We start from the raw sequence: 56179 nt of genomic DNA, 5'->3' as shown, positions 1-56179 counted from the left end.
CCACAAAGCGCGGTCCGGCCGGAATCGGATGCTGCGGTAGGCGTCGTAGCTCAGATCCGTGAAGCCTGCCGGGAGCGAGGTGTCAGGTTTCTTATACGGGTTCCGCGCGAGCTCCTGCGCCATGCGTCGCACTGCTTGTGCATCGAATGGCTGATCTTGCGTCGTCGGCTGGTCCGCCGCTGCCGCGCGCCATCCGGCGCCTGCTGACAATACGGCTACCGAGCCGGCGATGAATCGTCGGCGATCCAAAATCGACCTCCCAAGCAAAAATCGATCGACGCGGCCGGCCCGACGCGATCGCAACATCAAGTCTCAGCCGCCGGGGCGGTTCCATCGGCACGCGGACGCAGCGCGAAGCAGGCCCTTGCCAGCAAGCAAACGGCCCCGCGCAACCGCGCGAGGCCATCACGAAGAGCCGCGCAGCGGTCTACAGCACAGACCGCCGACCACGTACGACGCCAAAGATCGCCGAGATGAGGAACAAGACGATCGCAACGAAGAAAATGATCTTCGCGGCTTCCACGGCGACGCCAGCCACGCCGCCGAAGCCAAGCACGGCGGCAATCAGCGCCACGATCAGAAACGTCACGGCCCAACCCAACATCGCCCACTCCTTTTCCTTTTGAATACCGGTATGAATACCGATCCAAACCCATGTGGATCAGCAACGCCGGTTTGGGATCAAAGTTCCCGATCTTCGGAAAACCCCGGCATTTCAGGGCTTTGCCCTAGATCAAAGTCCAGGCAGACGGGAACCGGTTCCATGGCCTAGAGTTTTCCCGTTACCGACGACGATTGGAGCTGCCTCATGGCGCCGCGGCCGACTTGGAAGGGCTTTCTCAAACTGTCACTGGTGTCCTGCTCCGTCGCCCTCTATCCGGCGACCAGCACCACAGAGCGTGTCCATTTCCACATCTTCAATCGCAAGACCGGCAATCGCATCCGCAACGACGTGGTGGATGTCGAAACCGACGAAGCCGTCCCAGCCGAAAATCGGGTGAAGGGCTACGAGTTCGCCAAGGGCGAATATCTGCTCATGGAGGACGACGAACTCGACAACGTCGCCTTGGAAAGCACGCACAGCATCGACATCGCCGAGTTCGTGCCGGTCGAGGAGATCGACCGCATCTATCTCGATGAATCGTTCTACCTCGTGCCGGAAGGCGATGTCGCGCAGGAAGCCTTCGCGGTCATCCGCGAAGCCATGCGCAAGGAGAATCTCGCCGCGCTGGCCAAGCTCGTGGTGTATCGGCGCGAGCGCCTGCTGCTGCTGCAGCCGCGCGGCAAGGGACTGCTCGCGACCGCCCTGCGCTACAACACCGAAGTGCGCGACGAGAAGGACTATTTCGACGCCATCCCGAACGTCAAAGTGCCGGCGGACATGCTCAAGCTCGCCACCCACATTCTCGAGAGCAAGCAAGGCCGTTTCGATCCTGGCCGGTTCGAGGACCGCTACGAACAGGCCCTGCACGAGCTCATCGATGCCAAGCGCGCCGGCAAGAAGCCGCCTGTCGTAGCGGCGCCGACGCCGACCAATGTCATCAACCTGATGGACGCCCTCCGCCGCAGCGCAGGCGGAAAATCACCAAAAACCCGGCAGCGCCAGCAGACCAAGGCCAAGCGCCCGGCGCGCAAGAAAGCCAGGAAGGCGAGCTGACATGGCCGCGCGCAGTACCGGCGAGCTCAAGACCTATAACGCCAAGCGCCGGTTCGGCGTCACCGCCGAACCCAAAGGCAAGGTCGTCCGCAAGCGCGGCAGCGCCTTCGTCATCCAGAAACACGACGCCACGCGTCTGCACTACGACTTGCGGCTCGAACTCGACGGCGTGATGAAAAGCTGGGCCGTGACCCGCGGACCCAGTCTGGTGCCCGGCGAGAAACGGCTTGCGGTTCAGGTTGAAGATCATCCGATCGAATACAACAAGTTCGAAGGCACGATTCCCGAAGGGGAATATGGCGGCGGCACCGTGATGATCTGGGATCGCGGCACGTGGCTGCCGGAAGCCGATCCGCACCGGGGTCTCAAGAAAGGACATCTCGCTTTCACGCTGGACGGCGAGAAGCTGCATGGCGGTTGGCACTTGGTGCGCATGCACCGGCGGCCGAACGAGAAGCGCGACAATTGGCTTCTGATCAAGCAGCACGACGACGCCGAGCGAAGCGCGCGCGACAAGGACATTCTCGAGGAAGCGCCGCTTTCGGTCGTGACCGGCCGCTCGCTCGATGAAATCGCGGAAGGCGCGCCGCGGCGCGGCCGCAAGAAAAAGACCACGGCGAAGCCGGCAGCCAAGAAACCTACCGTGAAGACGAAAAAGCCGAAGACGAAAACGGCCGGGAAAAAGAAGAAGAAAGCCTCAAGCCGCGCGGCCGTCGTCAAGCCGCTGCGCAAGTCGGTCAAAATACGCGACGACGAGCCGGAGATCGAGGACGCCCCGGTCGGCGTCCTGCCGGACTTCGTCGAACCCTGCCTGGCCACACTCGCTGACAAGGCACCCGATGGCGATGCCTGGGTGCATGAGATCAAATTCGACGGCTATCGCCTGCAGGCACGCCTCGAACGCGGCAATGTGAAGCTTCTGACCCGCCGCGGGCTCGACTGGACTAAGAAATTCTCTCTCGTTGCACAAGCAATCGCGAAACTCCCGGCCAAGACAGCGCTGATCGACGGCGAAGTCGTGGTGGAAGGCGACTACGGCGTCTCCAGCTTCTCACTGCTTCAACAAGCGCTCAGCAGCGGCGATGAGGGCCGCATGGCGTTCTACGCTTTCGACCTGCTCCATCTCGACGGAACGGATTTGCGGCCGCTGCCGCTCACCACCCGCAAGGCCGCTCTCGGCAAACTGCTCGCGCGCGTGCCGCAGCGCGGACCGCTACGCCTGAGCGAGTCGATCGACGAAGGCGGGCCGGTGCTGCTCAAGCGCGCCTGCGGCATGGGGCTCGAGGGCATCATCTCAAAACAGGCCATGTCCGGCTATCACTCCGGTCGCGGTCACGACTGGCTGAAGACGAAGTGCTCGGACCGTCAGGAGTTCGTCGTGGCGGGCTTCGTCCCATCCACCGCCGATGCGCGCGCAATCGGCGCCCTCGTGCTAGCCTTCTACGATGGTGGCGAACTGCATTACGCCGGCCGCACCGGCACCGGCTTTTCGCACGAGGTCGCGCGCGATCTGTACCGCACCTTGAATGCGCGGACGACCAAGTCGTGCCCCTTCGGGACTGTCCCGACGGAAGAGCGCGGCCGCCGTCGCGCCATCTGGGTTGAACCGAAGATGGTGGTCGAGGTTGACTTCCGTGGCTGGACCCACGGCGACCGCGTCCGCCAAGCTTCGTTCCAAGGCGTACGCGAAGACAAAAAGGCGACCGAAGTGGTGCGTGAGAAGAAAGCGAGTGCGGCGCGCGCCGCGACGGCGGTCAAGCGCAGCGCGACCGCCAAGCCGCGCGCCAGTGTCAAGAAAGGGCGCGCCACGACGGCCCAGAATGATGACATAGTCGGTGCTGTGAAGCTGACGCATCCCGACCGCGTCTACTGGCGGGATGCCGGCGTCACCAAACGCGACCTCGCCGATTACTACGTCAAAGTGTGGGAGTGGATGGCCCCTCACCTCGTTGGCCGCGCCGTGGCGCTCGTGCGCTGTCCGGACGGCTCCGATTTCGGCCAATGCTTCTTCCAGAAGCATGTGGCAGCTGGCCTGACGCCGGGGCTCCTGCACCTCGTGCCCGAGAAAGGCAAAAAGATCATCTCGATCGATCGCCTCGAAGGGCTCATTTCGCTGGTGCAGGCGGGCGTCCTGGAAATACATACCCGTGGCTCCACCATCGACCATCTCGACATGGCCGACCGCCTCGTTTTCGATCTCGACCCCGGGCCCGGAACGACTTTCGCCGATGTTGTTGCCGCCGCGCGCGACGTGCGCGAGCGCCTGGAAGGCATCAAGCTCAAGACCTTCGTCAAGACGACGGGCGGCAAGGGCCTGCACGTCGTCCTGCCGATCAAGCCGACGCCGTGGGACGAGGCAAAAACCTTCACGCGCACGGTCGCCGCCGCCATGGAAGCGGACGAACCGGAGAGATACGTCTCCACGGCCACCAAGAGCAAACGCGACGGCCGCATCTTCATCGACTACTTGCGCAACTCGCGCGAGGCCACGGCTGTCGCGCCGTATTCGACGCGCGCCCGGGAAGGCGCGCCCGTATCGGTGCCAATCGACTGGTCCGAACTGGGGACCTTGAAGGGTGCCAACACTTACACCGTGAAGAACATCGCGCAGCGGCTATCCCGTTTGCGCAAGGACCCGTGGGCCGGCATCGGCAAGGTCAGGCAGCCGTTGCCGAAGTTCAAATAGCCGCCGTCGCTGCATTGGAACTCAGAAACCTGCCGTGCGTTATTTGGCCGCACAAGGGTTTCTGCATGACCGGCCACTCAGACACTTCGAAGAAAGGGAAGCTTTTCCCGGCGTTCTCCAAGTTCGCCCAGGCGACCGCGGCATGGACAGGACATCCGGTCACTTTCCTGCTCGCGCTCGGCGTCGTGCTCGTCTGGATCGTCAGCGGGCCGATCTTTAACTACAGCGATACGTGGCAACTGGTCATCAACACCGGCACGACCATCATCACCTTCCTGATGGTGTTCTTGATTCAAAACACGCAGAACCGCGACATCCTGACCGTCCAGCTCAAGCTGTCGGAGCTGGTGCTGGCGATGCAGGGCGCGGAGAACAGATTCGCCGCGATCGAAGATCTCAGCGACGAAGAGCTGGCGCATCTGCACGAGGAATGCCGCGTCCGCGCCGAACACACACTCAGTCATATCGAACAGCGCAAGGGAGAGCGGGAGGCTAGCCAAAGCAACAGCAAGAATCATCAGACCAAAGCGGCGGCGTCACAGGTAAAACCAGCCGAACGTTCCACCCACACACATTAAGGGTGTGTGGAACTCGCCAGGCCGCAGGCCGAAGGCTGGTATCCGAGTGTCACGCTGTCATGCGCACGTCACTACGCCTTGGCCATAACGTTGTTCGTTAACTCGGCTGCGCAACTGGGAATAAGCGGGGATACAATGAGACGTGAAGCGCGCGCTTTCGCCGGTGCCGCCGTGGTCTTTTTGCTCGCGAACCAAATGGCCTTCGGCGGGGAAAAACACAGCAAATCCTTCGCCGGCATCGCCTCTTATTACGACAAGAACTATCGTGGCCGCACGGCACGCGGCGACAGATACGATCCCACCAAGTTCACTGCGGCGCACCGCACCTTACCCTTCGGCACGCGCTTGCGTGTCACCGGCCCGAACAAGCGGAGCGTGGTAGTCGAGGTCAACGACCGCGGACCTTTCATCAAAACGCGTGTGCTCGACCTGTCTTATGCCGCGGCCACAGAATTACGCATGATCGGCCACGGTCTTGTGCGCGTCACCGCCGAGGTGCAGGAGCCGCCTGCGGCGCAGTGAAAGCCCTGCTCGCCGCGCGTCGGACAGGACCGCCCTATCTCAAATGAACGCCACCCTCGGGGTAATTTCCCGATGTCGAAACAAGCGTCGGGCATGCCGGCCGGCCTATTCCTCTCGCCGGCAAGAGCGGCCGGCACATGTCTGCCCCCGCATGGCGCCGGCATCGTTTGCGCTATAGTGAGCGCGATTCATCGCGAGGCCCTGCCTCGTCCCGCCTGCACGACCGCTCCAGAGGATTGTCAGACTATGGCCAAGCGCCCCGCCCAACGTCTCCCGCTCGTCGCCGAGGCCGAAATGAACAAGGCCCAGCTCACACTGTTGCGTGCGCTGCGTGACGGTCCGCGCGGGCAGTCGATCACGCCGCGGGGTCCGTTCGGCGCCTGGATGCACGCCCCCGACCTCGGGCTGCTGGCGCAAGCGTTGGGCGCCTACGTGCGCTATCAGACCTCGCTGCCGCCGCGTCTGTCGGAGTTCGCCATCCTGTGCACCGCGCGCCACTGGCGGGCGCAGTATGAATGGTTCGCGCACGCGCCGATCGCCGAGCGTGAAGGCGTCAGCAAGAAGGTAATCGCCGACCTGCAGGCCGGCAAACGTCCGGCGAGTGGCACCAAGGAGGAGCTCGCGCTCTACGACTTCATTGAGGAGCTCTACAAGAACCGGCGCGTGAGCGATAAGACGTACGAGCGCGTTTATGCCTTCCTCGGCGAGGAAGCGCTGGTTCAGCTCGTCGGCATCCTTGGCTATTACTCTCTCATTGCCATGACGCTTAACGTCTTCAACATGCTGCCGCCGGAAGACGTCGAATTGGCCTTCGCCGAGCCAAAGAGCTGAACGAGTTCGCCGGAGCCTGTGTCCGGCCTTCAATGCAAAACATCCCGGCAAAAGCCGGGATGTCCTTGCTGCATTCGATCGTAACGATCAACAACTGCGGCGCGTGCGGATGACGACATCGCCGTTCGGCATGCGCTTCTTGACGCGGACCGTACGGCATTCGGCATAAGAACGGTGCCAATGCCGTTCGCGCCACCCGTGATGATGGCCGTCACCAATGACGACGCCCGCGCCGGGCGCACGAACCACGACCTCGGCCGACGCCGGCAAGGCGGCGAACAGCGCCGCAGCCGAAACCACACCGATCACCAAATGCTTCATGTGTTGCCTCCTCTGGATTTCACATGTGCGCGTTGGCAACGCCGACAACACCAAAATGGTTCTTGGATAAGTGATCGACTTTTCCGATCTCGGTTACCGATGTAACGAATGCCGCAGCGCGCGATTTGCGACGCGGCTGCCCAAAAACGAGATGGTACCGCCGCGCATTTGAGCACCACATAACCAATAGCAGCGATATATTAAATTAAGGCATTGATATCAAAGGACTATGACGTGAATGGCACGTCGCTTGCTCCACCCTGCTCGCGCACAATCGTCGGCAATAGCCGCGCACAAGGGGGAGCTACTTATGCGACGTCGTGACTTTACCAAAGCCGCTCTGTTGGGCGCTGCCGGCAGCCTCGCCGCTCCGGCGGTCGTCAAGGCCCAGGCCGCCTTCAATTGGAGAATGACCAGCTTCTACGGTCCGAACGCGGCGTTCTATTCGACCGGTCCCGGCAGCGCGAAAGACCTGTGCAAACGAATCGAGGAGATGTCGGGCGGCCGCCTGAAGATTCAGTTTTACGGCGCCGGCGAACTGATCCCGGCCGCCGAAGGCTTCGATGCCGTTTCGTCGGGCACGGTCGAGATGAACTACGCCAATTCGTATTTCTGGACCGGCAAGAGCTTCGCCGCGCAGTACTTCACTGCCGTGCCCTTCGGGCTCAACTACCAGGGTTTCAACGGCTGGTACTACGACGGCGGCGGCCGCGAGTTGTGGCGTGAGGTCTACGACAAATTCAATCTCGTTCCGTTCGCCTGCGGCAACACCGGCGTGCAGATGACGGGCTGGTTTCGCAAGGAGATCAAGACGGTCGACGACCTCAAAGGCGTCAAGATGCGCATCCCCGGCCTCGCCGGCCGCGTTTACAAGGAGTTGGGCGTCGACGCCCGCCTCATCGCGCCGGGTGAAATCTTCCCCAACCTCGAACGCGGCGTCATCGACGCCGCCGAATTCGTCGGCCCCTATCTCGATCGCCAGCTCGGCCTGCACAAAGTCGCCAAATATTACTACACGACCGGCTGGCACGAGATGGCGACCACGTCGGAGCTCACGATCAACAAGGCCAAATGGGAGAGCCTGCCGCCGGACCTCAAGGCCATCGTCGAGAACGCCTGTGCGGCCTGCAACGTCATCAGCGAAGCGTGGTGCCAGAAGAACAATGCCGAGGCCTATGAAGACCTGGTCAAGAACCAAGGTGTGATCGCCCAGCCCTTGCCGGACGACGTTGTGAAGGCGCTGCGCGCAGCCACCACCAAGATCCTCGCCGAGGCGGTCGAGAAAGACCCGATCACCAAGAAGGTTCACGAATCATACTTCGCTTACAAAGCGAAGTATGACGACTGGGCCGACAAGAGCGAGCTCGTCTACCACACGAAGATCCGTCGAGCGATCTAAGTGCGCGGCGCGGAACGTCTGGCCGGTGCGATCGATGCTTTCGTCGATCGCGTCGGCCGCGCGACATCCTGGCTGGCGCTGGGCCTCGCGCTCGTGATGGGCACCAACGTGCTCCTCCGCTACGGCTTCTCGATCGGCTCGATCTGGATGCAGGAGTTCGAGTGGCACATCATGGTGCCCATCTGCGTCTTCGGCATGAGCTACGCGCTGCTGCAAGGCGAGCACGTGCGTGTCGACGTGGTCTTCCAATACTTCAGCGATAAGACCAAGCATCTGGTGGACGTGATCACCGCGATCCTCGGCATGCTGTTGTGCGCGCTCGTGATCAAACTCTGCATCCCGTACGTCTACCAGTCCTGGAGCATCAATGAGGGGACGGCCAATCCCGGCGGCATCGACCACCGTTACATTGTCAAAGGCCTGATCCCGCTCGGCTTCGCCCTGTATTTTCTTCAGTCGCTCTCGGAAGCGATCAAGAGCTGGCTCGCTTATCGGAGAGCGTGATGAGCTTGGAAATTCTCGCCATCCTGATGCTGGCGTCGTTCTTCGTGCTGCTGATGGTTGGCATTCCGGTCGCCATGACCCTGGCCATATCCGGATTCGTCTTCGGCTATCTCGGCTTCGGCATGACGCTGTTCAATCTGTTGCCGCACCGCCTGTTCGGCGTCGTGACGAACGCGACATTGCTCGCCATCCCCCTGTTCGTCTTCATGGGCATGATGCTGGAGAAATCCAAGCTCGCCGAAGACCTGATGGACGTGATCGGTCATCTCGCCGGCTCGTTGCGCGGCGGGCTCGGCGTCGGCATTGTCGTGGTCGGCGTGCTGATGGGCGCGACCACAGGCATTGTCGGCGCGACCGTTGTAACGCTCGGCCTTTTGACCCTGCCCGGCATGCTGCGCCGCGGCTACAACAAAGGCCTCGCCTGCGGCGTGATCTGCGCCTCCGGCACGCTCGGCCAGATCATCCCGCCAAGCCTTATCCTCATCCTTCTCGCCGACATCCTCAACGAGTCCGTCGGCACCTTGTTCGCCGCCGCCATGATCCCGGGCCTGCTGCTCGCCGGCATCTATTGTGTCTACATCCTCATTCTCGGCATCGTCCGTCCAAAGCAAGTGCCGGCGATCCCGGCGGAAGAGCGTGCCTTGCTGTCGCGCGGTCAGTTGGCGGCCAAGCTGTTCAAGGTCGTGGCGCCGCCTGTGGGTCTCGTCGCCGCGGTCCTCGGCTCGATCATCGCCGGCATCGCGGCGCCATCGGAGGCGGCCTCCATGGGCGCCCTAGGGTCGATCCTCATCGCCGCCGTGACCGGGCGCCTCTCCTGGAGAGTGTTGCGCGAGACCGGCCAGGCCACCGTGAAGACCACCGCCATGATGATGTTCATCCTCATGTGCGCGCAGCTCTTCGCTCTGGCTTTCCGTGGCCTTCAGGGCGAGAGGCTGGTCCACGACCTGTTCGCGTTCCTGCCCGGAGGCATCAATGCGGACATCTGGTTTTTGATGTTCATCATCTTCGTTCTCGGCTTCTTCATCGAATGGATCGAGATTTCCTACATCGCGGTGCCGCTGTTCCTGCCGGTCTTCACCGCCGCGAATGTCGACATGGTGTGGCTGGCGACGCTGATCTGCGTCAATCTGCAGACCTCCTTCCTCACGCCACCGTTCGGATGGGCGCTGTTCTTCCTGCGCGGCGTCGCGCCGCCCGAAGTGACGACCGGCGACATCTATCGCGGCATCATTCCGTTCGTCGGCATGCAGATACTGGCGCTGGTACTGGTATTCGCCTTCCCCGGACTCGCGACGTGGCTGCCCAAGGCGATCGGCTGGTAAGCGCACCGTTCATGCTCCGCTCGGTCGCAAATGCGCGCCCGAGCGGAGCATGTCTTAACGTTCGTGCATCACAGCCTAATGGCTATGCTGCATCTTCATGCCGCCCATATCATGACCGCCGCCGTCGGCGCTTTGCGCGCCGATGGAGCCGATCTTGAAGATGACGTCGACCTTGCCCGCCTTTTCGAACTGAAAGGTGGCTTTGACGTCTTCGCCTTGCGTCAGTGGCTTCTTGAGACCGACAAGCATGACGTGATAGCCGCCAGGTTTGAATTCGACCGTTTCGCCTGGCTTGAGCTCGAGCCCCTTCGGCAGCTCGCGCATCTTCATGACGCCCTTGTCCATGCTCATCTCATGGATCTCCACGCGCTGCGCCACATCGGACGAACCGCTGACGAGACGATCGGGCGCCGTGCCCGTATTGGTGATCTTAAAATAGGCGCCGCCGACGCTGGCGCCCTTTGGCGTCGCACGCGCCCATGGCGCGACGATCTTGATGTTGCCGACGCTGACGTCCTGGGCGGCGGCGGTCGCGGTGGTGAAAGCCGCAAGCGCGGCGGCGAGGAAAAATGCAGTAGGTTTCATGTCGTCTTTGTCCTGAGAGGCAAGGCGCGCAGAAGGCGACGCTTGCCGAATATTGCGGGAATGCGGTTCAGGCAGCGTCAGACGAAAGGCGGCGCGCGCGGGCTATGCGGAATTCCGTCTTCCGCTTTGGCGACGGCCGACGGTACAAGTTGCGGCAGAACAAGAAATAGGTGCGCCGTCCGCAGAACGACAACGTCCTGACTTGGCGCGCCCGCAAGCGACGGGGTGCCGCACTGCATGCCGCAGCCGGCCGCACAGGCACAGCCGCCGTCGTGGCCCGGATATGGATGTGACGGCCCGCCAGCTGTGCAGAGAACATTCTCCGGGGCGGCGAAGGCCGCCACAGTGAGCGGCAGCAGCAAACCCTGCAGCGCGACGACATAGGCCGCGAACAGCGCGATCAGCCGCCGGGAGCGCACGGGTCTGCTCATGGCGCCTGTTTAGGCGTTTCGCGGGCGATCGTCTACGCCGCTCACGTCGAGGTCGGATAGCGGCGGATAAGCTGCCCTTGCCGGATGAGACTGCCGACGAATTCGCTCGGCTTGGTTGGCAGGAAGCCCCGCGCGCGGTTGCCGGCCCCGATCGAGAACAGAAGACGCTGATGGCGGGCGAGCCTGCGATAGACCTCGGTCACAGACAGATGCGGATCCCAGCAATCGATCGCTTCGCCACCGATGCCGTTGATCTCCACCACCGAGAAGCCCTCGCCTCGCATCAGCGTCTCGACGTCCTCGAAGCGCAAGTCGAAGCGGCCATAGTGAAACTCGCGCATACCGGCGACAATCGCGTCGAAACGTGCCTGCAACGCAGCCGTGATGTAATGGTGTCCATCGCGGTAGAGCGCGCCGGCACGCTGATTGCCGATGAGCGCAATGCGCACCACCTCGCCGCGCTCGGCTACGCGGTCGAGGTCGCGCGGATCGACGCCGCGATGGCTCGGATCGCCGCCGAGATGCAGCGCCGCCTTCCACTTCGCGCGCGGGTCACGGCTTATCAATTCCCGCAGTGTCGATCGGCCGTCGCCGATCACATGCGGGAAGTAACGGAAGGTGAGCGAGAGGACCCTGCCCTTAAGCTCACCCGGCTGTCGCGCGTAGAGCACCGCTGCTTCGCCGGCATAGGGCACATAGCGCTGGAGCATCAGCGGCGTTGCGATCGGAAACTGCGCGAGATAGCGCGCGAGACCGCTGCGATCGTTGATGCAATGCACACCATGACCATGCCAGCCGACATCTGGCTTGGCGATGACCGGAAACGTCAGTCCGGCTTCGTCCAGCCGATCCACAGCTGCCTCAAGGTCGGCTTCCGCCGGCGCGGCGCTGCGCTCCACCACAACAAAATCGGCGATCCATTGCCACTGCTCCGGCGCCAGATCACGAAAGTAAGAGCTTTTGGTTTCGCCCCACATACCGCCGGTGAAGATCGTCGGATTGGCCGCGGTCGGCAGCGTGAGGCTGCGATGAATGAAACCCAGCCTGAACCAGTTCAGCACAAGAGGCAGATAGAACAGAAAGGGTGGGATGCGTTCGGCGGGAGCCACCTTGCGATCGGCCCGCGACAAAGGTGGCATACCGAAATTGGCTCTTGGCAACGGTGCATCGATGGTGTCGGAGCTACCTTCTTCCGCAAAAGCAAAGATGCGCTTGCGCGCAAACCCTGTCGCAGCCAGCAGTGCGAGCAGAACGGGCCACGCCCACAGGCCGACGTGATTATCGAGTACATCGCCGAAGACGATCACCAGATAAAGCATCAACGGCAGATATAGCGCCGAGACGATCAAGCTGGCCGCGGTGAAGCGCCAGAACGGCACCCGCGCCCACCCGCAAGCGACAAAGGCGACAAACACGATGCCCGGCACCACGCGGCACACCGCGACGAGCCCGAAGACATTGCGTTTGAGGCTATCGCTAAAGCGGGTCACGCGCGCGTCGATCGCGTAGCGACCGAGCCAAGGCACATAGCGCGCGGCGACGCCGAGTCCGTAGAGCGCGAAATCGCTGGCGACGATGCCGCCATAGAGGCTCAACGTCACCAGCGCTGCCGGCATGACATTGTTCACGATAAGGTAGCCACCAAGCACGATGGCCAAGTCTTCGTGAGCGAAGGGCAACACCAGAAGCGATGTGACCTTCGCGAAGCCGGACAGGTCGAGCACCTGGCCGAGCATTGAAATTGGTTGCAGCAAACGAGTCCCCGATCCCCCACCCCTGTCCGCCCCCGCGTGACAGGCAGAACCCCTCCATCCGCCGCGCCCTTGACGATCTGGCGCGATCGCGATTCCCCCGGGACTGACGCCCGATGAAAGGTAGAGCCCTGTTCTTGTTGATGATGCTTGGCCCCGGGCGGCACTCTGGCCGAACGCCCCGCTGTGGACAAGAAACCAAATAGAAGAGAGTTCCCCGGCCTAAATTACTGGTTGTCCCGAGGCCGCGGAGGACGTGCTAGGGTGCCATAGCCATGAAAAGCCAAGAGTCTTCATCGTCTTCCGACCGCGAAGCCCGGGTGGTGAACTTTCCGGCGGGGCGGACGGCCCGCAAACCGCTGGAAAAGCCGGCGGCTCCGGTCGAAGGTCTGGCAAAGTATCAGGGGGGCCAAGAGAGCCCCTCGGATTATCGTCACCGCATGATTGTGAATGCGGTAGCGTTCTTTATCGTGGCGGCCCTGATCGGCGCCGGATTGTGGCTGGCGGACACCATGGCCTCGATGCGGAAGAACCAGGATTGCGTGCTGTCGGGCCGTCGCGGCTGCACGCCGGTGGAGGTAAACAGGGAGCGCTGGTAAGGACCCGCGACGGGCCCGGTTATCCCGGCGGCGGGTGGGCTTAAATACCCGCCACCATTGAACTTAACCGCCCGCTTCGCTATACGGGCACGCGACCGCTTACCGGTGGCAAACCGGGCCTTGGGGGCTGAGCGCGCGAGGCCGGGCGCCTTGGGTGTCCGTTCGAAGAAAAATCCTTCCTAATCAGAGAGTTACCTATGTCCTCGACGTTCGATACGATCGCCAATATTATCGCCGAGACCTGCGATATTCCGCGCGATTCCATTACCCCGGACAGCCACGCCATTAACGATCTCGGCATCGACAGCCTGGATTTTCTCGACATCGCTTTTGCCATCGACAAGGCCTTCGGCATCAAGCTGCCGCTTGAGCAGTGGACCCAGGAGGTCAACGACGGCAAGGCGACGACCGACCAGTATTTCGTGCTGAAGAACCTGAGCGCCCGTATCGACGAACTCGTCGCAGCCAAGGGGGCATAACGCCTGTCTCATGCGGCTCGAGTATTTCCAACTGATCGACCGGATCGTCGACCTTCGTTTAGCCGACCGGACGATCAGTGCGGAGGCGACAGTCCCGTCTGAAAGCACCATCTTCGAGGGCCACTTCCCCGGCTACCCGCTGATGCCGGGCGTGTTGCTGGCCGAGACGATGGCGCAAACATCGGGCTGGCTTGTCGTCGCCATGAACCGCTTCGAGCGCATGCCGTTCCTCGCCGCGGTGAAGGACGCCAAATTCCGCACCTTCGTGACCCCCGGCATGGTTCTGTCGGTCAACGCAACATTGCTGCACGAAGGCTCGGGCTACGCCGTCACCAAGGCCAATATCAGCACCAAGGGCAAGGCGATCTGCGACGCGGTATTGACGCTGCGCGTGATGCCCTTCCCCAATCCAGAAATGAGTGAACAGATGCGCAAGACCGCAGAGCGCATCGGCTTCCCCGACGAGGTCCCGGCCAATGGCTGAGGGCGTGCGTGAGGCGTGGATTACCGGTATCGGTATCGTTTCGTGCCTGGGTGAAGGAGCCGACGCCCATTGGCAGAAACTGAACGAAGGCAAGATCGTCGTCGATACGACGACCTTCGCACCTTTCATCGTGCATCCGCTGGCGCCGATCAATTTCGACGCCCAGATCACGAAGAAAGAACAGCGCCAGATGGAGAACTGGCAGCGCATCGGCACGTATGCGGCCGGTCTCGCGCTCGACTCCGCCGGCTTGAAGGGTCAGAAGGACATCCTTTCGCACACTGACATGATCGTCGCCGCCGGCGGCGGCGAGCGCGATGTCAATGTCGACTCGACCATTCTGACCGGCACGCCGCATGCAGCCAATCCGGCGGCGTTCTTGAACGAGCGGCTGATGAGCGACCTGCGCCCGACGCTGTTCCTGGCGCAGCTTTCCAATCTGCTCGCCGGCAACATCTCGATCTCGCATGGCGTGACCGGTTCGTCGCGTACGTTCATGGGCGAAGAGTCGGCCGGCGTGGATGCGGTGCGCATCGCCTATTCGCGCATTGCTGCGGGACAGAGCGACATTGCGCTGGTCGGCGGCGCGCATAATGGCGAACGGCCCGACCTCTTGATGCTCTACGAATTCGCCGGCCTGTCGCTCCGGGACAAGTTCGCACCGGTCTGGGAGCGCAGCGGCAAAGGTTTCGCGCTCGGCTCGCTCGGCGCGTTCCTCGTCATCGAAGCCCGCGAACACGCCGAAGCACGCGGCGCCAAGCCCTTGGCAAAGCTGTCGGCCGTCGTGTCCGACCGCGCCAACCGCAAGCCAGGCACGATCACCGCCTCGCTCAGCGGCCTCTGGGACAAGGTCAAGAACAAGGTCAAAGGCAGCGCCGCCGTGCTCTCGGGCGCGACCGGTGCGGACCCCGCCACCGCCGAAGAGCGTGCGTTCTTTGCCGAGCACGGCGATCTTGCCGTGCGCGCGACCGGCTCCTATCTCGGTCATGGGCTGGAACCTCAGTTCGTCATGAATCTCGCGCTGGCCACGGTTGCGCTGTCTCATGGTAATCTGTTTCCACCCTGTGACTCATCCGGCCTTGAAAAGCCGATGAGCGGCGCGCTGAACCAGGTCCTGGTGTCGGGCGTCGGTCACTGGCGCGGCGAAGGCCTGGCGCTGGTTGAAAAGGTCGGTTGAGGAGAGAGAACATGGCTGCTGGCAAGGACAAGTTTGGCCGTCCTCTCGTCGTGGTCACCGGCCTCGGCGTCGTCACCTCGCTCGGCGCCGGAAAGACCGACAACTGGGCCAAGCTTACCGCCGGCGAATCCGGCATCCGCGCCATCACCCGCTTCCCGACCGATGGCCTGCGGACACGCATAGCGGGCACCATTGATTTCCTCGACGCGCAGCCTTGCGCCGCGTCCTATTCGGAACGATTTGCTAATTTGGCGGCCGAAGAGGCCGTTGCGCAGTCCGGCATCGGCGCGCAGGGCGACTTTCCCGGGCCGCTCTTCCTCGCCGTCGCGCCGATCGAGATGGAATGGCCGCAGCGCTTCGAACTCAGCGCCCGCGCCGGCGCCAACGAGAAGGTCACCTACAGTGATCTCCTGCGGGTCAGCGCCCAGTTTCCAGCCTATCACGAGCGTTTCCTGTTCGGCTCCGTCGCCGATCACCTCGCGGAGAAGTACGGCACGCGCGGCACGCCGATCTCGCTGTCTACGGCCTGCGCCTCCGGCGCGACCGCGATCCAGCTTGGCGTCGAAGCGATCCGGCGCGGCGAGACCGATGCGGCGCTGTGCATCGGCACCGACGGCTCGATCAATCCGGAAGCGGTAATCCGCTTCTCGCTGCTGTCGGCCCTGTCAACGCAGAACGACCAGCCGCACAAGGCGGCGCGCCCCTTCTCCAAGACGCGCGACGGCTTCGTCATGGCGGAAGGCGCCGGTGCGCTGGTGCTGGAAAGCTACGACTCCGCCAAGGCGCGCGGCGCCAAGATCCTCGGCGTGCTCGAAGGCTGTGGCGAGATGACGGACGCGTTCCATCGCACGCGCTCGAGCCCGGACGGCAAGCCGATCATCGGCTGCATGAACGTTGCGTTGAAAGATGCCGGTCTGACGCCCGACGACATCGATTACGTCAACGCGCACGGCACCTCGACGCCGGAAAACGACAAGATGGAATATCTTGGCTGCGCCAACGTTTTCGGCGAACGCCTGAAGACGCTGCCGATGTCGTCCAACAAATCCATGATCGGCCACACGCTCTCGGCGGCCGGCGCGGTCGAAGCGGTGTTCTCGATCCTGACGCTGCAGAACCAACGTATGCCGCCCACGATCAACTACGACACGCCCGATCCGGCGATCCCGCTCGACGTCGTGCCGAACACGGCGCGTGACGCCAAGCTCAAGCACGTCATTTCCAACTCATTCGGCTTCGGCGGGCAAAACGTCTCGCTGATCATGGGGCTCGAGCCGGCGGCCTAAAGGCCGCCGCTCGTCACTTTCATATGCGCGCACTTCAGCTCATTGGCGATCGCAAGCTCGAGCTTGTCGACGTTCCGGCCCCGCCTGCCCCCGCGGAGGGCGAGGTACAGGTCCGCATCAAAGCGGTCGGCCTCAACCATCTCGACGTATGGGGCTTCCGCGGCATGGCTTTCGCCAAACGCAAGCTGCCGCTGGTCGTCGGCGCCGAAGCTTCCGGCGAGATCGCCGCGGTCGGTCCCGGCGTGACGGGCTTCAAGCCGGGCCAGAAGGTCACGATGTACGGCGCGATGACTTGCGGCCATTGCGCCGCGTGCCGCGAGGGCCGCGACAATCTCTGCGAAAACGTCGGCGGCGTATTCGGTTTCCACATCGACGGCTTCGCGCGCGAACTGATGAACATGCCGGCGCGGCTTGTCGTGCCCGTGCCGGACGGCGTGTCGCTGCGCGACGCCGCCTGCGCGCCGATCGCCTTCGGCACCACCGAGCACATGCTGTTCGACAACGCCAAGCTAAAGCCCGGCGAGACCATTCTGGTGCATGCGGCTGGCTCCGGCATCGGTTCGGTCGCGATCAAGATGGCCAAGGCGCTCGGCTGCACCGTGATCACCACTGTCGGCGACGACGAGAAGGCCGAGAAGGCCAAGGCGCTGGGGGCCGATCATGTCATCAACTACAAGAAAGACCGCTTCGAAGGCGTGACGCGCAAGCTCACCGCCAAGAAAGGCGTCGACGTCGTGTTCGAACATGTCGGCGGCGAAGGCTTCAACGGCTCGCTGCTGGTCCTCAAGCGCGGCGGCCGCCTCGTCACCTGCGGCTCCACCGCGGGCCCGACCGTCACCATCAATCTGATGCAGCTCTTCCAGCAGCAGTACAAGATCCTTGGATCGTTCGGCTGCCAGATCCGCAACATCCGCGACAGCCTGTCGAAAATGGCCGCCGGCATGAGCGCCATCATCGACTCCGAATTCCCGCTCACCGAGTTCGAGAAGGGTCTGGCGCGGCTGGAAGGCCGGCAGGTCTTCGGCAAGGTCATCATCAACTTCTAGCCGCCGGTCGCGCTCGTCCCCGCGAAAGCGGGGCCCCAGTCCTGTAGCTTCAAGTCCTTCGCGTGGTGGCACTGGATTCCCGCCGCAAGTCAGCTATAGCCGACTTGCGCACGATAGACGGCAGACATCGGGTAAGCTGACGTCTGCGCGCGGGAATGAGCGGAGTACGAGGCGATGCGCGTGAGACGTCTTCAAACATGAGCACGCTGAAACGAAAGCTGCGGCGCGGCCTTAAGCAGACGGGCGATGCCGTCGCCGGTGCGCTGGCGGTCGGCTTCCTGCGCGCCTTGCGCGGCGTCAATCCGGACCGCATGGCCGATATCGGCGGCGCTGTCATGCGCACGATCGGCCCGCTGTTCCGCGAGAACAAGATCGCGCGCGATCAGCTCACCGCGGCCTTCCCCGAGAAAACGCCGGCCGAAATCGAGAAGATCCTCGCCGGCACCTGGGACAATATCGGCCACATGGGCGCCGAGTTCGCCCATCTCGACCGGCTCTGGGATTTCGATGCGGACAATCCGAAGAAGGACGGGCGCATCCAGCTCAACGACGCCGACATCGAGCGCTTCCGCACGCTGCTCAACGACGGCAAGCCGGCGCTCATCTTCGCCGCGCATCTCGCCAATTGGGAGTTGCCGGCGATCTGCGCCGCCACTTACAAGCTCGATAGCGCGGTGCTCTACCGCCGGCCGAACATCAAGCGGCTGAACGACTGGATTACCGAGACGCGCTCGGCGACCATGGGCGAGTTGATCTCGACTGGATTGGACGCGCCGATGAAGATTTCGCAGGCGCTCGAGCGCGGCGCGCATGTCGGCATGCTGGTCGATCAGTATTACGTGCGCGGCGTCGAAGTGACGTTCTTCGGTCGCAAGACGCGCGCCAATCCGCTGATCGCGCGTTTGGCGCAGCACTTCGACTGCCCGATCCACGGCACGCGCATCATCCGTCTGCCCGGCAACCGGTTCCGCGCCGAACTGACGGACGAGATCCAGCCGGTTCGCGATGCCGACGGCAAGGTCGATATCGCCGGCACCATGCAGCAGATCATCACCGTGATCGAAGGCTGGGTCCGCGAATATCCCGAGCAATGGCTGTGGCAGCACCGGCGTTGGCGCCCCGAGGATGATGCTCCAACGTCCTAGTCTCTCATGGTGAGGAGCGCTGCATCGATATCGGGTTCACCCCATATCGGTCTTGAGGTGCGCAAGTCGGCTGTAGCCGACTTGCGCACTATAGGTGGCGGGAATGAACGGAGGGTGTTTGAACCTGACCATAAACCGCTTTAGCGCCCCGTCTTGATCTTGGTCCACAGCCGATTGATCAGGCGCTGCGTCTTCTGATCGCGCGCGCTCACGGTATAGAGCTTGGCCATCGTCGCATCGTCGGGATAAACGCTTCTGTCATCGAGCACGGCCTTGTCGATGAACTTCTGGCTGGCAAGATTGCCATTGGCGTACGAAACGAGGTTCGAGTTCTTCGCCGCGACTTCAGGCTTTAGCAGATAGTTGATGAAGGCATAGGCCTCGTCGACATGCGCGGCATCCTTCGGGATGGCGAAGTTGTCGAACCACATCTGCGCGCCCTGCTTCGGAATCGCATAGGCGATCTCGACGCCGTTCTTGGCTTCCGCCGCCCGCTTCTGCGACTGCTTGATGTCGCCGGACCAGCCGACGACGAGACAAATCTCCCCGCTCGCCAGCGCGTTGAGATACTCGGAGGAATGGAATTTCCGCACCGACGGGCGGATCTTCAACATCAACTCCGCCGCCTTCTCGATATCCTTCTGATCCGTCGAGTTAGGATTGAGACCGAGATATTGCAGTGCCGCCGGCAGGATGTCGTCGGGACTATCGAGCATATGAATGCCGCAGTCCTTCAGCTTCGCGAGCTCTTCCGGCTTGAACACCGCGTCCCAGCTGTCGATGACCGCACCTTCGCCGAGCCGCGCCTTTATCGCCTTGACGTTGTAGCCGATGCCGGTCGTGCCCCACATGTAGTTGACGGCATATTGGTTGTCCGGATCGTAGCTCGCCAATCGTTTGGCGATTTCCGGCCAGACATTCGTCAGGTTCGGCAGCTTGTTCTTATCGAGCTTCTGGAATACGCCGGCCTTGATCTGGCGCTCGAGGAAATAGGCCGTCGGCACCACCACGTCGTAACCGGACTTGCCGGCGAGCAGTTTGGTTTCCAGCGTCTCATTGGCATCGAAGGTGTCGTACTGAACATTGATGCCGGTCTCCTTGGTAAAGTCCTCCAGGACGGTCGGATCGATGTAGTCCGACCAGTTGTAGACGTTCACCGTGCGCTGCGCCTGAGCGCCGGCCGGCATCAGCCCGGCCACGAGGACGAACAAAGCGGCAAAGAATGCGCGGCGCATCGATAACCTCTCAGGACGTAAAGCAAATTCCGGCTGCCTGCAGCATAGCGAACGTGTGGAGCACGACGAAGCGCCGCAACAGCGATATTGACAATCAAAAGAGCCGTCGCGTTAAAACATAGCTTAATACCGCACGAATCAGTTAAAAAGCGCGGGTTAGGTTTGTTGGTTTCCTCTTCCGTCTTTACGCGAAGGATGAGCGCATGCGCCGATCCGCAGCAATGTGGGTATCGGTTGCGTTTGTAGCGTTCTCGTCAGTCCTTTCCACCGCCATCGCAGCCGACTTGCGCGCACCGGTCTACAAGGCGCCGCCGCTTCTCACGCCCGTTCCGGTTTTCAGCTGGACCGGTTTCTATATCGGCGGACACATCGGCTACGGCTGGAGCCGCTTCAGCGCCGATGGTGACGCGCGCACGGCCAAAGGATTCCTCGGCGGCGCGCAGGCCGGCTTCAACTATCAGATCGGCCAGTTCGTGCTTGGCGTCGAAGGCGAATACTCATGGGCCAACGTCAAAGTCGACGAGACTTTGTTCGCCGGCACACTGACGCTCAAGAACGACTATTTCGCCACCGCTGCGGGCCGCCTCGGCTATGCCTTCGACCGGCTTCTGCTCTTCGGCAAAGTCGGCGCAGCATGGACCCGCGACAAGTGGGACGCCAACGACGGTTTCGGCGGCACCGCCACGGCCACCTCTAACCGCACCGGATGGCTCTTCGGCGCGGGCCTCGAATATGCCTTCTGGGAGAACGTCTCGGTGAAGGTGGAATACAATTATCTGACGTTTCCGTCCGTCACACCGAGCTTCGCCACCGCCGGCGGGCTCACCGTCGACGGTTCGTCAGGCGTCAAGCTCAACACCCAAGTGGTCAAGCTTGGCCTGAACTATCGCTTCGGGCTTTAGCCGGTACGCGTCGGCATCCCGGCGGCCTTCCAGCCAAGGATGCCGCCGGCAAGGTGCGCCTTATAGGGATAGCCGGCGTCCTGGGCGGCGAGCGACGCCGTCATGGAGCGTCGGCCAGACCGGCACGCGAAAACGACCTGACGGCCTTGCGGATCAGGAATGGTCGCGGGGTCAAACGTCGACAGCGGCACGATCACCGCCTCGGGGTAGCGCTCGACGGCGGTTTCGTTCGGCTCGCGGACGTCGACGAGCAGGATGCGACCCGCCTCGACGCCGGCCGCGACTTCCGCCGGGGTCAGATTGGTGACTTCGTTGGCTCGGGCCATTTCATCGGCCATGGACGGCACTCCGTTCTTCCGGCGCCGTTCTAGCCGGAAACGGCCGGTCTGGCATCAGACTTTTGGCCGCCTCTCGCAGCCAGATCCCCCTGCTCTGCCGGGCCACGCCGCAGCCTGAGCAGGATTTCGCGTTCGGTCTCGTGCCGCACGCCCTGCGCGCGGACGCGCAGCAAGTCACGGCGTGCGACGAGGCCGACCACGGCATTGTCACTCCGTCGCAGGATCGGAACCCGGCTCGCGTCCAGGGCCGCCATGCGGTCGGCCAGACGGCCGACCAATTCGTCCTCGTAGCCCACGGTCACGTCCTGCTCGCCGATCGCCTCGCGCAACACTTGGCCCGTACCCCAACCTTCGACCGTCCAGCGCAGTACGTCGGAGCGCGAAACCATGCCGACAAGCCGGCGGTCGGCGTCGATGATCGGATAGCTCTTGTGGCGTGTCGCCATATCGTCGGACGTGAAGAACGTGACGACGTCGGCGACCGGCATGTCGGCCGGTAGCGTTTCGACCGGCCGCGCCATGATGTCGGAGACCCGCATCATCTCGAAGGGATCGACCACATACTCGCGCATCACGTGATGGCCGCGGCGCGCCACCTTTTCGGTCAGGATCGAGCGGCGCAACAGCAGCACCGTCGTCGCATGCGCCAACACGCAAGCCACGGTCACGGGAACGAGCGCATCGACATTGTGCGTGAGCTCGAGCGCAAAGACGATAGCCGTCAGCGGCGAACGCATCGTGCCACCCATGATCGCGGCCATACCGATCAGCGCCCACGTGCCGCCGTCACCGAACGGCACGATGCCGCCGAACAGCGCTCCGAGCGCGCCGCCCATCATCAACAGCGGCGCCAATACGCCTCCCGACGTGCCGGAGCCGAGCGCGACCGACCAGATGATGGCCTTCACGGCGATCAACCGCACAATCTCCACGGTCGACATCTGCCCGTTGAGAAGCGCGGCAATATTGTCATAGCCGACGCCGAGGGCGCGCGGCTCGATCATGCCGCCGACGCCAATAACGACGCCGCCGAGGGCGGGCCACCACATCCAATGGATCGGCAGGCGCTGAAACGCATCTTCGCAAGCGTAGACCATTTGAGTCAGGAGACCGGAGGCGAGCCCGGCCACCACGCCGAGGACAGCGGCGCAGCCGAGCGCCAGGGGAACGAACTCCGCGCTCTCGGCCATCGGAAACAAAACGCCGCCGCCAAGCAGATAAGGCCTGAGCGCCGCCGCGATGATGGACGCGATGGCAACGGGCACGAAGCTGCGCGGCTTCCATTCGAACAACAGAAGCTCGACCGCGAGCAGCATCGCCGCGACCGGTGTGCCGAAGGTCGCGCTCATGCCTGCCGCCGCGCCGGCGACGAGTAGCGTCTTGCGCTCCGCGCTCGTGAGATGAAACAGCTGCGCGAACAGCGAGCCGAAGGCACCGCCGGTCATGATGATCGGCCCTTCCGCGCCGAACGGGCCGCCGGTGCCGATCGATATCGCGGACGACAGCGGCTTGAGCAACGCGACGCGCGGCTGAATGCGGCTGCGGCCGATCAGGATCGCTTCCATGGCTTCGGGGATGCCGTGGCCGCGGATCTTCTCCGAGCCGAAGCGCGCCATCAGGCCAATGATGATACAGCCCGTCACCGGGATCAGCACCGAGAGCCAGCCGAGCCCGTGATCCGGTGGGGACGCCGGGGCCGTGCTGAAACGGCCGTAATAGGCGATATTAGTGGCAAGCGCGATCAGATGATACAGCGCCCAGGCGGCCGCGGCGCCGGCGCAGCCGACGATCAATGCCATCCCGACCAGCAGAAAGAGACGCCGATCCGTGCTGAAATCCCGCAAACGATCCTGGACCGACCGGCCGCCTGTTTCCTGCGGCCCAACCGGGGAGCGTGTTGAACGATCAGGGGAAACGTCGCTCGGCATAATCGGCACCTGTGGACGAGGAAAATGAAGGCCGGCACATATATCGTAGTACGATATATTTTGAAACAGGGATATTGCATGGCAGCTCGCGGAGCACGGTCATGAGCACCAAGGCGTCAGGCCGCCCCCTCACCGACGCCGACTACGAGCGGCTGGCGGAGTTCCGCTATCTGCTGCGCCGCTTTCTGCTCTTCAGCGAAGGCGCAGCCGAAGAAGCCGGGCTCACCGCCCAGCAGCATCAAGCACTGCTGGCGATCAAGGGCTTCGGTCAGAAGAAAACGATGACCACCGGCGACCTCGCCGAGCGGCTGGGCATCCGGCCTCACAGCGCGGTCGGACTGATCGACCGTCTCTTGTCGAATGCGCTGGTGAAACGGCAGACGGGCTCAGAGGACCGGCGGCAGGTATTGCTGACGTTGACGCCGAAGGCCGAGAAACTGCTGGCACAGCTGTCGGCCGCACACCGGGACGAACTCGAACGGCTGGCGCCGCTGCTGCAAACGCTGCTGACGCACTTCAAGCCGAAGGCGTGAGCGTCAGATCGTGACCTGCGTGCCGACTTCGACCACGCGGCCGGTGGGAATCTGGAAGTAATCGGTGGCGTCGTTGGCGGAGCGCGTGAGGCCAATGAAGAGCCGGTCCTGCCAGCGCGGCATGCTCGACTTGGCGGCCGGCTTGAGCAGGCGCCGCGACAGGAAGAATGACGTCGACATGATGTCGAATTGCCAGCCGAGCTTACGCGCGATCGCCAGCGCCTTCGGCACGTTCGGCGTCTCCATGAAGCCGAAGCGCAAGGTCACGCGCAAGAAGGTCTCGCCGACCGGCTCGATGCGCACGCGCTCGGCCGGATCGATACGCGGCGTGTCCGCCGTCTCGATCGTGAGAATGACGTTCTTCTCGTGCAGCACCTTGTAGTGCTTGAGACTGTGCAGCAGCGCGGTCGGCGCGAACTCGGGATCGCTCGTCAGGAACACCGCCGTTCCCGGCACCGTGTGCGGCATCTTCTTTTCCAGGCTCGCGACCAAAGTCGACAGCGGAATTTCCTGGCGCCGCGTCTTCTGAATTAACAGGCGGCTGCCACGGCGCCACGTATACATCACCACCATCACCAGCGCGCCGAGCGCCAGCGGCATCCAACCGCCCTCGATGATCTTGAGCATGTTGGCGACGAGGAACGTGAAATCGATGAACAAGAACGGCGCGATCAGCGCCGCCGCCGCCACCGCCGACCAGCGCCACACCTTCCAGATGACGATGAAAGCCATCATCGCGGTCACCACCATCGTGCCGGTGACGGCGATGCCGTAGGCCGACGCCAGCGCGCTCGAAGAACGGAAGATGCCGACCAGCAGCAACACGCCGGCCAGCAGCAGGACGTTGACGCGCGGCATGAATATCTGTCCCGCGAGCGTCGCCGACGTGTGGCGAATTTCGAAACGCGGCAGCAGGCCAAGCTGAATGGCCTGACGGGTCAGCGAATAGGCGCCGCTGATGACGGCCTGGCTCGCAATCACCGTCGCGATCGTCGCCAGCACCACCATCGGCAGCAGCGCCCATTCGGGAAACAAAAGGAAAAACGGATTCTCGATCGCCTTCGCGTCGGCGAGCACCAGTGCGCCTTGGCCGAGATAGTTCAGAGCGAGCGCCGGCAGCACCATGACGAGCCAGGCGAAACGGATCGGCGTGCGGCCGAAATGGCCGAGATCGGCGTATAGCGCCTCGCAGCCCGTGACGCAGAGGAACACGGCGCCCAGCGTGAAGAATGCGATGATGCCGTGATGAATTAGGAAGTAGATACCGTAGTACGGATTGAAGGCATAAAGCACCATCGGATTCTTCACGATGTGCCACAAGCCGGCGACCGCGATAACGACAAACCAGACCACCATGATCGGGCCGAAGAATGCCGCCACCTTGGCGGTACCGCGCGACTGAACCGAAAACAGCCCGACCAGGATCAGGATCGTGATCGGCACCACATAGTGCTCAAAGGTTGGCGTCGCGACCTTGAGGCCCTCCACCGCCGATAACACCGATAAGGCGGGCGTGATGATTGCATCGCCATAGAACAACGCGCCGCTGATGATGCCGAGCAGAATGACGGTGCCGCTCACGCGCCCGAGCGAGCGCGAGGCGAGCGCCATCAATGCAAGCGTACCGCCCTCGCCGTTATTGTCCGCGCGCAAAAGAATGATGACGTACTTGACCGTCACCACCAGCAGCAGCGCCCAGATGATCAATGAGAGGATGCCGAGGATCACTGGCTCGTTGGCCGGCCCGCCACCGCTGGTAGCGGCGACGACCGATTCGCGTAACGCATAGAGGGGGCTGGTACCGATGTCCCCGTACACGACACCGATGCTACCGAGGGTCAAAGCCCAAAAATTGTGCTTTACCGGGTCGGCCCCATCGACGCCGGCGATGGGCGCGTCCGCAGCGGCTGCATTGGTATGGGACATCACGTGAACGGCCTGGGCCTCTGGATCACAGCATACGAGGCGGCGGCTTATAGACCGGAGTGCCCCGTCTGCATAGCCACCGCTGTGAACCGACCCGATTCGGCCAAATAGGCGTCGCAGGCAGGATCGGACGCTACCGAAGTACCGTCCGGGTTCCTCTCGCGACCGGCCGTCCTCTAAAGACCACGACGCCGGAATTGGCTTAGGGCTTCAAATCGGGCGGAACCGGCGGCTCCTCCCGCATCAACGTTATAGTGACGCGGCGGTTCGGCGGCATCGACGGATTGTCGGGGAAAAGCGGGTCGGTGTCGGCCCGGCCGGCGACCATGTAGATGTGACCGTTTGGCACACCTTCCGCCGCGAGGATCTCGCGCACGGCATTGGCCCGGTCCGCGGAGAGATCCCAGGGGCCGTAGCCGGGTTTCGCCGGCAGATTGCTCGTCGCCGTGTGACCGACGATGGAAATGCGGTACGGCATGGCCTTGAGCGACGGTGCGATCTTCTGGATCAGCTTGCGCGTACGCTCATAGGGTTGCTTGAGACCGTCGGGGAACATCGAGCGGCCGTCCTGGTCGACGATCTCGATGTTCAGGCCCTGCTTGGTCTCCTCCATCATGATGTGTTTCGAGATCTCGCTGATCTCCGGCATCTCCTGCAACGCCTGCCGGAGTGAGGCCGAGGCCAGCGCGAAGTTGCGGTCTTCCTTGAAGCGGGCGCCGTAGGTGCGCTGGCGGTCGTGCTCGTCCGGAGACGGCGTCGCCGACGCTTCCGACGGATCGATGTGCGCGGCGTTCTTGAGCTTCGGACGCGTCGGCAGGCCGAGTACCTCGATGATGCCGGAATAGCGCACGCGGTCCTGCACGCCGAAAGCGTCGCGCATCGATCCGGCGACGACTTGTAGCTTCGCCTGGTCCTGGGTGGAGAACGCGACCAGCATCACGAAGAAGGCCATCATCAGGCCCATGAGGTCGGCGAACGTCACGAACCAGCCGTGACCGCCACCGTGTCCACCGTCTTTACGTCTCGCCATCCTGGCGCTCCTTCACGTGTCCGCCTTCTAAGCGGGCACCGCCTCCGCCTCGCCTTCCGCTTCGCTGTGACGATGCTTTTCAGGCAGATAAGCGAGCAACATTTCGCGGACCAAGGTCGGGCTCTTGCCTTCGCGGATCATGAGCACGCCGTCGATAATCAGGGTACGATTGATTTCTTCGTCGATCAGCTTGAGGTGCAGCTTGTCGGCGATCGGCAGACAGAACAGGTTGGCGACCGCGGCGCCGTAGAACGTGGCAAGGAGCGCGACCGCCATGTAGGGACCGAGCTTCGACGGATCGGTCATGTTGGCGAACATCTGCACCATGCCGATCAGCGTGCCGATCATGCCGAAGGCCGGCGCGCAGTCGCCGACCGCGCGATAGATCTTCGAGCCTTCGTCGAGATGCGTGAGGAAATTGTCGCGATCGCGCTCGAGATTGTCGCGGATGAATTCGGTGTCGTAACCGTCGGCGACGAAGCGAATGCCCTTGGCGAGGAAGGGGTCTTCGACCTCGACCTTCTCGAGGCCGATCGGGCCTTGTTTACGCGCGATTTCGGCAAGGCCGGCGATCTCGTCGACCAGTTCGCGCTGGCTCATGCGGCGCATGGTGAAGGCGAACTTCATGCCGAGCGGCAGGCCGTGCACCATCGCACTGAAGGGAAAGCGGATAAGCGTTGCCGAGAAGGAGCCGCCGAAGATGACGATGAACGCGTGCAAATCGAGGAACATCCCGACATCGCCGCCCATCAAGATCAACGATATGAGAACGATGCCGCCGGCAACAAGACCGAGACCGGTCGCAATATCCATGACTTGAACCCCACCCCACGCACGACTTGCGCCGTAACAAAGCCGACGCCACGCGGCGACCCTAGACTGGGGCCGCTTAAGGGGGGGTAAAGGCTAACCGATGGTGAAAGAAAAACGCGCCAGACGCCGTGTCACCCCCCGTGACCTGCGGGCAAAATTCTGCAAAAAGCAGCCCGGAATCCGCGCCCTCCTGGGGGGCCCCGGACCGGAAACAGCCCACTGGCGAATATCCAGTCAAATCGAAGGAGTTGAGACCCATGCGTGAGATCGGTCATTTCATCGGCGGCAAGTCCGTCAAAGGGGTCTCGGGCCGTTTTGGCGACGTCTTCGATCCGAATACCGGCGAGGTGCAGGCCAAGGTCGCCCTCGCGAAGCACTCCGAGGTTGAGCACGCGATCGCGAACGCCGAGGCCGCGCAGCCGGTTTGGGCGGCGACCAACCCGCAGCGCCGCGCCCGCGTTATGTTCAAATTCCTGGAGCTGGTGCAAAAGGAATACGACAGCCTTGCGCGCCTCCTCTCCTCCGAGCACGGCAAGACCTTCCCGGACGCCAAGGGCGACATCCAGCGCGGCCTCGAAGTCGTCGAGTTCGCCTGCGGCATCCCGAACCTGATGAAGGGCGAGTTCAGCGGTAGCGCCGGCCCGAACACCGACCTCTACTCGCTGCGTCAGCCGCTTGGCGTCGTCGCCGGCATCACCCCGTTCAACTTCCCGGCGATGATCCCGCTGTGGAAGGCCGCGCCCGCGCTCGCCTGCGGCAATGCCTTCATCCTCAAGCCGTCCGAGCGCGCGCCGTCGGTGCCGATGCGCATCGCTGAGCTGTTCCTCGAGGCCGGCCTGCCGGAAGGCGTGTTCAACGTCGTCAACGGCGACAAGGAAGCGGTCGACACCATTCTCAACGACAAGCGCATCATGGCGGTCGGCTTCGTCGGCTCGTCGGCGATCGCCGAATACATCTACACGACCGGCTGCGCCAACGGTAAGCGCGTGCAGTGCTTCGGCGGCGCCAAGAACCACATGATCGTGATGCCGGACGCCGACATGGATCAGGCGGTCGACGCGCTGATCGGCGCGGGTTACGGCTCGGCCGGCGAGCGCTGCATGGCCATCTCGGTCGCGGTCCCGGTCGGCGAGAAGACCGCCGATGCCCTGCTCAAGAAGCTGATCCCGCGCGTCGAGAGCCTAAAGATCGGCCCCTCGACCGACCCGCAGGCCGACTACGGCCCGCTGGTGACCAAGCAGGCGCTCGACCGCGTGAAGGGCTACGTCGACACCGGCGTCAAGGAAGGCGCCAAGCTGCTCGTCGACGGTCGCGGCTTCAAGATGCAGGGCTACGAGAACGGCTTCTTCATGGGCGGCTGCTTGTTCGACCACGTGACGCCCGACATGACGATCTACAAGGAAGAGATCTTCGGGCCGGTGCTCTCGGTCGTCCGCGCCAAGGACTACGAGGAAGCCGTGCGTCTGCCGTCCGAACACGAGTACGGCAACGGCGTTGCCATCTACACCCGCGACGGCGACACCGCGCGTGACTTCGTCAGCCGGGTCGAGGTTGGCATGGTCGGCGTGAACTTCGCCATCCCGGTACCGTTGTCCTACTACACCTTCGGCGGCTGGAAGCGCTCGGGCTTCGGCGACCTCAACCAGCACGGTCCGGACTCGATCCGCTTCTACACGAAGACCAAGACGGTCACCTCGCGCTGGCCAACCGGCACCAAGGAAGGCGCCGAGTTCGTGATCCCGACGATGAAATAAGCTACAAAGTCGCGAATGGCATTCGTCCGATTCGCGGCCTTATCGACAATGCTCCTGCTCGCCGGCTGCGCCGGCGAGCAGCTTACCGCTGCCACATCCTCTTCGCCTCAAGCCGGCCCGCCGACCACGATGAGCGGCCGCTGGTTTCTGGCAGCGCCTAACGCCCCACCCTGCGGCATTAATTTCAGCGGCGCCAACGGTGCGCCCGAAGGCCGCATGGCGCCCGAAGGCGGCTGCCCCGGCCGGTTCTTTCTCAGCCGACGCTGGTCGCTGGCAGGCGACGCTCTCACCATCAGTGAAGATGACGGCCAACCGCTCGGCACGCTGAAATTTGCCGCCGGACAATTCGACGGCGAAGCCGTCACCGGCATGAAGATCACGCTGGCGCGCTGAGCGGTTCGGCGCAAGTTGACCTCCGCTCGTTCCCGCGCAAGCGGGAATCCAGCGCTGGGTCCCCGATTTCGCGGGGACGAGCGGAAATCGGTGTTGCGTCGGCGCTTGATCGTGACTCGATGAAGAGCTTTCATGGCGCGGCCATCGTCCGCCCTCCATGTGAGTTCATCAATGTCCGAATATCAGCTCTATTGCTTCGCCCAATCCGGCAATGCGTATCGGGGCGCCCTAATGCTCAACCTCATCGGCGCCGATTGGAAGCCGGTCTGGTACGACTTTTTCGGCACCGCGCCGCAACGTACGCCGGAGTTCCGCGAGAGCGTGAACGAGATGGGGGAAGCGCCGGTGCTCGTCGACAACGTTCGTAACAAGAAGCTGTCGCAATCGGGCGTGATCCTGACCTATCTGTCGGACCTCACCGGCCAGTACAAACCCGAAGGCGAGGACGCGAAGCTGGAAGCACTGCGCTGGATCATTTTCGACAATCAGAAAGTTAACGGCTTTCTCGGCCCCTTTCGCTTCCTGAAAAACTTTGCGCCGACGCCGGGCGACCCCGCGGTGATGGAGTTCCTGAAAGGGCGCGCGCAGGCGGCGCTGGCCATCGTCAACAAGCGGCTCGAGCAAACGCCCTTTCTGGTCGGCGACAAACCGACCATCGCGGATATCTCGATGACCGGCTATCTCTATTATCCCGCCGACGAATTCGGCTTCGACATCGCCAAGGATCATCCGGCGATCGGCGCGTGGCTCGGGCGCATGAAAGCCCTGCCCGGCTGGGGCCATCCTTACGATCTGATGCCCGGCTATCCGTTCGGATCGAAGCCGGCCGTCTGAGATCGAGCGAGCCTATTTGTCGTGGTGATGATGCCCGTGGCCATGGTGATCGTGCCCATGATCATGGTCGTGATGATGATGATCATGCCCGCAATGGGCGTGATCATGGTTATGGCCATGATGATGGTCATGATCGTGATGGTGGTCATGATGCGCATGATCGTGATGCGCATGTGCCGTTTCGTAGGCGCCGCCTTCGGGCTCGAACGGCGCTTCGAGGTGCACCACCTTGGCGCCCAGCGATTTCAACAACGCCTCGATCGCTGGATCACGCTGCGCCCGGATACGGTTCGGCAGAAGCTGCACCGGCACATGGCGGTCGCCGAGATGCCAGGCAAGCCGCGCTAGGGCCGATACATCGGTCGCGCGCGACTCGATCAACGGTTCGGGCGCCGCGACCACCTCGATCAATGCGCCGTTATCGAGCTCGAGCAGATCATCGGTGCGCAGCCGCACCGGCGTTTCCAGATCGATATCGATGCCGGTGCCCTTCACGCCGCTGACCGTGATCTTCGGCGTGCTGCGCTGGGCATAATCGAGGATAACAGTGTCGACGGGCGTACGACCGTGACGGTCGTTTGCGGCGATAGCGCGGAGAGCACGGGGCATGGATCGTCCGGCGGAAGGAGCCAAAAGAGTCAATTGAGCCGCGCGGGCCGGTCGTCGTCGCCGGCGCCCATTGGCGGCGGCGCAACACCGACATCGGCGTCAGATACGGCCGCCGCTTCGGCGTCCTTCCGGACGTTTTCGCGATAAGCCCACCAGCCGAGCGGTAGACACACAAGATACGCGATCGTCCCGAGAGTCAGGACGGCCCATGGGTAGCTGATCAACAACGCGAAGAACAGCACCACGACGACGAAGACCGGCAGCACCATCTCCGGCGGCACGCGCTTGCCCATGCGCTTGCCGGAAAAGACCGGCAGCCGCGACACCATGAGCAACGCGATCGCGAGCGTGTAGACGAAGGTGAACCAGATGACGACGAGGCTGTTCGGCACGCCGAGGAAATAGAGATAGATCGGCAGCAACACGGTGATGGCGCCCGCCGGGGCCGGAATGCCGGTGAAGAAGTCGGCAGCCCAAGCCGGCTTGTTCGGATCGTCGATCATCACATTGAAGCGCGCGAGCCTTAAGCCCGCGCAGATCGCGAACACCATCGCGACGATCCACCCCGCCGATTTCAGATCGTGCAAGCCCCAGAAATACAGGATCAGGGCCGGTGCCACGCCGAAGTTCACGAAATCGGCCAGACTGTCGAGTTCGGCACCGAATTTCGACGTGCCCTTGAGCATGCGCGCGACACGGCCGTCGATGCCGTCAAGCAAGGCCGCGAAAACGATGGCGGCAAGCGCCCATTCGAGCTTGCTCTCGATCGCCAGCCGGATCGCCGTCAGGCCGGCGCAGAGCGCCAGCAGCGTGATGAGGTTGGGCAGCAGCGTGCGCACCGGAATCGCTTTGAAGCGGCGGCGGAACGGCGGCGGAGCGGGGTCGAAGGGCTGAAACACCATGGTAATAGGAAATATACAACGTCGCCCACGGTTCCGCCACGGCGGTCAGCCGCGACCACGCGCCGCCGTTAACGACGATTTCGCGCCTCAGCCTGCCCGGAAAGCGCGCCCCGTGTCGGAATGGGCGAGGTCCGCGAGCACGGTCTCGCCGGCGGTCGCAATCTGCCCGACCGCAACCTGCGGCATCGAACCCGGCGGCAAATAGACGTCGAGGCGCGAGCCGAAGCGGATCATGCCGAAGCGCTCGCCAGCCCCCACCGGCTGCTGTTCCTTCACGAAACAGACGATGCGGCGGGCCACCAGGCCCGCGATCTGCACCACCGCGATGCGGGTGCCGCCGGTCGAGATGACCAGCGCGTTGCGCTCGTTATCGACACTCGCTTTGTCGAGGTCGGCGTTGAAGAACTTCCCCGGCGTATAGGCGATCCGCTCGACGCGGCCGGACACCGGACTGCGGTTCACGTGGCAGTCGAACACGCTCATGAAGATCGACACGCGCGGCAGCGGCAGCGGACCCAGGCCGAGCTCGGGCGGCGGCGCGGCGGTGGTGATCTGGCTCACACGCCCGTCGGCGGGCGACACCACGAGGCCCTCGCGTACCGGCGTCACCCGCGGCGGATCGCGGAAGAAGTAGACGCACCACAGCGTCAGTACGGTGCCGATCCAGCCGAGCGGGCTCCACAGCCAGAACAGGATGAGAGCGATGAGCGCGAAGGCGCCGATGAACGGATAGCCTTCGGGCGTAATTGGGACGAACTGCTGGCGGATCGAATTGACGATGGACATGGTGGGTGTGTTCTACTCTGCCGCGTCGGCCGGCGCCACTGGGGGCGCTGTTTCGGCGGTCGCTGCGGCGGCGGTGATGGCATCTTCCACGGGCGGCGGATTGCGATTGGGCGCGCCCTCGTCGTCGCCGGCGCGGGCCAGACGCTCACGCGCCTCCTCGGCCTCGCGCTGCCGATTCCACATGCTGGCATAGAGCCCGTTCTTGGCGAGCAGCGCGTAATGCGTGCCGCGCTCGACGATTTCCCCTTGGCTCAGCACGATGATTTCATCGGCGCTGACAATGGTCGAGAGCCGGTGCGCAATGACCAGGGTCGTGCGTCCTTGAGATACGCGCTCGAGCGCATCCTGGATTTCCTTCTCGGTGTGGCTGTCGAGCGCCGAGGTCGCCTCGTCCAAGACCAGGATCGGCGGGGCTTTCAGAATGGTGCGCGCGATGGCGACGCGCTGCTTCTCACCGCCGGACAACTTCAAGCCACGTTCGCCCACCTCGGTCTCGTAGCCCTTCGGCGACAGACGGATGAAGCCGTCGATCTGCGCCAGCCGCGCCGCCTCTTCCACTTCGGCATCGCTCGCTTCCCAGCGGCCGTAGCGGATGTTGTAGCGGATGGTATCGTTGAACAGCACGGTGTCCTGCGGCACCATGCCGATCTGTCGGCGCAGCGACGCCTGCGTCACCTGCGCGATGTCCTGGCCGTCGATGGTGATGCGACCGGCCGACAGATCGTAGAAGCGATACAGAAGCCGCGAGATGGTCGACTTGCCGGCCCCCGACGGGCCGACGACGGCGACGGTCTTGCCCGCCGGCACCTCGAAGCTGATGCCCTTGAGGATCGGACGGTCCGGTTCGTAGGCGAAGGCGACATTGTCGAAGCGGATGACGCCGGCCGAGACCGTGAGCGGCGCGGCGCCGGGCGCGTCCTGAATCTCCGGATTGCGCGCCAGGATCGAGAACATGGTCTCGATGTCGATCACCGCCTGTTTGATCTCGCGATAGACCATGCCCATGAAATTAAGCGGCTGGTAGAGCTGGATCATCATCGAGTTGATCAGCACAAAGTCGCCGACCGTCTTCGAACCCGCCCGGATTTCGAAGGCGCACATCACCATCGCGGCGGCGAGACCGACGGTGAAGATGGTGGCCTGTCCGGCATTAAGCACGGAGAGCGAGGTGTAAGCACGGACGCTCGCGTCCTCGTAGCGCTCCATGGCGCGGTCGTACCGCGCGGCCTCGCGCTCCTCGGCCGAGAAATACTTCACCGTCTCGTAGTTGAGCAGCGAGTCGATCGCCTTCACGTTGGCGTCGGTGTCGCTGTCGTTCATCTTGCGGCGGATGCCGATACGCCACTCCGTCGCGTAGTACGTGTAAGCCATGTACAGCACGACGGTGATCAGGATCACGACCACATAGCGCCAGTCGAACTGCCACATCAGCACGCCGGTCACGAGCGCGAGCTCGATGATCGTCGGCGCGAGCTGCAGGATGACCATGCGTACGATGGTCTCGATGCCGTTGCGGCCACGCTCCAAAACGCGCGTCAAACCGCCGGTCTTGCGCTCGAGGTGAAAGCGCAGTGACAATTCGTGCATGTGCACGAAGGTGCGGTAGGCAAGCCTTCGTACCGCGTGCATGGCGACCTTGGCGAACAGGCCGTCGCGCAACTGCGTCAGCACCGCCATCAGGATGCGCATGCCGCCGTAAGCGACCGTCATCAGGATGGGCGCAGCGACGATCCAAACCAGCCAGTCGGAAGAGGCCACCGGCGCGCTGCCGCCGCCCGCGAGCGCGTCCGTCGCCCATTTGAAGGTGAACGGCACGGCGATGGTGGCAAGCTTGGCGACCAGCAGGAGCGCCATGGCACCGACCACCCGCCCCTTCAGGTCGGCCCGGTCGCTCGGCCAGATATAGGGCCACAGATGCACCACGGTGCGCAGCAGCGCCTCGCGGTCGGCGGAGACGCGCGGGGGTGACCCGGAAGTGCGGTGGGGATTGCGGTCAGCGGTCATTCGGAGGTCCGGAATCGGCAGGGCGCCAAGCCCCGCCGCGCCCCATATAGGAGGTTTCCGGCCGGTAATCACCCCGGGAGACCTGGAATAAGGCCTTAATCCCGCAGGAATTTGCGTGGCCGCTTGACGATATGGTCGCTGCGTTGCACACCCGCCGCGGCCGGAAGAGAATGGAAAAATGAGCAAAATCCGAAGAATCTGCGTTTACTGCGGCTCGAGCCCGGGAACCGACCCGGCCTTCGTCGAGGCGGCCAAGGCTTTCGGCGCCATCATGGCCAAAAACGGTATCGGGCTCGTCTATGGCGGCGGCGCCATCGGCATCATGGGCGCGACGGCCTATTCGGTCCTCGACCACGGCGGCGAGGTCATCGGCATCATCCCCGAGTTCCTGATGAACCGCGAGCGGGCGTTGCGCGGCACGCACGAGCTCATCATCACGCAGGACATGCACGAGCGTAAACGCAAGATGTTCGACATGGCGGACGCCTTCGTGACGCTGCCCGGCGGTATCGGCACGCTGGAGGAAGTGGTCGAGCAGATGACCTGGGCGCAGCTCGGCCGGCACAAGAAGCCGATCCTGCTCGCCAACATCAACGGCTTCTGGAACCCGCTCTGCGCCCTGCTCGATCACATGAAGGCGCTGGAGTTCATCCGCGGCGACTTCAACTTCGACCTGCTCGAGGCGAAGACCGTGGACGAGATTTTGCCGATGCTGGAGAAGGCCGCCGCCGGCGTTCCAGAAGAAGCCAAAGAGATGCCGCCGAAGCTGGCGGAGAAGTTGTAGGCCTCCCTCTTTCCCCTCAGGTCAGAGGCGTAGGGTGCGCAAAGGCGCGTCAGCGCCCTGCCCACGTGAGCGTCCGCAGACATGCGAGACGCGGCACGTGCGCACGGCACGCAAGCGCGCGCCTTTGCGCACCAGGATGACGGCTTCACTTCACAAACGTCACCGCTTCGATGCGATTGCCGTCGTGATCGCGAACGAACGCAGCGTAGTACCCATCCCCGTGCTGCGGGCGCAGACCCGGCGCGCCGTCGCTCACGCCGCCCGCGGCCAGCGCCGCCGCGTGAAACGCGTCGACGAGAGCGGTTGAGCGCGCGCGGAAGCAGACATGCGCGCCGTTGCCTTCCACCAGCGGCGACAAGCCTTCGCGCAGATTGATCCAGAACTCGGGATAGGCCTTGCCGAAGCCGACGGTCGCGGGCCGCTGCTCGAGCTTGGCAAAGCCGAGCGTGGTGAGCACGGCTTCATAAAACCGTGTCGACGCGGCGAGATCGCGCACAGCGACGGAGACGTGGTCGATCATCGAATTCGCTCCGCTGTCGTCCCCGCGAAGGCGGGGATCCATACACCGTGCACTCTCGATAGGCTGCGGCGCATGGGTCCCGGGTCTCCTTCGCTATCGCTCAGTCGCCCGGGACGACAGGGACTATCTCACGCCGGCGCGCCGGACTTCACCAGCTTATAAATGATCGAGTCCATCAGCGCCTGGAATGACGCATCGATGATGTTCGGCGACACACCGACCGTGGTCCAGCGGTCGCCGCTCTCGTCTTCGCTCTCGATCAGCACGCGTGTGACCGCCTCGGTGCCGCTGTTGAGGATACGCACACGGAAGTCCGACAGCTTCAGACCCTTGATGTAGTCCTGATATTTGCCAAGGTCCTTGCGCAGCGCCTGGTCCAGCGCGTTGACGGGACCATTTCCCTCCGCGGCCGAGATCAGGCTGTCGTTGCCGACCTTCACCTTCACCACTGCCATGGCGACGGTGACGCGCTCGCCGACCGCGTTATAGCGCTGCTCGACGTTCACATCGAACTGGCTGACGTCGAAATAGGCCGGCACCTTGCCGAGCGTGCGGCGCGCCAGGAGATCGAACGACGCATCCGCCGCTTCATAGGCATAGCCGATCGCCTCACGCTCCTTCACCACGTCCAACAAACGCGCAATGCGCGGATCGTCCTTATCGACGGTCAGACCGATGCGCTCGAGTTCCGCCAGCACATTCGACTTGCCGGCCTGTTCGGAGACCAGCACCTTGCGCTTGTTGCCAACCACCTCCGGCGCCACGTGCTCGTAGGTCGTCGGATCCTTGATGATGGCCGAAGCGTGAATGCCGGCCTTGGTGGCGAACGCGCTGTCGCCGACATACGGCGCGTGCCGGTCCGGCGCGCGGTTGAGGCGCTCATCAAGCGCGTGCGAAATCTGTGAAAGCTTCTTCAGCGCCGCATCGCTGACCCCGATCTCGAATTGATCGGCGTATTCCTTCTTCAGCTTCAGGGTCGGGATGATGGAGACGAGGTTGGCATTGCCGCACCGCTCGCCGAGACCGTTGAGCGTGCCCTGAATCTGGCGGGCGCCACCACGCACCGCCGCGAAAGAATTGGCCACCGCCTGCTCGGTGTCATTGTGGGCATGGATACCGACATGATCGCCCGGGATGACCTTGCACACCGCGCTGACGATCGCCTCGACCTGGTGCGGTAAAGTCCCGCCGTTGGTATCGCAGAGCACGACCCAGCGCGCGCCTTCGTCATAGGCCGCCTTCGCGCAAGCAAGCGCGTATTGCGGATTGCCCTTGTAGCCGTCGAAGAAGTGCTCGCAGTCGAGCAAAACTTCCTTGCCCTTGGCCTTAGCCGCTTTGACGCTGTCGCGGATCGAGGCGAGGTTCTCCTCCTCCGTCGTGCCGAGCGCGACCTTGACCTGATAGTCGGACGACTTGGCAACGAAGCATATGGCGTCGGCGTTGGCGTCGAGCAGCGCGGCGAGACCAGGATCGTTCGACACCGAACGGCCCGGCCGGCGCGTCATGCCGAAGGCGGTGAAGGTCGTATTGAGCTTGCGCTTCTCACCGAACAGTTCGGTATCGGTCGGATTGGCGCCGGGATAGCCGCCTTCGACATAATCGATGCCGAGTTCGTCGAGCATGCCGGCGATCGCCAGCTTGTCGGCAAGCGTGAAATCGACACCGTTGGTCTGCGCGCCATCGCGCAACGTGGTGTCGAAGAGATAGAGCCGTTCGCGGGCCATGGTAGCCTCACCAGAGATAATAGTTCGCCGCCAGCGCGACGACGACGAGAAGGGCGACGACGCCCATGATGACGTGATGGCGTTTCATTGCGCGCGCCTCACCACAGTCCGAAATACTTGGTCGCCACCGCCACCGCGGCGCCGATGATCGCGATCTTGAGCACGATGTAGTAGAGCCAGTGACGTGGAAACGGCGTGTCGGGCTTGCTCATGACGGCTTCACGGCCTCCGGCTTGACGAGCGCTTTGGACATCGTTGTGTTGGCGAGCCATTCGTCGCCGAGGGAAATCGAGTTACGCTGTTGCGGCACGTAACCGCGCTTCTCGAAGAAGCCGCGCGCCGTGTCGCTGGCATCCACTTTCAGCTTCTCGGCTCCGCGTGCCCCGGCGAGCTTTTCCAGCGCATCGACGAGCATCGCCGCGGCACCGTGACCGGCTGCCGCCGGATGCACATACAGCATGTCGATCTTGTCTTTGCCGGCGAGCGAGGCGAAGCCCACGGGCGAACCCTGCATCGTCACGACCAGCGTCAGTGCGCCGGCGAGCCGCTTGGCGAGCCCCGCGACATCGTCGGAGGACTCGATCCACGCTTCCTGCTGCGCCTCGCTATAGTCGTCGCCGGTCAATTCGGTGATGCTCTCGCGGAAGATCTCCGCGAGCACAGGCGCGTCTTCGGCGAGAAAGGGCCGCAAGGCGAACTGCGGGTGCGCTTGGGCGCTCATCGCGCGATCTCCCAGGTGGTGCCGTCCTTGGAGTCCTTGAGCACCACGCCCATAGCGGCGAGCTCGTCGCGGATACGATCGGACTCCTTGAAATCCTTAGCCTTGCGCGCGGCAGTGCGGGCTTCGATCAGTCCCTCGACTTTCGAGGCGTCGATGTCGTGACCAGCTTTACGACGGCCGGCCCAACCCGCCGCGCTGTCGCGCAGAAAGCCAAGGAGCCGCAGCGAACCGGACAGCTGCGCGCGCGCCGCAGGATCGCCGCCATGCGCGGCATGACGAAGGCCGTGCAGCACCGCAATCACCTGCGGCGTATTCATGTCATCGGCAAGCGCGACCAGAAGCTCATCGGAAATCGTGGTATCCGCGCTGTCTGCGACGACCGCATAGCAATCGTCGAGCGTCTTCCAGCTCTCCTCCAGCCCCTTCACCGTCCAGTCGATCGGCTGGCGGTAATGCGTGCGCAGCATGTTGAAGCGCAGCACTTCCCCGGGCCAGTCCGCGAGCAGCTCATGGATGGTGAAGAAGTTGCCGAGGCTCTTCGACATCTTCTCACCTTCGACCTGCAGGAAGCCGTTGTGCATCCAGTAGTTCGCCATCACGTCGGTGTGGAAGGCGCAGCGCGATTGCGCAATCTCGTTCTCGTGGTGCGGAAAGACGAGGTCGATCCCGCCGCCGTGAATGTCGAAGGTCTGGCCGAGGTGCTTCCAGCTCATCGCCGAGCATTCGATATGCCAGCCCGGCCGTCCCGGCGTCTTGATGCCGGCCGGCGACGGCCACGACGGCTCGCCCGGCTTCGACGGCTTCCACAGCACGAAGTCCTGCGCGTCCTTCTTGTAGGGCGCGACTTCGACGCGGGCGCCGGCGATCATTTCATCCATAGGCCGCTTCGACAGCTTCCCGTAATCCGGCATCGACGGCACGTTGAACAGCACGTTGTCTTCCGCGACGTAAGCGTGGCCGTCCCTCACGAGGCGTTCGATCAGCGCCTTCATCTCGTCGATGTGCTCGGTGGCACGCGGCTCGACGGACGGCGGCAAACAGCCGAGCGCCGCAACGTCGGCCTTGAAATTCCGATAGGTCTCCTCCGTCAGATCGCGGATCGAGATGCCGCGTTCGGCCGCGCGTGCATTGATCTTGTCGTCGACGTCGGTGATGTTGCGCACGTATTTGACGTGGGCTTCGCCGTAGATATGGCGCAACAGCCGAAACAAAACGTCGAACACGATGACCGGCCGCGCATTGCCGATATGGGCGAAGTCGTAGACCGTCGGTCCGCACACATACATGCGCACGTTGGCGGGATCGATCGGCTTGAACGGCCGCTTCTCACGCGTCAGCGTATCGTAAAGTTTGAGTTCCGAAGTCATAAAGACACCCATCGGCCGCTGGCCGGGCGTCTTAACCGATCTCGATTTGAGAAAAGACGGCCGCAGCCAGCGTTGTGCGCTAGCTAATAATAATCTTGCGGGCGATACCGCAGATATGGTTAAGGCGGTCCATCGGGGCGCACAATGATTTGTCGCGGGCGGGCCGTCAAGGGCCGCGGACGGTATGTCCCCCTTCCCTCCCAGCCGCCACCGGGCGGCAAGGTTAAACGCAGTTTAAGGATTTTGCCCGCATTGTAGCGGCCGACGCCCGGGACGGCGCCTCCACCATTCGAGCGACTTTAGATGATGCGGACCCTCTTTGCCGGCCTCACTGCCCTGTTGTGCCTCGCGTCCACCGTCCACGCGGACGAGCGGCGCATGTTCATCATCGCCAACGATGCCGACGGCTACGGCGTCGACCGCTGCCTCGCCAATGGCGAGCGATGCGGCGCCGCGGCCGCCAACGCCTATTGCAAGACCCGGGCATTCGCCTCCGCATCGACCTATCACAAGGTCGACCGGGAGGAGATTACCGGCAGCGTGCCGACCGGCGATGCCTGTACCGGCGCCGGCTGCGAGCACTACGTCGCGATCGTCTGCACCCGCTGACACGCCAACCGATCGCCAGTTTTGGGGGCCCGGCATCCAGCCGGGCCTTTTTATTTTCGGGGCCCAGCCAACAACATTGAGTTCTCATCCATCCCCGGCTACCTATGGGTTTCCACGCTTTTTCAACCTAAAGGCGCATGCCCTACTCATTCACCCGACCGTCCCCTCGGGTTCCGGCCGGCCCGACGGCGCCCCCTGGGCCCAGCGACCGCCCCCTGCGTTTGCTGGTGGCGGGCACCGTCATTGTTCCCATCGTCCTCTTCGCCATCGCAAGTTGGATCTCCTACCGCGACCACTTCGCGGATGCGGAGGACCGCCTCCTGCGCACGTCGGCGCAGATGCAGGAGCACGCCGCCAAGGTGTTCGAGACCTTCGAGGTCACCGAGCGCTACATGGAGGAGATGTTCGGCGACCTGAGCAATGAGCAGATCCGGGCCCAAGAGGCGGAATACAGCGGCCGCATCCGCAACTTCATCCGCGATCTGCCGCAGCTTCGCGACCTCTGGGTGATCGACGGCAACGGCCATCCATTGGTCGGCGGCACGGTTTATCCGATGCCGCCGCTCGACCTCAGCGACCGCGATTATTTCCGGCTGCAGAAGACGGGCAACATCGGCACCTACGTCAGCGAGGTCGTTCAGGCACGCGCCGCCGACACGTCATTCTTCGCAATCACGCGCAAGCGCACGGGTCCGACCGGCAAGTTCGAAGGCGTCTATCTCGTCTCCATCGCGCCCGAATATTTCAGCAATTACTACGCCACACTGCCGGAGAATGCCGTCAGCAACGCCGCCATTCTTCGCAGCGACGGCGCTATCCTGGCGCGCTATCCGGCGCTGCCAGGCTCTCCCCGGTTGGGGGCAAATTCGCCGATCATGCTGGGCATCGCCCAGCGGCCCGAGGGCGGCCTGGCGTCGGGCGCCTCATCGGTCGACAACATTGACCGCATTGCCGCTTATCGCAAGCTGCCCGGCCAGAATGTCTACGTCATCGTCGGCTTTACGGTGAACTCGATTCGTCTCGCTTGGCTGCGGGACATGTCATCGCATCTGATATTCGGCCTTCCGGCAACGCTCGCTTTGTTCGCGCTCGCGATCCTCACGTTGCGCAACACACGCAAGATCTCCTCGGCTTATGGGCAGTTGCGCGAGGAAACTGTCCGGCGGCAGACCACCGAGCTCGCGCTACAGCAGGCGCAGAAGATGGAGGCGGTCGGCCGGCTGACCGGCGGCATCGCGCACGACTTCAATAACCTGCTGACCGCCATCATCGGCAATGTCGAATTGGCGCTGCGCCGCCTCGACGGCGCCGACGAACGCGTCGGCCGTTCGCTGAGCGCCATCCGGCAGGCTTCGCTGCGTGCCGCGACTTTGGTGCAACGCCTGCTCGCGTTTTCGCGTCAGCATCCGCAAGAGGTCAAGACAGTCGACATCAATCGCCTGGTGCAGGAGATGTCCGAGCTCGTGCACCGGACCATCGGCGAAGCGGTCACGGTGGAGACGGTGCTGGCAAGCGGCTTGTGGCGGGCAGCGATCGACCCGAACCAGCTCGAAAACGCCATTCTCAATCTGGCGGTCAACGCGCGCGACGCCATGCCGGAGGGTGGCCGGCTGACGATCGAAACGTCGAACGCCTATCTCGACGAGGCCTACGTTCAACGCACCGGCACCGAACTCAAGTCCGGGCAATACGTCATGGTCGCGGTCAGCGACACCGGCACGGGCATGACACCGGAAGTGCGCGACAAAGCATTCGAGCCGTTCTTCACCACGAAGCCCACGGGCGTCGGCTCCGGGCTCGGTCTCAGCATGGTCTATGGCTTCGTCAAGCAGTCGGATGGCCACGTCCAGATCTACAGCGAGCCGGGGCAAGGCACGTCGCTCAAGATGTACTTCCCGCGGCTTGCCGACGAAGCCGCCTTTCCGACATGGACGGCGCCGGAGGAACCGGCTATTCCGCGCGGCGACCGCCATCACGAGCGCATCCTGCTGGTCGAAGACGATCTCGACGTCAGCCGTTACGTCATCGAGGCACTTTCCGAAGTTGGCTATCGCGTCGACCATGCGGCCACGGCCGCCGACGCCTTGGAGCTCCTCAGCAAGACGCCGGATATCGACCTGTTGTTCACCGACGTGGTGTTGCCGGGTGGCATGAACGGCCGCCAGCTCGCCAATGAGGTACAGAAGCTGCGACCGGATCTGCCGGTGCTGTTCGCCACCGGCTATACGCGCAACGCCATCATTCATCACGGACGGCTGGACGCTGGCGTCGAACTGCTGATCAAGCCGTTCACCACCGAGGCCTTGACCAGCAAGGTGCGCAACGTGCTCGACGGCAAGAAGGCCTGACCGGTCTCACGCCTTCGCCAGCGCTACGGCTTCCCTGAGCACATCGAGATCGCCGATATGGTTGGCGAGTATCAGCACGAGCTTGGTGTCCAGCTCGGCCGACGCCTCCATGCTCAAGCCGCGCCGCGCCTCCACCAATGTGACATAGGCGGCGTCTGGATCGGGAAACTGCAACTGCGTGATCAGCTTGCTCATCCCGCCCTCCCCATCGCGCGCCGGCGCGCGGCCGCGATCTTAGCGCCGTCGGCATGCCGCCAGCGGGCGGCAAGATGGTGGTCCGGCCGCACAAGATAGGCCGCACCGGGCGAGGCATCGAGGCGCTGGCAAAGCACACCCTCGCTGTCGATGAGGTCCTCGCCGAGGCAGATGGACATGACGCCGTCCGGCACCTCGGGCGCCGCACCATTTTTGACGTAGAGCAGCGTGAACTCACCGGCGATATTATCCAGCAGATGACCGGACGTGCCGTCCTTGCGCCGCACGGGCGCATCGGGCAATGGCGCGCCCAGGCGCGCGCTGCCGCCAAAGCCACTCTCGTCCGGCGTCGACAGCGACGTGTCGTAGACCGTCGCCACCGACAACCGGCCGGAATTGATCATGCGGCGCGCGAAGTCTGCTTTCGGCGCCAAACCCAGCACCGCGTTGCGCAACTGCCGCTCGGCCGGCGAATGCGGCGCGATGAAATCTGTCGACCGCGTCGAGTGCGCTATGTTCTCGTCCGCGGCCTGGATGCGCTCCCGCTCATAGCTCTCGATGAGCGACGGCCCCGCTTCGCCTTTCAGCACCGCCGCAAGCTTCCAGGCCAGATTCTCGGCATCCTGAATGCCGGAGTTGGCACCGCGCGCACCGAACGGCGACACTTGATGCGCGGCGTCGCCGACGAAGACGACACGGCCATGCACGAAGCGATCGAGCCGGCGGCAGTTGAAGCGATAGATCGATATCCACTCGATGGTAAAGGCGATGTCGCCCAGCATCCCTTTCAGCCGCTCGGTAACACGTTCGGGCTTCTGCTCTTCAACGATATCGGCATCGGGCCCGAGTTGGAGATCGATGCGCCAGACATTGTCGGGCTGCCGATGCATCAGCGCCGACTGTCCGGCATGGAAGGACGGATCGAACCAGAACCGGCGCTCGGTCGGAAAATCCGCAGCCATCTTGATATCGGCGATCAGGAACTTGTCCTCGAAGGTCACGCCGGAAAAGCTGAGGCCGAGCATGTCCCGCGTGGTCGAGCGCGCACCGTCCGCCGCGATCAGCCAGCCGGCCTCCAAAGTATAAGGCCCATCCGGCGTATCGATCTTCAACCGCACATGATCGTTGTGCGGCTCGACGCCGATCAGCTTGTTCTTCCAGCGCAAGTCGATGGCGTCGATGTCGCCAACGCGATCGCACAGCGCCTTCTCGAGATAGAACTGCTGCAGGTTGATGAAGGCCGGCATCTTATGGCCTTCCTCCGGCAAGAGATCGAACGCGAAAACGAGATCGTCGCCCGAGAACACCTTGCCCAGCTTCCAGGTGACGCCCTGCGCCACCAGCTTCTCGCCGACGCCGAGCCGGTCGCAGATTTCCAGCGTGCGCTTCGACCAGCAGATGCCGCGCGATCCCTCGCCGATGCGGTCGGCATCGTCGAGGAGCACGACCGGCACGCCGCGCTGGCCGAGATCGATCGCGGCGGCAAGACCGACCGGACCGGCGCCGACGACCACCACCGGATGGCGCACCGGCGCACGCGCGTCCTGGTCCGGCGAACGGCGATAGGCGAAGTTATAGAGAGCATTCCTCACGGCATTTCCTCTCCAGTCGCGGCGTCCGTTCGGACGCTCTGTTTTTGTTGCCCCGATGGGGCGCTCACTGGCGCGGTCGCTATCGCCGCGCCGGTGCTGCGTTCACCGCGTAACGTCCCGCCCGCCGGCAACGACAGACAGCGCGCCGCCAACGATCGAGAGGTTCTTCAAGAAATTGACGTATCGCCCACCCCGCTGTGCCGCCGGGTGGGGCCAGGAGTGCTGCGCGTCCCACCGAACGGCAAGGGCATCGGCGGAGGGAAGCAGTGGAGACGACGGTCTAAGACGCAACGCCATGCTTTCCCCCTGTCGACGTCAGCCCTGTAGCGCCGCCCACATTTCGCGGTCGCGCTCCTCCGTCCAGATCACCGGCCACTCGATGCCCCGCGCTTCGTCATAGGCACGCGAGACATTGAACGGCAGGCAATGTTCGTAGATCGCGTAGCTCTTGAACTTCGGGTCCATCGCCAAACGAACGAAGTCGAAAGCATCCTTCAAGGAACGGCCCTTGGCGACGCTCTCCTTCACCGAGCCGTAAAGCGTCGACAGGAAATCGGTGGTCAGCTCGATGCCTTCCTTGACCTGTTCCGCCGTCGTCAGCGCGGCGCCACGACCCGGCACCAGCGCGGTCGGCTGCATCTCGGCAAGATTGTCGAGCGTCGACGGCCAATCGGTGAAATGCGCGTCGCCGCAATAACAGGCCGACTTGTACTCCACGAGATCGCCGGAAAATACGACGCCGCAATCCGGCACCGCCGCGATCACGTCGCCGGCGGTGTGGCCACGGCCGATATGCATGATGCGCACTTCGCGCCGGCCGAGCCAGACCGAGATCTGGTCGGGAAAGGTCAGCGACGGCCAGGTGAGCCCCGGGATCGATTCCACCGCGCGGAACAGCCGCGGGAAGCGGCCGATTTCGGAGTCCATGTCCTGCTTGCCCCGCTCGGCGATCAATCCGCGCGTGGTGTCGGAGGCAAGAATTTCAGCGCCCTTGAACGCCGAGGCGCCCAGCACGCGCACCGCGTGATAGTGCGTGAGCAGGACGTATTTGATCGGCTTGTCGGTGATCTTGGCAACACGCGCGATGAGCTCGCTGGCCATCGCCGGCGTCGCCTGCGCATCGATGACCATGACGCTGTCATCGCCGACGATTACGCCGGAGTTGGGATCGCCTTCGGCAGTGTAGGCGTAGAGTCCCGGCCCAATCTGGTCGAACGAGACCTTCTTCTCACCAAGATCTTCAGTGGAAGCAAAACCCTTACCAACCATACCGTCACACCTCGCCTGACGTTCGCGGGTTATCCGCGGCGATAGCGTACCACGTCTTGCTCAATAGCGCCGAAAATCGGGCGGCCCTGCGCATCGTTCATTTCTATGCGCACTTTGTCACCAAACTTTAGGAAAGGCGTCAGGGGTTTGCCGAGCCGGATCGTTTCGACCGTCCGCTGCTCGGCGATGCAGGAATAGCCGAGGCCGCCCTCCTCGATCGGCTTACCCGGGCCGCCGTCGGCATCGCGGTTGGATACCGTCCCGGCGCCCAGGATCGTGCCGGCGACGAGCGCGCGCGTCCGGGTGGCGTGCATGATCAGCGCCGGGAAATCGAAGGTCATGTCGTTGCCGGTCTGCGGCTTGCCGAAGGGCTTGCCGTTGACGAAGGACAGGAGCGGCAGGTTGACCTTGGCGCCGTCGAAGGCCGCGCCGAACTCGTCCGGCGTCACCGCCACCGGCGTGAAGGCGGAGGCGGGCTTTGACTGCACGAAGCCGAAGCCCTTGGCGAGCTCGGGGCCGGTGAGATTGCGCAGGGTGACGTCGTTGACCAGCATGATCAACTTGATCGCCGCCGCGGCCTCCTCGCGCGTGGCGCCCATCGGCACGTCGCCGAGGATGACGACGACTTCCGCCTCGAGATCGATGCCCCAGGCCTCGTCGACGACCGGGATCGGCTCGCGCGGCCCGAGGAAGATATCGGACCCGCCCTGGTACATCAGCGGATCGGTCCAGAACGACGCGGGCATCTCGGCGCCGCGCGCCTGCCGCACCAGCGCGACGTGATTCACGTAAGCCGAGCCATCGAGCCATTGATAGGCGCGCGGCAGCGGCGCCGCGCATTTGGCGGCATCGAACGGGGCATGGGACACGCGGCCGGCTTCGAGCGCGGCGGCGATCTCTTTCAGCCGCGGCGCGGCCGACGACCAGTCGTCGAGCGCGGCCTGCAACGTCGGCGCGACCGCGCCGGCGTCGGCGCAGCGCGTGAGGTCCTTGGCGACGACGACCAGCCGCCCGTCGCGGCCGTCCTTTAACGAAGCGAGTTTCATGACGATCTTTTCTTTATTTCGGCTCGCGCCGGTTGGGGTCGAAGTGCTTCTTCAGGCCGCTCCAGCAGTCGATATAGTTCTCCTGCAACGTGTCGAGCGCTGCCGCGTATTGTGTGACGCGCTGGCGGAAGCGCGTCTCGAACATGAAGGCGAGCGTGTTGGAGAGCCGCACCGGCTTGAGTTCGCTGTTGCTGGCATGCTCGAACGCATCCGTGTCGGGTCCGTGCGGCAGCATCTGATTGTGCAGGCTGAAACCGCCCGCCACGAAGCCCTCGGGCTTGGCATCGTAGACGCCGTAAATCAGGCCCATGAACTCCGACATGATGTTGCGGTGATACCAGGGCGGGCGGAACGTGTTCTCCGCCACAAGCCAGCGCTCCGGGAAAATGACGAAGTCGACATTGGCCGTACCCGGCGTCTCGGACGGCGACGTCAGCACCGTGAAGATCGACGGATCGGGATGATCGAACATGATCGCCCCGACCGGCGAGAAGCGGCGCAGATCGTATTTGTAGGGATAGTAGTTGCCGTGCCAGGCGACGACATCGAGCGGCGACTGCGATACCTCCGTCTTGAAGAGGTCCCCGCCCCACTTCACGTACAAAGTGTGCGGTCCCTCGACATCCTCGTAGGCCGCGACCGGCGCGAGGAAGTCGCGCGGATTGGCGAGGCAGTTCGCACCGATCGGACCGCGGTCCGGCAGGATGAAGCCGCCGCCGTAGTTCTCGCACACGTAAGCGCGCACAGGCCCGTCGACCAATTCGACGCGGAACATGACACCGCGCGGGATGACGCAGATTTCGCCCGGCTCGATTTCGATGACGCCGAACTCGGTGCGGAAGCGAATCTTGCCATGCTCGGCGACGATCAGCATTTCGCCATCGGCATTGAAGAAATGCTCGCGCTCCATCGACTGCGTGACGAACAGCAGGTGGCTCGCCATGCCGTTCTGGCTGTCGACATCGCCGGCGATCGTGATCGTGCGCAACCCGGTGACGAAGGTCTGTTTGTCTTGCGGCATCGGCACGGGCGACCAGCGCATCTGGCCGATCGGCAGTTCGGTGTCCTCCCGCGTCGGCGCGGTGCGGATCGCGCCCTTATCGATCTTCTCGAAACGGCCGGTGTGCCGGACCGTTGGCCGGATGCGATAGAGCCAGGACCGTTGATTGGATGACTGGGGCGCCGTGAACGGCGTGCCGGAGAGCTGTTCCGCGTAGAGCCCGTAATTGCACTTCTGCGGCGAGTTGCGTCCGACCGGCAGCGCGCCGGGCAGCGCCTCGGTCTCGAACGTATTGCCGAAGCCGGACATGTAGCCGGTCATTCTTGACTCTCCCCTGCCCGTAACGGGCCCGGTTATTTAGTTTCTTCTGTAACCAAGGTCAAATAGACCCTCGTGCACGGGCGTTGCGAAAGCCTCCGCCACCCAGTCTTGGAGCGTGAAAAATGCCGGTGTCTGGGCGCCGGCGTAACGCCGGTCACAGAAAATCATATATGCAACCACTAACTTAGAACACTTCCAAACTCGTTGCGCGCGGTCGTAACTTCAGCCAATGTCTGTCCACGCTGGAAGGAGGTCCTGCCAATGGACCCCTCGGCACCAGGGGAATGCGGCAGCGCAATATGATCGATACGACGAAGGAAGCGTCGGGTAATACCGACACCCGGGAGATCGGGAGCCCGATGAGTGCGGGGCCGGCCGACGCCGCCCTCAAACTCGAAGAATTCCTGCCCTATAAGCTCAACGTCTGCTCGAACCAGGTTTCGCAGGCGCTCTCCCGCGTTTACGCGGACCGCTACAAGATCGGCGTGCCGGAATGGCGCGTGCTGGTCACGCTCGGCGAGTTCGGCATGATGACGGCCAAGGCGATCGGCACCCACAGCTGTATGCACAAGACCAAGGTGTCGCGCGCCGTCGCCCTGCTCGAACGTCGGAAACTCATCGCACGGCGCGCCAACCGTGCCGACCTGCGCGAGGCCTTCCTCTCGCTCACGCCCGCCGGCCGCGACATCTACAACGACCTCGCCCCGAGCGCGCTCGGTTTTGCGGAGCAGCTTCTTTCGGTCGTCGATGCGGCCGACCGCGCCGCGCTCGACCGCGCGCTCGAAAAGCTCATCGAGCGCTCGTCGCAGATCAATGCGGATATCGCCAATCCGCGCGGCGGACGGTAAGCTGCCGGCGCAATCGTACCGCCGGAGTGGTCTCAGTGAAGCTCTACACGTATTTCCGTTCGTCTGCCGCCTATCGCGTTCGTATCGCGCTCAATCTCAAGGGTCTGCCCTACGAGATGGTGCCGATCCATCTCACCAAAGACGGCGGTCATCAGCACAGACCGGAATTTCACACCGTCAATCCGCAGGAGCGCGTGCCGGCGCTCGCCTTGTCGACCGGCGAGGTGCTGACGCAGTCGCTCGCCATCATCGAATATCTCGACGAGATCCAGCCCGAGCCGGCGCTGCTGCCCGCCGATGCGCTCGCGCGCGCCAAGGCGCGGTCCATGGCGCAGATCGTCGCCTGTGACATCCACCCGCTCAACAACCTGGTCTCGCTCCAGTATCTCAAGCGCGAGCTCAAGCACGAGCAGGCCGCGATCGACGCCTGGTATCATCATTGGGTGATCCAGGGCTTTAAGGCGATGGAAGAGATGATCATGCCCGGGCCGTACCTCTGCGGCGCGCAGGTGACGATCGCCGACATCTGCCTCATTCCCCAAGTCTACAATGCGCGCCGGCTCAAAGTGCCGCTCGACGCCTTCCCGAAGATCCTCGCGGTCGAGGCGGCCTGCCTCAAGCTCCCCGCCTTCGACAAAGCGCGGCCTGAGAATCAGCCTGATGCCGAGTGACGTGTGGCGCGCGGTCTGCTAGACCGCGCGTTGCAATACTCATCGGACTGCCGGATCTTGCCTCTCGTCACCAACAACCTCGTGCGCGTCGTCTTGTGGATGACGGGCACGCTCCTCTCGTTCTCGATGATGGCTGTCTCCGTGCGCGAACTGTCGCTGCGCGGCATGAGCATCTTTGAGATTCTGGCCATTCGCAGCGGCGCCGCGCTGCTGATCATGCTGGCGCTGCTCGCGGCGCGTCCATCGTTGCGGCACTACACGCTGCCGCGCCGGATCGGCCTGACGCTGCTGCGCAACGTCGTGCATTACATCTCCCAGTTCGGCTGGGCGCTCGCGCTCACCATGCTGCCGCTCGCGATGGTCTTCGCGCTCGAATTCACGATGCCGGCCTGGACCGTGCTGCTCGCGCCCTGGCTGCTGCACGAAAAAATGACTCCGAGTCGCATCGGCGTCGTCGTGCTCGGGCTCGTCGGCGTGCTGGTGATCCTGCGGCCGGGCGTGGCGAGCATCAACCCGGCAGCGTTTCTCGTGCTCGGCGCGGCCTTCGGCTACGCCATCACGATGATCGCCACCAAGAAGCTGACCATGACCGAAACCACCTTCGGCATCGTCTTCTGGATGGCGGCGATCCAGTTTCCGCTGTCGCTGATCGGCAGCGACCTGCAAGCGCTCCTCAACATGAACAGCAGTCACATTCTGCCCGCGCTGGGCATCGGGCTCGGCGGTGCGGCGTCACACTATTGTCTGAGCAACGCGTTCCGCGCCGGCGACGCCACGCTCGTGGTCCCGCTCGATTTCATGCGCATTCCGTTGATCGCCGTGGTGGGTTGGGCGTTTTACAACGAATCCCTCGACATTTTCGTGTTTCTGGGCGCGCTCATCATCATCGTCGGTGTCGTCTGGAACCTGCGCGCGGAAAGTGCACGCGCGGGCCGCGCGGCTGACCTCGCATCGCCATAATTTACCCGTTAGAGTGCCGGCCCATGAGGGGAACGATCCTTACGTCCGCGGCCACGGCCTTCGCGCTGCTTTCTTGCGTCAGCGCGCTGGCGCAATCGGCCAATCCAACGTGCCAACGGCTGGAAGCGCAGCTTGCCTCGCTCGACCGCGGCAACAGCGATCCCGGCCGCGCCGACCAGATTCGTCGCGCCGAAGACGCGGTCAACCGCCAGCAATACGAGGTCGACCGGATGGTCGCCCAGAGCCGGCGCATGGGCTGCGAAAACACCGGCTTCTTCTCGATCTTCTCCAATCCGCCCCCCGAGTGCGGCGGCCTGACGCGCCAGATCGGCCAGCAGCGCAACACGCTCGAGCGGCTGCAGATGCAATTGGAGCAGCTCAACGGCGGCACCACGCAGCGTTTGGCGCAGCGCCAGTCGCTGATGATCGCGCTCGGCGAGAACAATTGCGGCCCGCAGTACCGCGCGGCGGTAACGGCCAGCCAGAAGGGCGGCTTCTTCGACCGGCTGTTCGGCAATGACGGCACGCCGAACAATGACATCGGCCCCGGCATCTCCTCGACGCCAGCCGGCCCGATGGGCGGCACCTTCCGCACGCTCTGCGTGCGCACCTGCGACGGCTATTATTATCCGATCTCGTATTCGACCTCGCCGGAGCGCTTTGCCGCCGACGAACAGGCCTGCCAGCGCACCTGCCCCGCGGCCGAGGTGCAGCTCTACACCTATCACAACCCGGGCGAGGACGTGTCGCAGGCGGTGTCGCTTGCCGGCCGTCCCTACACCGACCTCCCGACGGCATTTGCGTATCGCAAGGCCATGACCCCCGCCTGCAGTTGCCGGCGAGCGGGCGAAAGCTGGGCCGATGCGCTGAAGGTCAACGGACCGGACCAGACCGTCGCTCCCGGCGACGTGGTGGTGACCGAACAGAACGCGCGCCGCTTGTCGCAACCGCGCATCGGCGCCGACGGCAAGCCGATCCGCCCTGATGCGAAGGCGGGCACCGCGCCGACGAGCGATCCGCAGGCCAGCGCGCCGCCCGCCGAATCAGAGCCCGGCAAACGCCCCGTGCGCACGGTCGGCCCGACCTTCCTGCCCGCACAACGCTAGCGATTGCACAGCACTTCGTCCGCCGCAGCCTTCGGCCACGGCGGACGATTTCGTTCGACCGAAGCGCGTCGGGGTTAGTCGGCGGCGCGCGCGCGGGACTTGGCGCGCCTTCGCGGCGCGACGGCTTTGGTCGATCGTCGCGGCGCGGGACGGCGGCGGGCCGGCGCGCTCACCGCCTCGGGCCACTTCGGATCGCCCGCCCGCACCGGCTTCCACTTGTAGATCTCACCGTCGAGAGCGATGTGCAGCTCGGTGAAACGGCGGTTCTGGCGGCCGAGCACCTCGAAATGCTTGGGGTGACGCTGCGGCTCGCTCATGACCTCGTAGCCGGCGGCCCGTGCGCTGGCGCGCGCCACCTTCGGATCCGCCGGCTCGTGATGGTGGTGGTGGTGCGGGCCGTGATGGTGATGCGGCTTGTGGTGCTCGATGGTCACCGTCTTCCGGCCGCTCGCGAAACGATGGACCTTCAGTTCCGACGGCTTCATCTCGCCTTCGAGCGACACCGCCGTGCCTTTGCGCAGCGTGACGAGATCGAGTCCATGTGGCGTGACGTCAGCGAGAACGGCGCCGCGCTTGGTCTCGACGACGAAGCGATGCGCAAACACGTGCGTGATCCGGCCCGTGACGGAAATGATGGGATGATGCGGCATGTCATGTTCCTAAATGGCAGAGGAAGGGCCGAGCCGGCGCGGGGCCGGCCCGGCAGGCGCTCAACGCGCGGGCGGCGCGTCAGGTCCTGGCGGCGGCGGCGGCGGTGGTCCACGCCGCGCCTCAGGGCCATCGATGGGTGGGTGCGGCGGCCGCGGGGGACGTGGCGGACCGAAGGCTTGCGTCGAACCGTCGGGACGCACGAGCAATTGCGCGTGCAACACGCCGCGATCGAAGCGGCCCTGCACCGTGACGGCCTCACCCTTGTCGGCGATGCGGACGTCCTCGCCGCGCGGTCCCGTATCGATCAGCGCGCGGCCGCTGTCGTCCTGCAGGATGAACTTGTTGCCGAATATCTCGGCGACCGTGCCTTTGGCGGCCACGACGGTGTCGTCTTTGAACTGGGCAATCGCCTCCGGCTGCAGCAGCATCACGCGCTCCGGCTCCCACCGGTGAATGAGGCGCGAAGCCCCGGCGCCGCCAATGCCGCCGATGGCAAGCGCCGCGACGATGCCGGCGGCAACGGTCACCCGGCGGCGGGATGTCCGCGGCGGCTGCCGCGGCACGGTGTCTGGCGTATTCGACGTTTCAGTCATCGTCATCTCCATGAACGTTTGATGCCGCCAACCTACGCGCGCCCCGCCCTCGCCAAGCTGAACCGAACCGTTCAGGTTGAGTTAAGCTCGCGGGACTAGCCCTCGGCGGGATGCAGAACACGGCGATGAAAATACTTCTGGTCGAGGACGACGCCCTGCTGGCTCAGGAAATCGCGAGCGCATTGCGTGCTGAGAATTTCGCCGTCGACATCGCCCGCGACGGCGAGGACGGCCAGCATCTCGGCGATACCGAGTACTACGATGCCGCCGTGCTCGACCTCGGCCTGCCGAAGATTCCGGGCGCCAAGGTTTTGCAGGCCTGGCGCGCCGGCGGCCGCTCGCTGCCGGTGCTGATCCTGACGGCGCGCGACGGCTGGACGGATAAAGTCGAGGGCTTCAAGGCTGGAGCCGACGACTATCTGACAAAGCCCTTTCGCGTGGAAGAGCTGATCATGCGGCTGCGGGCGCTGGTGCGGCGCGCGGCGGGGCACGCCGCCCCGCGCATCGCCTGCGGCGCCTTGACCTTCGATGCCCAGACCGGCGTGTTTGAATTGAACGGCTTGCCGCTCAAGTTGACCGCGCTCGAATGGCGCGTGCTCGAATGCTTGATCATGCGCAAGGAAACCGTGATCGACCGCATCGAACTGTCCGAGACGGTCTACGAAGGCGACGCCGGCACGGACTCCAACTCGCTCGAAGTCATCGTCGCGCGGCTGCGTCGCAAGATCGGGCGCGACGCCATCGAGACCGTTCGCGGACGGGGCTATCGGCTGACGGCCGGAGACGCATGATGCGCTGGCGCGGACGATGGCGCGGCGCTTCGCTCAGCCGGCGGCTGCTGCTCGGCGCGGCCTTGTTCATCGCTCTCGCTTTGTTGCTGGCGACCTTCGCCATCGGCTTCGCGCTGCATCGCTTCGTGCAAGGACAGATCGATCAGCGGCTCGACACCCAGATCGTCTTCCTGCAATCGCAATTGCATATGGCGGAGGACGGCACGCTGCGCCTCAGCGGCGCCGTCGATGGCCCGCCTTTCGATCGGCCGCAGCGCGGCTGGTACTGGCAGGTCGAGGGCCCGCGCAACACGCTGCGCGCGGCCTCGCTTGAAGATCGTGCGCTCGCTCTTCCGCGCGTCCCGCCGAAGCCGCCGCATCGCCCGCCCGGACCGCCTCCACCCGAGCCGACGGATGTGCGCCCTGCCGATGGTCCGGGACCCGACGGGATGCGCCTCCACTACCGCGTGCTGCAGATCGTGGTCGGCGGCGCGCCGGTGACGATTCTCGCGACCGCGCCGCGCGATGCGGTGATGGGCCCGCTGCGCGCCGCGATGGGTACGTTGGCGCTGTCGCTGATCGCACTCGGCGGCGCGCTCGTGCTCGCCATGGTGCTGCAGGTGCGCCTTGGTCTCAGACCGCTCGAACGCCTGCGGCGCGATATCGCGGGCGTGCGCGACGGCAGCATCGACCGCATCCCGGACGACCAGCCGCGCGAAGTGCAGCCGGTGGTCGATGAGATCAACGCGCTGCTGGCGCAGAACGCCGCCAATCTCGAGCGCGCCCGCGCCCATGTCGCCAATCTCGCGCATGGGCTCAAGACGCCGCTGGCGACCCTGGCGCTGGCGGTGTCCGAGCGCAAAGGCGGCGACAGCGCCGCCGGCGATCTGGCCGCGCTGACCGGTCTGATGGAGCGCCGCATCCGCCATCACCTCGGCCGCGCGCGCATGGCGGCGCTGAACGGACCGGCGCGCGCCCGCACGGCGCTCGCGCCGCGGATCGCCGATCTCGTCGTGGTGCAGCGGAAAATCTATGCGGAGCGGCACCTGACGTTCGACGTCGCCGTCGGTGCCGATGTCGCCGTGGCCTGCGAGCAGCAGGACCTCGATGAGATGGCGGGCAACCTGCTGGACAATGCCTGCAAATGGGCGCGCACGGTCATTCGTATCCGTGCGGCAGCCGACGGCCCAATCGTCCGTCTCAGCATCGAAGACGACGGCCCGGGCCTGTCCGAGCAGGAGATGGCGCAGGCGTTGCGGCCTGGCGCCCGGCTCGACGAGAGCGCGCCGGGCTTCGGCTTCGGCCTGCCGATCGCGCGCGAACTCGCCGAACTCTATGGCGGCGAACTCATGTTGCAGAATGCCGCCGACGGCGGCCTGCGCGCGACGCTGACCTTGCCGCGCGCGGCCGGCGCGGCTTAGCCCGCGACCGCCTTGGCGAGGGCGCGGCGCGCCAGCACGGCCACGAGATGCGCGCGATATTCGGCCGAGGCGTGAATGTCGACGTTCATGCCCGTTGCCGGGATCGACATGCCTTCGATCGACTTCGGCGAGAAGCGCTTCTTCAGCGCCTCTTCGAACGACTTCACGCGGAAGACGCCGTTGGCGCCCGCACCCGTCACCGCGACGCGGATGTCAGGGCCGCGCTTCGACACGAACACGCCGACCAGCGCAAAGCCAGAGGCCGGATGCTTGAACTTCTCGTAGGCGCACTTCTTGGCGATCGGGAAGCTGACCTTGGTGATGATCTCGCCGTCTTCCAAAGCCGTCGTATACATGCCCTGGAAGAAATCGTCGGCGGCGATGCGGCGCTTGTTGGTGATGATGGTCGCACCCAGGCCGAGGCAGGCCGCCGGATAATCGGCGTTCGGATCGTTGTTGGCGATCGAGCCGCCGATCGTGCCGCGGTTACGCACCTGCGGATCGCCGACCGAGCCCGGCACGGCGGCAAGACCCGGCATCACTTCGAGCAGCACCGGCGACTTGGCGACGTCGGCGTGGCGCGTCATCGCGCCGATGACCACCGAACGGCCCTTGACCTCGACACCGGTCAGCCCTTCGACCAGCGACAGATCGACGAGCGCCGATGGCTGCGCCAGCCGCTGCTTCATCACCGGCAGCAGCGAATGTCCGCCGGCCAGGATCTTGCCTTCGGGATTGCGCGCGAGCAGCCCGGCCGCCTGACGCACCGTGGTCGGACGATGGAAGGTGAAGTTGTACATGTCAGTTCTCCTGCGATCTTCTTCGTCCTTACCCTCAGGAGCGGCCGCGAGGCCGCGTCTCGAAGGGTAAGGA

At 64.0% G+C, this 56179-nt stretch carries 57 protein-coding genes (1 of these 57 cut by a window edge); 29 read left to right on the top strand and 28 right to left on the bottom strand.

Annotated elements, in window-relative coordinates; genetic code table 11:
• Positions 1 to 249, bottom strand: partial view of an OpgD/OpgG family glucan biosynthesis protein gene (locus DW352_RS01835; protein ID WP_342634889.1) — the 5' portion only. It extends 1257 nt beyond the left edge of the window; 249 of the gene's 1506 nt are visible here — the first part of the coding sequence; the start codon lies at positions 247 to 249; its stop codon lies beyond the left edge, outside the window.
• A 178-nt stretch (positions 250 to 427) separates the two neighbouring features.
• A complete protein-coding gene (locus DW352_RS01830; RefSeq protein ID WP_115687979.1) occupies positions 428 to 604 on the bottom strand; it encodes a DUF1328 domain-containing protein in 177 nt (58 codons plus the stop codon).
• 204 nt (positions 605 to 808) lie between these two features.
• On the opposite strand from DW352_RS01830, the gene ku reads away from it, so the two are divergent.
• From ku to DW352_RS01805, 5 genes are all read left to right on the top strand, one after another.
• A complete protein-coding gene (ku, locus tag DW352_RS01825; RefSeq protein WP_115687977.1) occupies positions 809 to 1657 on the top strand; it encodes a non-homologous end joining protein Ku in 849 nt (282 codons plus the stop codon).
• 1 nt (position 1658) lies between these two features.
• On the top strand, positions 1659 to 4343 hold the full coding sequence (gene ligD / locus DW352_RS01820; RefSeq protein ID WP_115687975.1) for a DNA ligase D: 2685 nt from the start codon (positions 1659 to 1661) through the stop codon (positions 4341 to 4343).
• A 65-nt stretch (positions 4344 to 4408) separates the two neighbouring features.
• Complete coding sequence (locus tag DW352_RS01815; protein WP_115687973.1) at positions 4409 to 4921, top strand: low affinity iron permease family protein; 513 nt, start codon at positions 4409 to 4411, stop codon at positions 4919 to 4921.
• A gap of 135 nt (positions 4922 to 5056) precedes the next feature.
• Positions 5057 to 5443: a septal ring lytic transglycosylase RlpA family protein gene (locus DW352_RS01810; RefSeq protein ID WP_115687971.1), complete on the top strand. Its 387-nt coding sequence runs from the start codon at positions 5057 to 5059 to the stop codon at positions 5441 to 5443.
• Between the two features lie 246 nt (positions 5444 to 5689).
• Positions 5690 to 6274: a carboxymuconolactone decarboxylase family protein gene (locus DW352_RS01805; protein WP_115687969.1), complete on the top strand. Its 585-nt coding sequence runs from the start codon at positions 5690 to 5692 to the stop codon at positions 6272 to 6274.
• 87 nt (positions 6275 to 6361) lie between these two features.
• On the opposite strand, the gene DW352_RS01800 is transcribed toward DW352_RS01805, so the two are convergent.
• Positions 6362 to 6595, bottom strand: coding sequence for a hypothetical protein (locus tag DW352_RS01800; protein WP_115687967.1), 234 nt, complete (start codon positions 6593 to 6595; stop codon positions 6362 to 6364).
• Positions 6596 to 6905: 310 nt separating this feature from the next.
• On the opposite strand from DW352_RS01800, the gene DW352_RS01795 reads away from it, so the two are divergent.
• Genes DW352_RS01795 through DW352_RS01785 form a run of 3 tightly spaced genes read left to right on the top strand, consistent with a single transcriptional unit; the run spans position 6906 to position 9820 of the window.
• Complete coding sequence (locus DW352_RS01795; RefSeq protein WP_115687965.1) at positions 6906 to 7994, top strand: TRAP transporter substrate-binding protein; 1089 nt, start codon at positions 6906 to 6908, stop codon at positions 7992 to 7994.
• Positions 7995 to 8498, top strand: coding sequence for a TRAP transporter small permease subunit (locus DW352_RS01790; protein ID WP_115687963.1), 504 nt, complete (start codon positions 7995 to 7997; stop codon positions 8496 to 8498). It begins immediately after the preceding gene.
• On the top strand, positions 8498 to 9820 hold the full coding sequence (locus DW352_RS01785; protein WP_115687961.1) for a TRAP transporter large permease: 1323 nt from the start codon (positions 8498 to 8500) through the stop codon (positions 9818 to 9820). The genes DW352_RS01790 and DW352_RS01785 overlap by 1 nt, the downstream gene beginning before the upstream one ends.
• Before the next feature lie 75 nt (positions 9821 to 9895).
• On the opposite strand, the gene DW352_RS01780 is transcribed toward DW352_RS01785, so the two are convergent.
• The 3 genes from DW352_RS01780 to DW352_RS01770 all read right to left on the bottom strand — a co-directional run bounded on the left by DW352_RS01780 (position 9896) and on the right by DW352_RS01770 (position 12572).
• Complete coding sequence (locus tag DW352_RS01780; RefSeq protein WP_115687959.1) at positions 9896 to 10405, bottom strand: copper chaperone PCu(A)C; 510 nt, start codon at positions 10403 to 10405, stop codon at positions 9896 to 9898.
• A gap of 77 nt (positions 10406 to 10482) precedes the next feature.
• Entirely contained in the window at positions 10483 to 10836 is a 354-nt protein-coding gene (locus tag DW352_RS01775) for a hypothetical protein (RefSeq protein ID WP_162826715.1), read from the bottom strand.
• Positions 10837 to 10877: 41 nt separating this feature from the next.
• The gene (locus tag DW352_RS01770; RefSeq protein ID WP_115687955.1) at positions 10878 to 12572 is read right to left on the bottom strand and encodes a hypothetical protein; all 1695 of its coding nucleotides are present in this window, start codon (positions 12570 to 12572) and stop codon (positions 10878 to 10880) included.
• Between the two features lie 290 nt (positions 12573 to 12862).
• On the opposite strand from DW352_RS01770, the gene DW352_RS01765 reads away from it, so the two are divergent.
• The 7 genes from DW352_RS01765 (at position 12863) to DW352_RS01735 (ending at position 18803) form a co-directional block, all read left to right on the top strand.
• Entirely contained in the window at positions 12863 to 13186 is a 324-nt protein-coding gene (locus DW352_RS01765; RefSeq protein WP_162826714.1) for a hypothetical protein, read from the top strand.
• Between the two features lie 197 nt (positions 13187 to 13383).
• Entirely contained in the window at positions 13384 to 13665 is a 282-nt protein-coding gene (locus DW352_RS01760; protein ID WP_115687951.1) for an acyl carrier protein, read from the top strand.
• A gap of 10 nt (positions 13666 to 13675) precedes the next feature.
• On the top strand, positions 13676 to 14149 hold the full coding sequence (locus tag DW352_RS01755) for a 3-hydroxyacyl-ACP dehydratase FabZ family protein (RefSeq protein ID WP_115687949.1): 474 nt from the start codon (positions 13676 to 13678) through the stop codon (positions 14147 to 14149).
• Entirely contained in the window at positions 14142 to 15326 is a 1185-nt protein-coding gene (locus DW352_RS01750) for a beta-ketoacyl-ACP synthase (RefSeq protein WP_115687947.1), read from the top strand. The genes DW352_RS01755 and DW352_RS01750 overlap by 8 nt, the downstream gene beginning before the upstream one ends.
• An 11-nt stretch (positions 15327 to 15337) precedes the next feature.
• The gene (locus DW352_RS01745; protein ID WP_115687945.1) at positions 15338 to 16612 is read left to right on the top strand and encodes a beta-ketoacyl-ACP synthase; all 1275 of its coding nucleotides are present in this window, start codon (positions 15338 to 15340) and stop codon (positions 16610 to 16612) included.
• Between the two features lie 23 nt (positions 16613 to 16635).
• On the top strand, positions 16636 to 17658 hold the full coding sequence (locus DW352_RS01740; protein WP_115687943.1) for a zinc-binding dehydrogenase: 1023 nt from the start codon (positions 16636 to 16638) through the stop codon (positions 17656 to 17658).
• Positions 17659 to 17855: 197 nt separating this feature from the next.
• Positions 17856 to 18803, top strand: a complete 948-nt coding sequence (locus tag DW352_RS01735; protein WP_115687941.1) for a lipid A biosynthesis lauroyl acyltransferase — start codon at positions 17856 to 17858, stop codon at positions 18801 to 18803.
• Positions 18804 to 18943: 140 nt separating this feature from the next.
• On the opposite strand, the gene DW352_RS01730 is transcribed toward DW352_RS01735, so the two are convergent.
• Positions 18944 to 20038, bottom strand: a complete 1095-nt coding sequence (locus DW352_RS01730; RefSeq protein WP_115687939.1) for a polyamine ABC transporter substrate-binding protein — start codon at positions 20036 to 20038, stop codon at positions 18944 to 18946.
• Between the two features lie 203 nt (positions 20039 to 20241).
• Here DW352_RS01730 and DW352_RS01725 point away from each other — a divergent pair, with 203 nt between their 5' ends.
• Complete coding sequence (locus DW352_RS01725) at positions 20242 to 20940, top strand: outer membrane protein (RefSeq protein WP_245434287.1); 699 nt, start codon at positions 20242 to 20244, stop codon at positions 20938 to 20940.
• Here the strand turns inward: DW352_RS01725 and DW352_RS01720 are convergent.
• Together DW352_RS01720 and DW352_RS01715 are read right to left on the bottom strand one after the other, a co-directional pair.
• Positions 20937 to 21278 carry a rhodanese-like domain-containing protein gene (locus DW352_RS01720; protein WP_115687935.1) on the bottom strand — a complete coding sequence of 114 codons (342 nt, stop codon included), beginning with the start codon at positions 21276 to 21278 and terminating at the stop codon, positions 20937 to 20939. The genes DW352_RS01725 and DW352_RS01720 overlap by 4 nt on opposite strands.
• Before the next feature lie 29 nt (positions 21279 to 21307).
• Complete coding sequence (locus DW352_RS01715) at positions 21308 to 23206, bottom strand: chloride channel protein (RefSeq protein ID WP_115687933.1); 1899 nt, start codon at positions 23204 to 23206, stop codon at positions 21308 to 21310.
• Positions 23207 to 23307: 101 nt separating this feature from the next.
• Here DW352_RS01715 and DW352_RS01710 point away from each other — a divergent pair, with 101 nt between their 5' ends.
• A complete protein-coding gene (locus tag DW352_RS01710; protein WP_115687931.1) occupies positions 23308 to 23739 on the top strand; it encodes a MarR family winged helix-turn-helix transcriptional regulator in 432 nt (143 codons plus the stop codon).
• Positions 23740 to 23742: 3 nt separating this feature from the next.
• Here DW352_RS01710 and DW352_RS01705 read toward each other — a convergent pair whose 3' ends face one another.
• From DW352_RS01705 to DW352_RS01695, 3 genes are all read right to left on the bottom strand, one after another.
• On the bottom strand, positions 23743 to 25665 hold the full coding sequence (locus DW352_RS01705; RefSeq protein WP_115687929.1) for a potassium transporter Kup: 1923 nt from the start codon (positions 25663 to 25665) through the stop codon (positions 23743 to 23745).
• A 202-nt stretch (positions 25666 to 25867) separates the two neighbouring features.
• Complete coding sequence (locus tag DW352_RS01700) at positions 25868 to 26695, bottom strand: OmpA/MotB family protein (protein ID WP_115687927.1); 828 nt, start codon at positions 26693 to 26695, stop codon at positions 25868 to 25870.
• Between the two features lie 27 nt (positions 26696 to 26722).
• Positions 26723 to 27508, bottom strand: a complete 786-nt coding sequence (locus DW352_RS01695) for a motility protein A (protein ID WP_115687925.1) — start codon at positions 27506 to 27508, stop codon at positions 26723 to 26725.
• A gap of 257 nt (positions 27509 to 27765) precedes the next feature.
• On the opposite strand from DW352_RS01695, the gene DW352_RS01690 reads away from it, so the two are divergent.
• The 3 genes from DW352_RS01690 (at position 27766) to DW352_RS01680 (ending at position 30489) form a co-directional block, all read left to right on the top strand.
• Positions 27766 to 29262: a CoA-acylating methylmalonate-semialdehyde dehydrogenase gene (locus DW352_RS01690; protein WP_115687923.1), complete on the top strand. Its 1497-nt coding sequence runs from the start codon at positions 27766 to 27768 to the stop codon at positions 29260 to 29262.
• A 48-nt stretch (positions 29263 to 29310) separates the two neighbouring features.
• Complete coding sequence (locus tag DW352_RS01685; protein WP_162826713.1) at positions 29311 to 29655, top strand: AprI/Inh family metalloprotease inhibitor; 345 nt, start codon at positions 29311 to 29313, stop codon at positions 29653 to 29655.
• Between the two features lie 171 nt (positions 29656 to 29826).
• Positions 29827 to 30489, top strand: a complete 663-nt coding sequence (locus tag DW352_RS01680; RefSeq protein WP_115687919.1) for a glutathione S-transferase family protein — start codon at positions 29827 to 29829, stop codon at positions 30487 to 30489.
• Between the two features lie 12 nt (positions 30490 to 30501).
• Here the strand turns inward: DW352_RS01680 and DW352_RS01675 are convergent, their stop codons facing one another.
• The 4 genes from DW352_RS01675 to DW352_RS01660 form a co-directional block, all read right to left on the bottom strand.
• Complete coding sequence (locus DW352_RS01675) at positions 30502 to 31122, bottom strand: urease accessory protein UreE (RefSeq protein WP_245434286.1); 621 nt, start codon at positions 31120 to 31122, stop codon at positions 30502 to 30504.
• 5 nt (positions 31123 to 31127) lie between these two features.
• Positions 31128 to 32000 (bottom strand): CDP-diacylglycerol--serine O-phosphatidyltransferase, encoded by an 873-nt coding sequence (gene pssA / locus DW352_RS01670; RefSeq protein ID WP_115687915.1) that lies wholly within the window; start codon positions 31998 to 32000, stop codon positions 31128 to 31130.
• 87 nt (positions 32001 to 32087) lie between these two features.
• A complete protein-coding gene (locus tag DW352_RS01665; protein WP_115687913.1) occupies positions 32088 to 32786 on the bottom strand; it encodes a phosphatidylserine decarboxylase in 699 nt (232 codons plus the stop codon).
• Positions 32787 to 32798: 12 nt separating this feature from the next.
• Positions 32799 to 34790 (bottom strand): ABCB family ABC transporter ATP-binding protein/permease, encoded by a 1992-nt coding sequence (locus DW352_RS01660; protein WP_115687911.1) that lies wholly within the window; start codon positions 34788 to 34790, stop codon positions 32799 to 32801.
• Positions 34791 to 34968: 178 nt separating this feature from the next.
• Between DW352_RS01660 and DW352_RS01655 the strand changes: the two genes are divergently transcribed.
• Positions 34969 to 35574 carry an LOG family protein gene (locus DW352_RS01655; RefSeq protein ID WP_115687909.1) on the top strand — a complete coding sequence of 202 codons (606 nt, stop codon included), beginning with the start codon at positions 34969 to 34971 and terminating at the stop codon, positions 35572 to 35574.
• A 145-nt stretch (positions 35575 to 35719) separates the two neighbouring features.
• Here DW352_RS01655 and DW352_RS01650 read toward each other — a convergent pair whose 3' ends face one another.
• The 4 genes from DW352_RS01650 to cysS all read right to left on the bottom strand — a co-directional run bounded on the left by DW352_RS01650 (position 35720) and on the right by cysS (position 39906).
• On the bottom strand, positions 35720 to 36094 hold the full coding sequence (locus DW352_RS01650; protein ID WP_115687907.1) for a VOC family protein: 375 nt from the start codon (positions 36092 to 36094) through the stop codon (positions 35720 to 35722).
• A 128-nt stretch (positions 36095 to 36222) separates the two neighbouring features.
• A complete protein-coding gene (gene cimA / locus DW352_RS01645) occupies positions 36223 to 37818 on the bottom strand; it encodes a citramalate synthase (RefSeq protein ID WP_115687905.1) in 1596 nt (531 codons plus the stop codon).
• 208 nt (positions 37819 to 38026) lie between these two features.
• Positions 38027 to 38539: a GNAT family N-acetyltransferase gene (locus tag DW352_RS01640; protein WP_115687903.1), complete on the bottom strand. Its 513-nt coding sequence runs from the start codon at positions 38537 to 38539 to the stop codon at positions 38027 to 38029.
• Positions 38536 to 39906: a cysteine--tRNA ligase gene (gene cysS, locus DW352_RS01635; protein ID WP_115694194.1), complete on the bottom strand. Its 1371-nt coding sequence runs from the start codon at positions 39904 to 39906 to the stop codon at positions 38536 to 38538. Before cysS ends, DW352_RS01640 begins: the two co-directional genes overlap by 4 nt.
• 306 nt (positions 39907 to 40212) lie before the next feature.
• On the opposite strand from cysS, the gene DW352_RS01630 reads away from it, so the two are divergent.
• Both DW352_RS01630 and DW352_RS01625 read left to right on the top strand, forming a co-directional pair.
• Complete coding sequence (locus tag DW352_RS01630) at positions 40213 to 40515, top strand: hypothetical protein (protein ID WP_115694193.1); 303 nt, start codon at positions 40213 to 40215, stop codon at positions 40513 to 40515.
• 227 nt (positions 40516 to 40742) lie between these two features.
• The gene (locus DW352_RS01625) at positions 40743 to 42863 is read left to right on the top strand and encodes a hybrid sensor histidine kinase/response regulator (protein WP_245434284.1); all 2121 of its coding nucleotides are present in this window, start codon (positions 40743 to 40745) and stop codon (positions 42861 to 42863) included.
• A 6-nt stretch (positions 42864 to 42869) separates the two neighbouring features.
• On the opposite strand, the gene DW352_RS01620 is transcribed toward DW352_RS01625, so the two are convergent.
• The 5 genes from DW352_RS01620 to hmgA all read right to left on the bottom strand — a co-directional run bounded on the left by DW352_RS01620 (position 42870) and on the right by hmgA (position 48286).
• Positions 42870 to 43058, bottom strand: a complete 189-nt coding sequence (locus DW352_RS01620) for a DUF2783 domain-containing protein (protein WP_115687901.1) — start codon at positions 43056 to 43058, stop codon at positions 42870 to 42872.
• Positions 43055 to 44650: an FAD-dependent oxidoreductase gene (locus tag DW352_RS01615; protein WP_115687899.1), complete on the bottom strand. Its 1596-nt coding sequence runs from the start codon at positions 44648 to 44650 to the stop codon at positions 43055 to 43057. Before DW352_RS01615 ends, DW352_RS01620 begins: the two co-directional genes overlap by 4 nt.
• 315 nt (positions 44651 to 44965) lie before the next feature.
• Positions 44966 to 45919 carry an MBL fold metallo-hydrolase gene (locus DW352_RS01610; protein WP_115687897.1) on the bottom strand — a complete coding sequence of 318 codons (954 nt, stop codon included), beginning with the start codon at positions 45917 to 45919 and terminating at the stop codon, positions 44966 to 44968.
• A 29-nt stretch (positions 45920 to 45948) separates the two neighbouring features.
• Positions 45949 to 46965 carry a fumarylacetoacetate hydrolase family protein gene (locus DW352_RS01605; RefSeq protein WP_115687895.1) on the bottom strand — a complete coding sequence of 339 codons (1017 nt, stop codon included), beginning with the start codon at positions 46963 to 46965 and terminating at the stop codon, positions 45949 to 45951.
• A gap of 13 nt (positions 46966 to 46978) precedes the next feature.
• On the bottom strand, positions 46979 to 48286 hold the full coding sequence (gene hmgA / locus DW352_RS01600; RefSeq protein WP_115687893.1) for a homogentisate 1,2-dioxygenase: 1308 nt from the start codon (positions 48284 to 48286) through the stop codon (positions 46979 to 46981).
• Between the two features lie 299 nt (positions 48287 to 48585).
• On the opposite strand from hmgA, the gene DW352_RS01595 reads away from it, so the two are divergent.
• From DW352_RS01595 to DW352_RS01580, 4 genes are read left to right on the top strand one after another with little or no spacing between them, the layout of a single operon-like run.
• A complete protein-coding gene (locus tag DW352_RS01595) occupies positions 48586 to 49134 on the top strand; it encodes a MarR family winged helix-turn-helix transcriptional regulator (RefSeq protein ID WP_245434283.1) in 549 nt (182 codons plus the stop codon).
• Positions 49135 to 49169: 35 nt separating this feature from the next.
• Positions 49170 to 49805 (top strand): maleylacetoacetate isomerase, encoded by a 636-nt coding sequence (gene maiA, locus DW352_RS01590; protein ID WP_115687891.1) that lies wholly within the window; start codon positions 49170 to 49172, stop codon positions 49803 to 49805.
• A 57-nt stretch (positions 49806 to 49862) separates the two neighbouring features.
• The gene (locus DW352_RS01585; RefSeq protein ID WP_245434282.1) at positions 49863 to 50765 is read left to right on the top strand and encodes a DMT family transporter; all 903 of its coding nucleotides are present in this window, start codon (positions 49863 to 49865) and stop codon (positions 50763 to 50765) included.
• Positions 50766 to 50788: 23 nt separating this feature from the next.
• Positions 50789 to 51871, top strand: coding sequence for a DUF2865 domain-containing protein (locus tag DW352_RS01580; protein ID WP_115687889.1), 1083 nt, complete (start codon positions 50789 to 50791; stop codon positions 51869 to 51871).
• 74 nt (positions 51872 to 51945) lie between these two features.
• Here DW352_RS01580 and DW352_RS01575 read toward each other — a convergent pair whose 3' ends face one another.
• Both DW352_RS01575 and DW352_RS01570 read right to left on the bottom strand, forming a co-directional pair.
• Positions 51946 to 52521, bottom strand: a complete 576-nt coding sequence (locus tag DW352_RS01575; protein WP_115687887.1) for a hypothetical protein — start codon at positions 52519 to 52521, stop codon at positions 51946 to 51948.
• Between the two features lie 60 nt (positions 52522 to 52581).
• Positions 52582 to 53115 carry a hypothetical protein gene (locus DW352_RS01570; protein WP_162826712.1) on the bottom strand — a complete coding sequence of 178 codons (534 nt, stop codon included), beginning with the start codon at positions 53113 to 53115 and terminating at the stop codon, positions 52582 to 52584.
• Positions 53116 to 53240: 125 nt separating this feature from the next.
• Between DW352_RS01570 and DW352_RS01565 the strand changes: the two genes are divergently transcribed.
• Together DW352_RS01565 and DW352_RS01560 are read left to right on the top strand one after the other, a co-directional pair.
• A complete protein-coding gene (locus DW352_RS01565) occupies positions 53241 to 53906 on the top strand; it encodes a response regulator (RefSeq protein WP_115694189.1) in 666 nt (221 codons plus the stop codon).
• The gene (locus DW352_RS01560) at positions 53903 to 55306 is read left to right on the top strand and encodes a sensor histidine kinase (protein WP_245434281.1); all 1404 of its coding nucleotides are present in this window, start codon (positions 53903 to 53905) and stop codon (positions 55304 to 55306) included. The genes DW352_RS01565 and DW352_RS01560 overlap by 4 nt, the downstream gene beginning before the upstream one ends.
• On the opposite strand, the gene DW352_RS01555 is transcribed toward DW352_RS01560, so the two are convergent.
• Entirely contained in the window at positions 55303 to 56106 is an 804-nt protein-coding gene (locus tag DW352_RS01555; RefSeq protein ID WP_115687883.1) for an FAD binding domain-containing protein, read from the bottom strand. The genes DW352_RS01560 and DW352_RS01555 overlap by 4 nt on opposite strands.
• Positions 56107 to 56179: the final 73 nt, after the last annotated feature.

This window comes from Pseudolabrys taiwanensis (assembly GCF_003367395.1).
Lineage (GTDB): Bacteria > Pseudomonadota > Alphaproteobacteria > Rhizobiales > Xanthobacteraceae > Pseudolabrys > Pseudolabrys taiwanensis.
The sequence above is the reverse complement of the archived record's forward strand: the minus strand, read 5'-3'. Positions and strand labels throughout refer to the sequence as shown.

Coding starts and splice junctions, on each gene's coding strand:
- DW352_RS01630 (WP_115694193.1), top strand. CDS start 40,213: ATGCGGACCCTCTTTGCCGGCCTCACTGCCCTGTTGTGCCTCGCGTCC.
- DW352_RS01700 (WP_115687927.1), bottom strand. CDS start 26,695: ATGGCGAGACGTAAAGACGGTGGACACGGTGGCGGTCACGGCTGGTTC.
- DW352_RS01760 (WP_115687951.1), top strand. CDS start 13,384: ATGTCCTCGACGTTCGATACGATCGCCAATATTATCGCCGAGACCTGC.
- ligD (WP_115687975.1), top strand. CDS start 1,659: ATGGCCGCGCGCAGTACCGGCGAGCTCAAGACCTATAACGCCAAGCGC.
- cysS (WP_115694194.1), bottom strand. CDS start 39,906: ATGACTTCGGAACTCAAACTTTACGATACGCTGACGCGTGAGAAGCGG.
- cimA (WP_115687905.1), bottom strand. CDS start 37,818: ATGGCCCGCGAACGGCTCTATCTCTTCGACACCACGTTGCGCGATGGC.
- DW352_RS01725 (WP_245434287.1), top strand. CDS start 20,242: ATGCGCCGATCCGCAGCAATGTGGGTATCGGTTGCGTTTGTAGCGTTC.
- DW352_RS01805 (WP_115687969.1), top strand. CDS start 5,690: ATGGCCAAGCGCCCCGCCCAACGTCTCCCGCTCGTCGCCGAGGCCGAA.
- DW352_RS01685 (WP_162826713.1), top strand. CDS start 29,311: ATGCTCCTGCTCGCCGGCTGCGCCGGCGAGCAGCTTACCGCTGCCACA.
- DW352_RS01620 (WP_115687901.1), bottom strand. CDS start 43,058: ATGAGCAAGCTGATCACGCAGTTGCAGTTTCCCGATCCAGACGCCGCC.
- DW352_RS01690 (WP_115687923.1), top strand. CDS start 27,766: ATGCGTGAGATCGGTCATTTCATCGGCGGCAAGTCCGTCAAAGGGGTC.
- DW352_RS01755 (WP_115687949.1), top strand. CDS start 13,676: ATGCGGCTCGAGTATTTCCAACTGATCGACCGGATCGTCGACCTTCGT.
- DW352_RS01765 (WP_162826714.1), top strand. CDS start 12,863: ATGAAAAGCCAAGAGTCTTCATCGTCTTCCGACCGCGAAGCCCGGGTG.
- DW352_RS01695 (WP_115687925.1), bottom strand. CDS start 27,508: ATGGATATTGCGACCGGTCTCGGTCTTGTTGCCGGCGGCATCGTTCTC.
- DW352_RS01660 (WP_115687911.1), bottom strand. CDS start 34,790: ATGACCGCTGACCGCAATCCCCACCGCACTTCCGGGTCACCCCCGCGC.
- DW352_RS01735 (WP_115687941.1), top strand. CDS start 17,856: ATGAGCACGCTGAAACGAAAGCTGCGGCGCGGCCTTAAGCAGACGGGC.
- DW352_RS01665 (WP_115687913.1), bottom strand. CDS start 32,786: ATGTCCATCGTCAATTCGATCCGCCAGCAGTTCGTCCCAATTACGCCC.
- DW352_RS01680 (WP_115687919.1), top strand. CDS start 29,827: ATGTCCGAATATCAGCTCTATTGCTTCGCCCAATCCGGCAATGCGTAT.
- ku (WP_115687977.1), top strand. CDS start 809: ATGGCGCCGCGGCCGACTTGGAAGGGCTTTCTCAAACTGTCACTGGTG.
- DW352_RS01605 (WP_115687895.1), bottom strand. CDS start 46,965: ATGAAACTCGCTTCGTTAAAGGACGGCCGCGACGGGCGGCTGGTCGTC.
- DW352_RS01570 (WP_162826712.1), bottom strand. CDS start 53,115: ATGACTGAAACGTCGAATACGCCAGACACCGTGCCGCGGCAGCCGCCG.
- DW352_RS01745 (WP_115687945.1), top strand. CDS start 15,338: ATGGCTGCTGGCAAGGACAAGTTTGGCCGTCCTCTCGTCGTGGTCACC.
- DW352_RS01730 (WP_115687939.1), bottom strand. CDS start 20,038: ATGCGCCGCGCATTCTTTGCCGCTTTGTTCGTCCTCGTGGCCGGGCTG.
- DW352_RS01580 (WP_115687889.1), top strand. CDS start 50,789: ATGAGGGGAACGATCCTTACGTCCGCGGCCACGGCCTTCGCGCTGCTT.
- DW352_RS01750 (WP_115687947.1), top strand. CDS start 14,142: ATGGCTGAGGGCGTGCGTGAGGCGTGGATTACCGGTATCGGTATCGTT.
- DW352_RS01715 (WP_115687933.1), bottom strand. CDS start 23,206: ATGCCGAGCGACGTTTCCCCTGATCGTTCAACACGCTCCCCGGTTGGG.
- DW352_RS01740 (WP_115687943.1), top strand. CDS start 16,636: ATGCGCGCACTTCAGCTCATTGGCGATCGCAAGCTCGAGCTTGTCGAC.
- DW352_RS01830 (WP_115687979.1), bottom strand. CDS start 604: ATGTTGGGTTGGGCCGTGACGTTTCTGATCGTGGCGCTGATTGCCGCC.
- DW352_RS01655 (WP_115687909.1), top strand. CDS start 34,969: ATGAGCAAAATCCGAAGAATCTGCGTTTACTGCGGCTCGAGCCCGGGA.
- DW352_RS01815 (WP_115687973.1), top strand. CDS start 4,409: ATGACCGGCCACTCAGACACTTCGAAGAAAGGGAAGCTTTTCCCGGCG.
- DW352_RS01595 (WP_245434283.1), top strand. CDS start 48,586: ATGATCGATACGACGAAGGAAGCGTCGGGTAATACCGACACCCGGGAG.
- DW352_RS01610 (WP_115687897.1), bottom strand. CDS start 45,919: ATGGTTGGTAAGGGTTTTGCTTCCACTGAAGATCTTGGTGAGAAGAAG.
- DW352_RS01640 (WP_115687903.1), bottom strand. CDS start 38,539: ATGAGCGCCCAAGCGCACCCGCAGTTCGCCTTGCGGCCCTTTCTCGCC.
- DW352_RS01775 (WP_162826715.1), bottom strand. CDS start 10,836: ATGAGCAGACCCGTGCGCTCCCGGCGGCTGATCGCGCTGTTCGCGGCC.
- DW352_RS01785 (WP_115687961.1), top strand. CDS start 8,498: ATGAGCTTGGAAATTCTCGCCATCCTGATGCTGGCGTCGTTCTTCGTG.
- DW352_RS01810 (WP_115687971.1), top strand. CDS start 5,057: ATGAGACGTGAAGCGCGCGCTTTCGCCGGTGCCGCCGTGGTCTTTTTG.
- DW352_RS01770 (WP_115687955.1), bottom strand. CDS start 12,572: ATGCTCGGCCAGGTGCTCGACCTGTCCGGCTTCGCGAAGGTCACATCG.
- DW352_RS01650 (WP_115687907.1), bottom strand. CDS start 36,094: ATGATCGACCACGTCTCCGTCGCTGTGCGCGATCTCGCCGCGTCGACA.
- DW352_RS01800 (WP_115687967.1), bottom strand. CDS start 6,595: ATGAAGCATTTGGTGATCGGTGTGGTTTCGGCTGCGGCGCTGTTCGCC.
- DW352_RS01575 (WP_115687887.1), bottom strand. CDS start 52,521: ATGCCGCATCATCCCATCATTTCCGTCACGGGCCGGATCACGCACGTG.
- DW352_RS01710 (WP_115687931.1), top strand. CDS start 23,308: ATGAGCACCAAGGCGTCAGGCCGCCCCCTCACCGACGCCGACTACGAG.
- pssA (WP_115687915.1), bottom strand. CDS start 32,000: ATGGTGTTTCAGCCCTTCGACCCCGCTCCGCCGCCGTTCCGCCGCCGC.
- DW352_RS01705 (WP_115687929.1), bottom strand. CDS start 25,665: ATGTCCCATACCAATGCAGCCGCTGCGGACGCGCCCATCGCCGGCGTC.
- DW352_RS01780 (WP_115687959.1), bottom strand. CDS start 10,405: ATGAAACCTACTGCATTTTTCCTCGCCGCCGCGCTTGCGGCTTTCACC.
- hmgA (WP_115687893.1), bottom strand. CDS start 48,286: ATGACCGGCTACATGTCCGGCTTCGGCAATACGTTCGAGACCGAGGCG.
- DW352_RS01555 (WP_115687883.1), bottom strand. CDS start 56,106: ATGTACAACTTCACCTTCCATCGTCCGACCACGGTGCGTCAGGCGGCC.
- DW352_RS01795 (WP_115687965.1), top strand. CDS start 6,906: ATGCGACGTCGTGACTTTACCAAAGCCGCTCTGTTGGGCGCTGCCGGC.
- DW352_RS01560 (WP_245434281.1), top strand. CDS start 53,903: ATGATGCGCTGGCGCGGACGATGGCGCGGCGCTTCGCTCAGCCGGCGG.
- DW352_RS01720 (WP_115687935.1), bottom strand. CDS start 21,278: ATGGCCGATGAAATGGCCCGAGCCAACGAAGTCACCAATCTGACCCCG.
- DW352_RS01565 (WP_115694189.1), top strand. CDS start 53,241: ATGAAAATACTTCTGGTCGAGGACGACGCCCTGCTGGCTCAGGAAATC.